Here is a 57,671-nt window from a genome sequence, read left to right on the forward strand (position 1 = left end):
CTTTGATTTGATCATCTATCCATTTCGCTTAATTGTCTATCTCATAAAAGCGATTTTAGATTAACGTCAGTTCGGAACAAACTTTGATGTAGGTTATTGAAAAGATTGATCAGGCACAGCGGGGTCTTACCGTTTAAAGTCAAATGCAAGGATTAACCTTCGGTTCGACCTACTTTTCTTTCGGGAAAAGTAGGCAAAACCATTTGTCAGTCGCCAACTCGACAGATACTATCTAGTACCTAATATATCGCAAAAACAGTATATTACAGATGTGGCCCTGCCTCGAACAATGCGACTGACGTTTCCGCGTATCATATAGTTGGGAACATATCTTATCCTGAACTCAGGTTAGATTAACAACATTTATATAATCATTGCATTATTAGAGATCTTACAAAAGTCCAAAATAATCGAAATTATTATTGAGAGCCCCCTCGCTTATCCTTAAAGGAGAGGGAATGTTCATTATAAATAAATCTTCATCACAACCCGATTTATGCAAGAAGTCTATTTAAAATCATTTTTATTTAAGCCCGTTTTTATTTTCGATCACTTTATTTAATTTGACGGTGGATTTCTAAGACCTGTTTTTGTGCTTTAGTCAGTTTATCAACAACCAACTCATAAGAACTTTGCACTAAATCTTCAATCAATTCAGGGGTAATGAGCTCTCCTGCATAAACGGTAATCCAATGTCTTTTATTCATGTGATAGCCAGTACGAATAGATGGATAAGCATCTCGTAACATTTCACCATCATCAGGTTGAACTTTTAAATTAACGATTTTATTGCCCTGTAATGAAGAACTGAGCATAAACATTTTATCCATCACTTTAATGACTTTGATGTCTTCACCAAATGGATAATCCAGTTCTGCTTTGGGCATTTTCAGTGCAATAGTGATTGCTAATTTTTCTATTTCATCGCCAGTCATGACATTCTCATTCTATTTATATCAACAGTATATTATGGATAAATCGTAATGATTGTCCCATCATCGACCAAGTTCCATATTTCATCCATATCGACATTTCTAACAGCGATACAGCCCCATGTCCAATCATTGCGTGGTAAATAGCGCATTAAGCTGGGTAATTTTTCGATTTGCGCAGTGGTTGCAGAGCCATGAATCATGATGTCGCCTCCCGCAGAAACACCGAGTTGCTGTGCTTTTTTTTGATCTTGTACATTTGGATAAGACACATGCAAGGATTTATAAAAGGCACTGTTGGGGTTTCGCCAATCTAAAATATATTGTCCCTCAGGTGTTTTTCCATCGCCTTCTTGAAGTTTATGCCCAACGGGGTTAAAACCCAAACGCATTGGATAAGTCTGAATCGTTTGCTCACGATGTATCAGTTTTACCAGTCGCTCCGTTTTATAGACTTTTACTTCGCTAATTGGTGTAGTTTGACGGATGTGTTTGATTTGCTCATCAGTAAAATTCTGTACTTGAATACTTGCTTCTGCTGTCGGGATAAAGTGATTAAATTTTTCATAGATCAGCGTACCCGAAAGAATGAGTACAAAAATGATGATGCTGAAAAAGATATATTTCTTATTCATTGTTACTGATAATGATATAAAAACTTGTATTGTATAAATTTTATTCATTTTAAAGGTAAAAGCTGTAGTTGATTTGTGATTGTGGATTTATCCTGTGGATAAACACATGGTTATCCACAGAATTTGTGGGTAAGTCTAATTATTCTTTGAAGAGTATTGATCAAATTTAAAATCATAAAATATGAAGACTTTATGAATTCAGTATTTATTTATGTTATGCACTTTGTGAAAAAATTGAATGAATTTTATAATTTTTTAATTGATTGGTTTATGTAACTATTTATTATTCAAATAATTTTGGTGATTTATGCATATTTTTATTGAAAATATGCGAATTACGAGATATTTTTAGCAAGCTTTATATTTACGAAAAATTACTTTTTATATATTCATAACAAAAGGGTATCTCATGTTATTTAAAAAAACATTGCTTGTGATTATGTGTAGTTCAGCTTTGGTTGCTTGCGGAGGTGGAGGTGGTTCATCCAACAGCGGTAATTCAAATGGAGGAAATACAGGCGGAGGGAGTGTAACTACCCCTGTTTCTGATTTGGACAAAGCAAAACAACTGATTGAAACAACCAAAGCAATTATTTCATATTATGATGGTTTTCAAGATATTGCAGATAATTATAAAACACCAGTTGAAGTGATCAATAATACTGCTTCTGATTTAGGTCGTGCAGCTGACATAGTGACTACGCTTGCAGGGCTTGCTATGGAAGATGCGCAAGGCAAAACGAAGCAATACAGTGCGGCTGAATTAGAGCTATTGTTAAAAGAAGATGCGATTAAAAATCAATATCCGCTAGGATATGACTTAAAAAATAATACATTACAAATTCAGGTAACAGGCAGTTCAATCAAAGTGACTGGTTCTGCTGATGTTGCGTACTGGGACGAATTTAAAGAGCCAAATGCATGGGATTGGGATAATCCAGATTGGTTAACCAACAAAGAAAACTTTATTTATGCGAATCAAGCTAAAGTAAACGTGACCAATCTGGTGTTTGAAGCTCCCTTTATCGCAAATCAAAGCACCTATAATTTTAAAATTGCAAATGGTGGGGCGATTGACATCACCAATGCTACACAGCAAAAAGCTAAATTTAGTTTCACTGCAGACAGTACGGCTAAGTTGGTGTACCCAGTTGCGAATACTTTGGAAAATCAAGAGGCTTTACCGAATCAAGCATCTTTACAATTAAAAGGTTTAGTCTTTGAAAGTGCAGATGTAAAAGCAACATTGAGTGAAGTTTCATCTTCAGCAAAAACAGTTCAGTTCTCTAATGGTCAATCGATAATTGAACAATTAATACCATCTGAGTTGGTTTTAAAAGGTCAGGTTTCATATTTGCAAGAAGTCTTGGATCTTGATGCAAGTATTAAATTAAACAATGATTTATCAAAAGTCATTGATATTAGTGCGGGTCATGAAACTGCGTTGAATTTTATTAATGCAGATTTAGCCGTTAAATTGTCAGGTAAATTAAAAGGTGCGAATGCAACGCCAACACCATTTAGTATCAATGTGACTGCCAAGCGTGCTGAATATTTAAAAGGGACTGCAAATGTTGCAGTTGCGGTTGATAAAAATGCATTGAATATTGAGTTTGCTTCACAAGATATTACTCAAGAAAAACCTGTAGTAAGCAGTGTGATCAAGCATGAAAATGGTGCATTTGTTCAAATTGCGGATATTAAAAACTTTAGCACGGCTGATGTAAAAGTCGGAACGACAAGTTATGGAACAATTACCAAAAATTCTTCAGAGCAATATGCTGTGAAATTTATTGACGATACAGTTGTTTATATCACTCCATAATTTAGACTTGTGAGAAGAGGACAGCATGCGCTGTCTTCTTTTATATGAAATGAATAAAAATCTTATATTTCTAATGCTGTTTCCTAGCGTATGTTTTGCAGAAAAATCAGCACAATTTTCATTGAATGCAGAATTGTATAGCGATCCTGTTTCAGTCCATGCCTTTTTGAATGATTGGGATAGCCCACATTTGCAAAAGGGTAAGAATGCCTTTGCTTCGGGCAAAATGAAACTTGAAACGCAACAGGATCACTGGACGATGGGTTGGGTATGGTCTTATGACTACCAATTACGTTTTAGTGAAGACATGGCAAAATTATATTATCAAATTCAAAATGATCAGCTGATTGATGCGAATTCAAGTTATGCACTGGAATTAGAAGCACAACATGTCGATACCGTTGGAACACGATTTGGCTATGATTGGGATATTCACCCCAATTGGACAGTTGTGACGGGAGCTACCGCATTAATTGGGCGTCATTATGTCGATGGTACATTTCAGGCACGCGGTCAAACCACAAGTGTGCCTGAACTGATGGATCGGGTCAGTTGGTTGAATGGTCAGTTAGACTATAGTTATGATCAACCTGCATTAAAAGAAGATGAATTGGGTTGGAATGGCAAAACGAACAAAGGTTATGGTTATGCCTTGGATTTGGGTTTAAAAGGTAAAATAGGCAAAAATTGGGATCTTTATTTTCAAGCTGAAGATATTTTTAGCTATTTGTATTGGGACAATGCTCCATTTACAAAATATAGTATTACTTATGATCAGAACAGTCGCCCACGTATGGATCTGTCTGGACAATTGAGTAAAACCAAGCAATATAAACAAAAATTACCGTTTAAAATCAGTTCTGAAATTACCTATATATCCGATGTAAATCCTTGGAGTATCAGCCTGAGTAGCTTTTCAAATCAGTATTTGACTTTGGCGCAATTCAATGGCTTTTGGCAGACTGCGCCACTTAAATACGGCATACATATAGAACCCCAGACACATTCTTTAGGTGTATCTGTACAGCATAAAAACTTCGGTTTGAAATATTTGACAGATGATTTAGCCAGCAATGATGCGCATCGTTTTAGTACGTATTTATATGCTCAATATTTTTGGTAATAGGGCTTTAAAAACTGATTTTAAAATGAATAAGCTATAGAAAAACATGGTTTTTTCGCCCTAATGCGGATCAGTTAAGAGTAACTTAGTACTTACTCATCTAAAAATCTCCCCTAACCCTGAGCCATATATGGCGCAAGGAAAAAGAGGGGAACTATTGAGAATTTAAAATAATTTTAGATTCTCTTGCGCAGCTGTGCTGCTCATCCCTCCTTTGAAAAAGGAGGGTTGGGGAGGATTTAAAAATGCTTAACTGCTTGGCATTAGGTTATTTACACACAATTTACTAAGAAGAACAACTCACTGATATTTCAGGTACATCACTTGGTAATGGTGCTAAATCTTCAGCCTTTTCTAAATCGGCTTGTTTGCTAAATGGTTGACTTAGCAATTTAAATAAACGCTCTACTTCTGAGAAATCGCCACGCTCCGCCAGTTCAATGGCTTTCTGTGCCATGTGATTGCGAAGGATATAGACAGGATTGACTTTCACCATTTCAGCATCAAGCGCATCAATATCTTGGTTTTCACGAATACTTTGGTATTGCGTTAAAAATACTTCGAACTGATGACGATCGACACAATCATCTTTGATGGCTTCATATTGTTTATTCTGCAAACGAATAAAGCTGTCGGTGTAGTCTAATTGCTCAGATTGCAGTACTTTTAAAAAGGCCATGCCACAATCAAGGCTGTCTTTATGGAAGTTTGGAAGCCCCATTTTTTGGCAAAGTCCTAGCGTATAATGTTCTAAAAATGTCGGTTCAAAATGTTCTAAACATTCAACTAAATCTTGTTTAAATTGTTCTTTTTCGTCAGCCTTTGCTAATGGAATTAAATTGTTTAACCAATTCCAAAGATTCCAATGCGCAATACTGGGTTGATTTTGATAGGTATAACGCCCATTGTAATCACTGTGATTATTGATCCAATTCGGGCGGAAACGCTCCATAAAGCCGTAAGGGCCGAAGTCTAAAGTTGAACCTGTGATATTTAAATTATCGGTATTCATCACACCATGTGCAAAGCCGACCAATTGCCACTTGGCGATCATGATTGCTGTGTTTTGAATAACCTTCGTAGCAAATGCGAGCAGTGGCTTTTCAACCTCTAAACATTCTGGATAGTGCCATTCCATACATTTCTGCGTAAATTCTGCCAATAAGTCAGGCTGATATTGATTAATCCATTCAAAATGCCCTAAACGAATATGGCAGTCAGATGTACGTAACATCATTGCACCTAATTCCAATTTTTCACGTTGTACGCCTTGTGTAGACGTGGTGAATCCAACGGCATTACTTGATGGTACACCGAGTGAATTAAGTGCATGACCTGCGAGATATTCTCGAATTACAGAACGTAATACTGCACGACCATCTCCCATGCGAGAGTAGGGGGTTGAACCTGCACCTTTTAAATGTAGGTCAATGGTTTGACCTTGTCGATTTAAAATCTGAGCAATCAGTAAGCCTCGCCCATCACCGAGCTGACCTGCCCACTGTCCAAACTGATGTCCCGCATAGACCATCGCCAATGGGTGAAATTCAGGAAAGGTTTTTTGTCCACTACAGATTTCGACCCATTGCGCTTTATCCTCATCTGACCATTGCAACTCATCGGCCAAAGCTACATTAAAATGTCCTGCTTTAGCGCCTTTGAGCGGAACTGGCATTTGCTCATGGTAGAGTTTTGAATTGAGTGATGGATAACGTGAATTGAAATACATAGCAATTGATCACAGTGGATTAGGCATGACTTCACCAATATAGCAAAGTTTTATCGGTATGGATAATTCCAACTGTTTCAGTCAACAATAAATAATTTTGCCTCATCGAAGTTGATGAATGATGTGCTTCGGCATGGTCTGCAAGATGAAAAGTGCAAAAAAAGCTCCATTTCGGAGCTTTTCAATTCATTTAAATTTGATTAAGAAACTACGTTCTTTTTAATACCACGCATTAACGTTTCTAAACGTTCACGATGGAAAGCCAGCTTTTGTTCAACCAATTGGAAATCAACTTTTAATTTCACATCCATTTGGTGAATTTTTTCAGCAACAGCCGCTTTTTTGGCTTGAAGTTCTTGCTCTTTTAAAGCAGCCCAATCGTTTAAGGTATGGGTAAATGCTTCATATTCTTGAGCAACTTTTTGTTTCATTGCCATAATATCGGCACTTACATCATGCCCGTAAATCGCAAGATCTTGTTGTGCATATTTAAACTTCATTGCCAATTCGGCTTTCTTAATATTGAAGTTTGGAATACGACGCAGATTTTTTGCTAAACCGACTTTAGAACATGACCAAATCAGCCATTTTGTCGGGTCATATTGCCACCATTTCACACCATTACGATAGTCGTATTGGAAAATGTGGTGATAGTTATGATAGCCCTCGCCCCAAGTTGCGATAGCGAGAACGAAGTTATCACGTGCAGTATTTTCGTCAGTATAAGGACGTTTGCCCCACATATGACAAAGCGAGTTAATGAAGAATGTGACGTGGTGGCTGATAATTAAGCGTAATAATCCACCTAATAATAAAACACCCCACATATCACCAACAGCCCAACCGAGTGGAACTAAGATGGCAGCATGAACGACAATCACCAATGGAATGTAATATTTGTCCTGAAACATCACGACTTTATCATTCAACAAATCGGGTGCATTTTTATAGTTTTTTTCAGAAGATGGATAGTTACGTAACATCCAACCGATATGTGCAAACCAAAAACCATTATTAATAGAGTATGGATCTTGTTCTACATCATCAACATGACGGTGATGAGTACGGTGACCTGAAGCCCAGAACAAAATACTATTTTGTACTGCAAATGTACCCATAATCATCAAAATGATTTTGAGTGGCAATGTCGCTTCATAAGCACGGTGTGCCCATAAACGATGATAGCCAGCAGTAATACCTAAGCTACTGAAACCAAGTAAAACGAATAAACTAATCCAAGCCGCCATACTAAAATCATGATGGTAGGCATATAAAGGGATCGCAATCACTGCAATAATTGGTAGCAACACCAATGCAAAGACACCGATCCAATTTATTGGGGCTTTGGGTAGGGGAGCATTCATCTCCAACAGCACTCCTAAGAACCTTAATTAGGTAAAATAATTAGGTAAAAATCGAAAGCATAGCTTCAGTATTTTTTAGGCTATACAGTCGTGGATATTAGCATGAGCGAACAGATGTTCACTAGTATTAGTGTACATCTGTATTGTATAAAACAGTAACAGAATAAAACATGAATTTTATCGATTTGATCGGAAAAAAAGAATGGTTCAAAAGTCGTATTGAGTTGTCAAAATAGTGTAAAAAAATTAAACCATAAACTCTATAGCGAGCACAATTGTAACTTATTGATTATAAATAAAATAAATTATAAAATTTAAATTGTTCACAAACCATTTTGCTATTTAATTTGACCTAATCCAGATTGCATCATTTTAGGAAAATCTGTAATCAAACCATTGATACCCAAATCACGTAAATGTTGAGCGCGTTCAAGCGCATTGACTGTCCACACACTGACATTTAAATTGGCTTTTTGAGTGGCTTGAATGATTTCATCTGTTGCCAATTGATTCATCCAACCGATTTGACAGCATTCCAATGCTAAAGCCTGTTCAATGGCTTGTTCTCCAATATCCGTTTCAATCAATAAGCCTTGTTTGAAATGACTGTTTTGTTGAAGAAGTGCTTGATGAATTTTCAAGTCAAAACTGGTGATGATTGCCGTATTTTCAAAACCTGTTAATTGTTTTTGTAATTCAATCACCAGTTTTTCAGCGTGTCGCATTGTTTCAACTGTTTTTACTTCAACTTCAATATGTTCAAAATCGTGCATGATTTTCAAACTTTGACGTAGGGTCGGGGTGATTTGTTTTTCCCAATCCATCCAAATATTGGCTTGATTATAAGGTTCAAGTTCGGTGCTGCTTAAAGTATATAAGGCTTGGTCTATTGATGTGGTTCTAAGGAAGTTGTCATCATGCATAATAATGATTTCATCATCTTTTAACTGTCGGACATCAAACTCAACTGCACGAATGCCTAAATCGCGGATATATTGAAATCCACCCAGTGTATTTTCAGGTGCTTCGCCACGTGCGCCACGATGTCCAATGATTCTCATATTTCACTCAGTTTTTTGGGTCGTATTTATCTAATTTAAACGAGTTGTGATGAATTTAGAAATAAATTATAAAACTAGGATATTTAGAGTTAATTTAGATTTAACTATAAATTGTGTTGCAAAACTTATTGTTTTAGAAAAGCAAAAACCACAGTTGGTTGGATATTCTGAATCAGTTCAAAGCATTGTATTGAAATGCATTGAAGCCAGAACAAAACTAGACCAACAGTGGCTTATTATCATCTATTACAATAGCGTAGCGTAGTCGCTTTTAAATCATGAGCATACTGTGATCAAGATTCATTCATAAAAACACATTTAAATCGTTTCATTGATGTTTTTTTGCCACAGAACCTCATTGCCACCTTCAGCACGTTGTAAAGCACGTGAAGCAACGAAGAACCAGTCGGATAAACGATTCAGAAGTTGTAAAGCCGTTGCTTGGATATTCTGATCTCGAGTGTTCACGGTCATTAGGCTGCGTTCCGCACGACGGCAAACGGCACGAGCTTGATGTGCATAACTACAGACCAATGTTCCTGAAGGTAAAATAAATTCTTTAAGCATTGGCAAATCTTCATTCATACGGTCAATGTCTTTTTCAAGAAACTCGACACAGACAGGCTGTAATAAGTTGTAGTTTGGAATACAAACCTCACCACCCAAATCGAAAAGCCAATGTTGAATTAAGCTCAGTGATTTATCCCATTCCGCTTTTTCTACAATAGAACTTGCTGTAATTTGAGCCCGGAGTACACCAATAATTGCATTCAACTCATCGACATCACCCAATGCAGCAATGCGAAGGTCATCTTTAGCGACACGTGAACCATCACCCAGTCCAGTCGTTCCCGAATCACCTGTACGGGTATAAATTTTACTTAAACGATGGCCCATAATTGTTTCCTTGTATGAAAAATGAAAAAAAGGATAATGCCGGTCAAAACATTATCCATAAACTGCGCTGTTTTAAAATTTTTTTGAGTTAAGGGGCTGTCAATAGCCCCTTTATTTTAGTAACGGAACGTTACCCCAGCTGAAGCAAGACGGCCGCCATTGATGTAATAGTAACCATTGCTATATGACGTTGTTTTATATTCAACATCTCCAATATTTTGAATATTGGTGAATAGTTTTACGTTTGGATTGATATTCCAAAACGCATTTACATCGACAGTGGCATAACCTGAAACTTTACTGTTTTTCGGTCTTGATTTAGCTGAAAGTGAGGTGCTGATGCCATAAACTTCGTTTTGGATACCCGTGGTCAAGGTTAAGCTTTGACGTGAACGACGTGGCAAGTCTTCATCCGTTTCTTTATCTTTGGGTTGTACATAAGCATATGAAAGGTTCGTGAATAGTTCATCACTTGTCCAATCTAGATTAAATTCACCCCCTGTAAATGTGGCTTTTTTCACATTGTACAAACGACCTTCATAAGTGATTGGATCAGTCACATACGTAATCAGATCATCTACTTCATTGCGGTATGCAGAAAGCCCCATGCTGAAGTTATCTGTAATTTTTTGGTCTAGACCAACTTCATAGGAAATACTTTCTTCAGGTTTTAAGTCAGGATTACCACCCCAGCTGAGTGCATAGAGGTCATTATTGGTTGGTGCACGGAATGCTGTACCAATATTGGTATAAATGCTGGTCATCGGTAGGATTTGGTAACGTGCAGCGGCTTGCCCAACTGTATGTGTACCAAACGTTTCATGATCTTCTACACGTAGACCCAATTGAGTGTGTAATTTGTCTGTTTGGTATTGGTGTTGTACAAAATATCCCGTGCTGTCGACTTCTTTATCGTAATCCACACCATAAAAACCACTGCCTGAAAGCACATCAGACTTTACATTTTTGGTGGCTACACCCGCTAAAATATTTTGAGTCGGTGTAAATTGCCACTTGCTGTAAAGTTCAGCTTCTTTGGTGGTGTTGTAAATCGCATCATGTGAATCATTTTGCTCTAAGTCATCTTTAAATTGTGACAAGCGCGCATTGATTGAAAGGCTATCGTTTACATTTACACGGCCTTTGACATTAATGATCTCATTCTTAAAATCTTGAGAGACATTTTTTAAACCAATCAAGTTCCAATTGGCATCATTGACACCATCGACATAGGTTGAAGTGCCTTGGTTCTGTGAGTAATCTACAGATGCAGCATATTGTTCTTTTTCAACACCGAGTTTTGCACTAAAGCCTTTTTGGTCATATGAACCTGCTTTCACATTGGCATCTTTAAAATCTGTTACTTGTGTACCATCTGATTCAAGTCGTTGTCCACGAACTTGTGCATATACACCGTTTTCAGCCAAATCAGCACCAACTACAGATTTGTAAGTATTGTGTTCACCTATCTCTCCAGTAACAAATGCACCCGTTTTTTCAGGTGTTTTTGAAACAAGTTGAACGACGCCACCAATTGCATCTGTTCCATATAAAACGGATGCTGGGCCTTTTAATACTTCAATTTGTTTAATATCTGTTGTATCAATAAATGCCAATGACGCAGAACCTGCAGAACCCGTATTTAGACGAACACCATCACGTAATACTAAGGTGTGCGTTGAGTTTGTACCACGAGTAAAGATAGAGGCAGCTTGTCCATAACCACCGTATTGCATCATATCAATAGAAGCATCGCTCATGAGTAAATGCGGTAACTCAGCAATTGGTGATTGTTCTAAAATATGTGGTTCAATAATTGAAATACGTGCAGGAACATTTTCAATTTTTTCTTCAGAACGCGTGGCTGTGATTACAATAGTATCGAGCTGAGATTTTACTTCTGAATTTGAAGATGTAGTTTCGGCAAAACCAGTAGAAGAGAGCCCCATCGCAATAGCGATAGCACCTACAAGTGTCGTAGGCTTAAAAGCTGAAAGTTTATAAAAACCAGACATGGTATGCTCCATACATTCACTCCCCGTGAATGATTGAGTTAAAAGGGCACAACAAGCAGGTATCCGGACTCAAATATAGAATCGATATCGATTCAAATTATTCCACCTTCCCACAAAAAATTGCAGTGGTGTAAATCCTAAGATTTATAAAGAATAATCGTTCATTTTACCGTTGCGGGGGCAGTGTTGGATTTGCACCAACTTCCCTAAGCCTAAGCTAGACTCGTTGCATTTGCGCGCAGTATAAAGACAGATTAGGAATTAAACAATGTTGAATAGAGAATCCTATTGAACTTTAACGCAAGTGAGCAAAATTGCATTACAATGATTCGCTTAAACCGATTTAGATTCGTGAACTACACTGAATTAGAGTGATGAATATGCGTACTCGTGCCAAAATCTGTGGAATTACGCGTCCACAAGATATTCAAGCCGCTGTTGAAGCGGGTGCAGATGCAATTGGTCTCGTATTTTATGAACCAAGTCCACGCAATGTATCGATTGAATTGGCAAAACAATTGGCACAATTGATTCCAGCTTATGTCAATATCGTGGGATTATTTGTCAATGCAACATCTGAACAAGTCGCGCAAGTTTTAGAGCAAGTTCCTTTAGATATTCTTCAGTTTCATGGCGATGAAACGGCCGAACAGTGCCAACAGATTGCACAATATAATAAACGCCGTTGGTACAAAGCGATACAAGTCAAACCTGATTTAGACAATTTAGAAATCATTCAGACAATTCGGCAATATCAACAAGCAGGAGCAAGTGCTATGCTCTTAGACGCATGGCATCCTGAACTCAAAGGCGGAACTGGACACAGTTTTGACTGGTCACAATTTCCCAAACTGGATATTCCTTTGATTTTGGCAGGTGGTTTAAAACCTGAAAATATTGAAGACGCTATACAAACGACTCAAGCGTATGCGGTTGATGTCAGCGGAGGCGTAGAATCCGCAAAAGGTATTAAAGACCAACAACTCATTGAAAAATTTATGCAAGGAGTCCAACGTGGATCAGCAAAGTAATCAACAAGATAATTTACAAGATCAAGTGATTGACTATACCCAATACCCAGATCAAAACGGGCATTTTGGTATCCATGGCGGACGTTTTGTGTCAGAAACTCTGATGGCTGCTTTAGAGGATTTAGAGAAACTCTATTTTCGTATGAAAGATGATGCTCAGTTTTTGGCAGAATTCGACCGTGATCTTGCCTACTATGTAGGTCGTCCTAGTCCTTTGTATTATGCTGAGCGATGGTCAAAAGAGTTGGGTGGTGCGCAAATTTACTTAAAACGTGAGGACTTGAATCATACAGGTTCGCACAAAGTGAATAACACCATTGGTCAGGCGTTACTGGCAAAGCTTTCTGGGAAAAAACGTATTATTGCTGAAACAGGCGCAGGGCAACATGGCGTTGCGACTGCAACCATCGCAGCACGTTTAGGTCTTGAATGTGTTGTGTTCATGGGCGCGGAAGATGTGAAACGTCAAGCCATGAACGTTTATCGTATGCGTTTGTTGGGTGCGACCGTTGTTCCTGTGGAAAGCGGTTCTAAAACATTGAAAGATGCCATGAACGAAGCAATGCGTGACTGGGTGACCAATGTTGATTCGACTTATTATGTGATTGGTACGGTTGCAGGGCCGCATCCGTATCCACAATTGGTTCGTGACTTCCAATCGATTATTGGTCGTGAAGCACGCAAACAAATTCAGGAGCAAGCAGGCCGTTTACCTGATGCTTTGGTGGCATGTGTAGGCGGTGGTTCAAATGCAATGGGCTTGTTCTACCCATTCTTAAATGACCAAGATGTTAAAATGTACGGTGTTGAAGCTGCGGGTTATGGCATTGAAACAGGTAAACATTCTGCACCATTAAACGCAGGTCATGTCGGTGTTTTACATGGTAATCGTACTTATTTGATGTCTGATGAACAAGGTCAGATCATTGAAACGCATTCAATTTCAGCAGGTTTGGATTATCCAGGTGTAGGTCCTGAACATAGCTTCCTAAAAGATATGCATCGTGTTGAATATGTGCCAATCAATGACAATGAAGCTTTACAAGGTTTCCGTGATTTAACCCATATTGAAGGGATTATTCCTGCATTGGAAAGTTCTCATGCGATGGCTTATGTCACTAAACTTGCACCAACCATGTCTAAGGATCAAATTATTATTGCGACTGTTTCAGGTCGTGGTGATAAGGATTTAATGACTGTGGCACGTATTGATGGCGTGGAAATGGTTGAGATGTAATTGCTTTTTGGAGGGGTTTTAGGTTGATATTTTTGAATATTAATACACTTAAATAAAAATCCCTCCCAGCCTCCCTTTAAAAAGGGAGGTGCTTTAAGGCTTACCCAACCTCTCTCTAAAAAGGGAGGAGATTTACGGTTTAGAAAGATAACAAGATTTTATTATTATCATTTCTTCTAAGTCATTATTTAAAAAGATTTCTAATTAACAAGATTCAATTTATTGAGCTCAAAAATGTCTAGTTTATTTATTGTCATGCTTGGTGGTCGTCATGCACGTGCCAATACTGAAGTTCACGATGTCGTACTTGCAGTAGGGGATTCGCTTGAAGACATTTCTCCTCAACTCAAAAGTGCATGGTTTGGTGAGCAAAAAGGTTTGCATATCGATGCATGGGCAAAGTTACAAGGTTTAGAATTTGAAAATAAAAACTATCACATTCATTTTACAAATGCACAGCCCAATCAAGCAGATCAAAAACTTTGGCTAATCAATTTAGGTGGTTATGATGCACGTGAATTTGGCGAATTACATCGTTATGTTCTTGTTGTTGCACAGAATTCAATTGTTGCAAAGGAAAAAGGTAAACAGTATTTTGCAGCACATTGGCAAAAACAACATACCGATCGAGTTTTAGACGTGGATGACTGTATTGCGATTGACCATGTTCATGGGCGTTATGTGCAATTGGTTGAAGGTACTTTTGCTGAAGGTGTTTGGGAAAATACCTATTTACAAATTTAAAAGTAAAGTTGATATCATATTTTGTTAAATCAATGGCTTAAATAGTGGTGAAAAAATTAAGAAAGAAAAAATACTGATTAAGAATAAGATTAAATGAGGAATGAAGAAGAATGAATGTTCAATTTATTGATGAGCTTGCATTAGATACCGAAACAAAAGTACAAATTGCGGATTTAATGAGAGTGTGTTTTCCAGAAGAAGATTTTCATGGTCGACATTATTTTAAGCAATTGCCGCATTATCGATTATTACTCAAAAACCAAAACCAATTGATTGGACAGTTGGGACTAGATTATCGAGTCATGACTTTAAATGGTGAGCCGATCAATGTACTCGGTGTTATCGACTTTGCAATTCATCCACAATTCCGCAATCAAGGTCGAGCTGCTCAAATGTTGAATGAACTTGATCATTTGGCACAGAAATTCCAAACAAATATCGATTTTCTATTCCTCGTGGCTGATCAACATGATTTTTATCGAAAATTTGGTTTTGAATTAACCGCGCAACATGCACGATGGTTAGTCACAGAAGAACATATTAACTATGGCATGAAAGAAGGCTTCTTTGATGATTGCTTGATGTATAAACAAATTGGATCGAAACCATGGATTGAAAATGCTAAGTTGGATTTGATGGGCTATTGGTATTAAGTGCTTATCACATAAAGATATAAGCAATGAATAAATACATCAATACGCGAATAAAAATAGTTATTTTGCTGAAAGCTTTGTAAATTCAATCGTTATATGATGCTTATCAATAAAATCGCTATTAAATATGTAAAAAACGCATTTCGTTGATAGGTCAAATCTCGTTATATTGTGCATCGTTATAATGAAACTACTAGCTGTACGCCATGTATTTATATACTGATTTCGATCAGCAACTGATCAATGAACGTGTTGCACAATTCCGTGATCAAACGGAACGTTATTTAGCGGGTAAACTCACTGAAGATGAGTATCGTCCATTACGCCTACAAAATGGTTTATACGTACAACGCTATGCGCCAATGCTACGTATTGCAGTACCTTATGGTCTAATGAACTCAATCCAACTTCGTAAAATTTCTGAATTGGCAAAAGAGTTTGACCGTGGTTATGCACATGTATCAACACGTCAGAATATTCAATTTAACTGGCCTGCTTTGGAAAATGTACCAGACATGCTTGCTGAACTTGCTACAGTTCAAATGCATGCCATTCAAACTTCAGGTAACTGTATTCGTAATACCACAACTGACCAATATGCAGGTGTCGTTGCAGGTGAGATAGCAGACCCACGCCCTACATGTGAATTGATTCGTCAATGGTCAACTTTCCATCCTGAATTTGCATTTTTACCCCGTAAATTCAAAATTGCAGTTTCTGCACTGGAAGAAACGGATCGTGCTGCGACTTCATTCCACGATATTGGTGTATATATCGTTAAAAATGAAGCGGGTGAAATGGGTTATAAAATTAAAGTCGGTGGTGGTTTAGGCCGTACGCCTGTGATTGGTAGTTTTATTCGTGATTTCTTACCACGTGAGGATTTGATCGCTTATCTTGAAGCAGTTCTTCGTGTGTATAACTTACATGGTCGTCGTGATAATAAATACAAAGCACGTATTAAAATTTTAGTGAAAGCATTAACCCCTGAAGTATTTGCTGAAAAAGTAGAAGCTGAATTTGCTCATACCATTCAGACTTTAAAAATTCAGCCTGAAATTTTGAAAAAATTGGATGAAGAATTCACACCATTCGATTATCAAGATTTACCTGATGAAAACTTTGATGCTTTATTTGCAGCGCATCCAAAATTTAAACACTGGTTTAACATCAACACCAATGCACATAAAGTGAAAGGCTATCGTATCGTAACGATTTCACTCAAACGTGCAGGTATTGCACCGGGCGATATGTCTGTTGAAGAAATGAATTTGATTGCTGATCTTGCTGACAAATATACATTTGGTGAATTGCGTACTACGCATGAACAAAATATTTCATTGGTTGATGTTCCGCAAAAAGATTTATTTGAATTGTGGCAAATCCTTGAAAATAACAACATGGCACGTGCGCATATTGGTTTTATTACCGATATTATCTGCTGTCCTGGTGGTGATTTCTGTTCTTTGGCAAATGCAAAATCAATTCCAATTTCAGAAGCAATCACACGTCGATTTGATGATTTAGACACGGTTTATAATTTGGGTCATATCGATTTGAATATTTCAGGTTGTATGAATGCCTGTGGTCATCACCATGTTGGTAATATTGGTATTTTGGGCGTAGATAAAAAAGGCGCTGAATTTTACCAAATCACTTTAGGTGGAAATGCAGACCATGATGCTTCAATTGGTGACATCTTAGGGCCTTCATTTGCAGCAGAAGTTGTACCTGATGTGATTGATGAAATCTTAAATACTTACCTAGATTTACGTACTGAAGGTGAGGAGTTTATCGAAACGTATCGCCGTGTGGGGATTCAACCATTTAAGGAGCGTGCATATGCTTAATACAGCACTTCAAGTCCTCTCTAAAGATGGCGTAATTACCGATAACACGTATCAAATCATGGGTGAAGATGCTGTTTTACCGCAAGGTGATGTGGTTTTATTGGTTGATCAGCTCGATCAAATTGCCAATATTTCAGGTAAAAAAGCACTCTATATCACTGTTGATGCTTCACCAGAAGTCAATCAATTTCCACTAGACCAACTTGATGCAATCTTTATTGAGTTTGCAGGTTTTAATGATGGTCGTGGTTATTCATTTGCAGCATTGTTACGCCGTCAAGGTTATCAAGGTGAACTTCGTGCGACAGGTGATATTTTTAAAGATGTTTTAAATTATTTAAAACGTTCAGGTTTTGACACCTTTGTGGTGAAAGAAGGTAAAGATATTACTGAAGCTGCTGCGGGTTTAAATGATTTTAAAAATCCATATCAAGCTTCGACAGGTGTTGCTCAGGCACATTATCAAACTGGTGCTTAGTTTTTTTAAGCATAAAAGCTGGACTTTGGTCCGGCTTTTTTGTATTTAAGTAATTTATTGATTCCAATTGAATTATCTATCCTCTTTATAAAAGAGCATGTTGTTTCCGTGACTGTGAAAGCGTTTTTTAATTGATAAAGATTTTTCTGCTAATTTATGATATGAGTAAATTAAATCAATAATTAATGATTTATTTCTATGTGGAAATTTTTAAAAAATATTTTTAAATCAGCTCATCCATCGCCTGTACTAAATATTAAGCAGAGCGAACAGATTATAACGAATAATCTTTCTATGGAGCCGAATATACATCAAAGTTACACGGACGTTAATGATATTGATGATTATAGCTACCGCTATTTAAGGACTGATAAACAGCTTTCAGATTTTGATATTTCGATTTTAAAGTTAAAAAGTTACGATGGATATTTGCGACAGGAAATGCTCGAAAAATTTCAGCAAAATTTTCAGCCAGCATTGTTTCCGCATGTGCTAAATAGACTCAGTGATTATGTTCCGATTAATCGAAAATTGGCAGCAACACATATTCAAGTGTGGAGTGAAAGAACTGAATTTTCAAAACTCTGTATAGATCATTTTTATGAAATTGCTACACTACAAAAACGCGAACGTACAGAAGAGGAGGTATTTACACTATTACTTTGTAAAGTTAAAAATGATAAAACATATTTGGTAGAAACTTTAACTCAACAACAAGGCATTTTACCTCGAATATTATTAGAGTTTATCATTAAATATCAATGGATTGATTCTGAAGAATTATTTGAATTATGTCGCAATGCGAAGGATCAAAAGGTTAGAGCACATTGGTTGGAGCACATGATTCAATATGAATCTAATCCATCATTGATTTTGATTTTAAAGAGTAGTTCATTTCGCGAGGTACAGTATCGTCTCTTTGATATTTTATATAAAAGGAATGCGTTAAATACAGGGGATCTTGTTTTGATGTGGCAAAGTCCATTTATCTCTGTGATGGACTATGCTTCTTTTGCTTTGCGTCAAATCCATTTTGATTTTGAAAGATATTTTACTGAAAACCCAATGAGTGTTTTATTAGTTAGTCATCTTCGAATTAGAGCCTATCAATGGATTTTGTTGAAGAGGGATCTAATTGAATTTTTTAAAATTATTGAGAGGATAGATCAGTCCCTGATTGTAAATTCAGTTTTATTTTTTGCCTTAAAACAAAAATATATTAAAGTCGATCAATATTTGAGTTTTTATCAGAAATCTGGAAGAAAATTGTATTTTTATCAATTGTCAAAGGCAAAAAAATATTTACGGGATCAACTGAGTTTAGAAGAGCTTGATCGATATTTATCGATGATGGTCACGAAGGATGAAGTCAATTTTCAACAAAGATTAAAACTGGTTGAAGGATATAATATTGGAGATCAGTTATATTGGTTTATTCAGCAAAGTCAATATATTCAAACAACTCAAGACCAAAAGTTCTTTGAAAATCACTTACAAGAAAAATTAAACCATCTAAAAAATGCGGCATACGGCCTAAAGTGGACAGAACAACAACAATATCAAATGCAAAATTTGCTACCTAGATTTATCTTGTTGTATCCTCAATTTTCTGAGGATCTGATTGTTAAAAAATTGTTGAAACCTTATTTAAAATAACGGCGTATCAATAAACTTATAGAAGAAAGCCGTGCCAAGCGATGGTGCAAGGAGCATAGGGAATAAGAAACCATAAACTGCACCAGTAATATGTGCTCGATGATCAATCAATGGAGAATGCCCTGAACGAATCGCATACATGCTATAACACAGATAAATTGTTCCAAAAATAATGGCAGGCACAGGAATAAAATAGATATAAATCATTCCCCATGGATCAAATAAAATAGCACTAAAAAGTACAGCATTGACTGCGCCGGATGCACCTAAGCTACGATAAGAATTTAAGTTGCGATACTGAATATAACTGGGGATTGCAGCCACAATAATGGCGCTACAATAAAACAGTACAAAACCCATACCACTTAAATAGTCACGAAAAAACCATTCAACACTTCTTCCGAAGAAATAAAGTGTGAACATATTAAAGAAAAGATGCACACCATCATTATGAATAAAGCCATGAGTCAGAAAGCGATCATATTGACCCTGTTTAATCGCTGAAATATTAAAAATCAAACGATTCATGATATTACGATGTTGCCAAGCAGCAATAGAAGTCAAAATCGTAATGATAATAATCAGAATAGTATGTGTAAGACCAGTCATCATCTTGTTATAAATTATGTTGAGGTATGCGATGCAATATAACCTAAATGATTTCAAATCAATAGGCTATATTGTATGTGAAGAAAAATTATTCAGTGATTAACTGGCAGTTGACCATCCATTTCACACCAAATTGATCGGTAAAAGCACCATATAAAGCGCCCCAAAATGTCTTGTCTAAAGGCATTTCAATGTCACCATTTACAGACAAGGCATTGAAAAGATGCTGTGCTTCATCTTCTTCATGGGCTTCTAAATTGATAGAAATATAATGGTTATTTCCTTTGTTGAAAGGAGCACTATTTTGAGCACAAAATTGTTCAGAAATATCTGAGCCCATTAAAACCGTAAAATCATTAATGGGTAAAGAAACATGGAGAATATAATCTTTCTCTTTTTCAGAAACTTGTGCATCGGGCAGTTCTGAATAGCGTTTAATAAAAGAAAAATCTCCGCCAAATACTGACTTATAAAAATTAAAAGCCGCTTCGGTTTCACCCTGAAAATTTAAATAGTGATTCAGTTGCATGCTAGAAATCCATTTTGTTGTTTTGAGGAGATTAATCTAGCAGTTAGATGCTTAAAATTTGATGAATATTTTGTAATCGGAAATAAAAAATCCTCCAATCAATGGAGGATTTTTGTTGCCTAAGTTTATTAAAATTAAAAGCTTTAACAAAGATTAGGGTGATATTGCTAACGTATTATAAAAGTTCAATCGCAACAGCAGTTGCTTCACCACCACCGATACAAAGCGCAGCAATACCTTTCTTGCCACCTGTACGTTTAAGAGCATGAATCAACGTTAAAATGATACGAGAACCTGTTGAACCAACTGGATGACCTAATGCACATGCACCGCCGTTGATGTTAACTTTTTCGATGTCAAGTTTGAAATCGTCAACCGGACACATGGTCACCATTGCAAACGCTTCATTGATTTCCCAAAGGTCAACGTCCTGTGCATCCCAACCTGTTTTGTTTAAAACTTTTTGGATTGCGCCAACTGGAGCAATGGTAAACTCAGAAGGGTGTTGTGAATTCGATGCATAAGCAACGATTTTAGCAAGCGGGTTTAAGCCTTTCGCAGCTGCGTGGTCAGCAGATGTTAGAACAAGTGCTGATGCACCATCTGAAATCGAACTTGCATTTGCAGCAGTAATCGTACCGTCTTTTGCAAAAGCTGGGCGTAAAGTTGGAATCTTTTCAATATTGGCATTAAAAGGTTGTTCATCTTTATCAACAATCACATCACCTTTACGTGTAGTTACTGTAACAGGCGTGATTTCGTCTGCGAAATAACCTTCTGTAATGGCTTTTTGAGCACGTTGTAGTGAACGAATTGCAAAATCATCCATTTGTTCACGGGTATAACCGCGAGTATTTGCCATATCTTGCGCAAATGAACCCATCAAACGACCTGTTTCAGCATCTTCTAAACCATCAAAGAACATATGATCTTTAACTTCACCATGACCCATACGGTAACCACCGCGAGCTTTAGGCAATAAATATGGTGCATTGGTCATCGATTCCATACCACCTGCAACAACGACTTCTGCAGAACCTGCTTTGATCGCATCGGCAGCCTGCATCACAGCTTTCATGCCAGAACCACACAGTTTATTGATGGTCACTGCGCCAGTAGAATCTGGAAGGCCTGCTTTACGCATCGCTTGACGAGCTGGACCTTGTTTTAAACCTGCTGGAAGTACACAACCCATAATGACTTCTTGTACATCACTCGGTTGTAAACCCGCACGAGCAATGGCTTCTTTAATCGTCACAGCGCCTAAATCAGGAGCTGTAACGTCCGCAAGGCTTCCTTGAAATCCGCCCATTGCGGTACGTGCACCATTCACAATTACGATGTCAGTCATTGTTCTATTCTCCAATCAGTATTCTATGATTTTTTCAAAAACCTTAGCAGTATATAAAAAACTGATTCAGAAGAAAGTATCAATATTGAATATATCTAGACTGTAGTGACCAGTTTTTAACAATTGGAGTTTGGTACAGAATTGATAATACCCATTCTACTGATTGTAAGTCTTAACTTATTTTCCTTTCGAGCTATACCACAATAATAAAAACTTCCAGGTGCACCTCTGGGTAATCCAGTATCACCTTGTAAGGTAAGCACATGGGTGCTACTTGAACTACCTGCCCAAGTCAAGTGACCATATTTAATATTATGTTCAGTTTTAAAGAGTATATGCTCATCTGTGTCGACTGATTTATTTCTATTTTTATCAGTAAAAATGATCACACCATTGTCCCATTGGTTATTTTCACATTGGATTAAGTTTTCCGATGAACAGATCACAACGGGAGTATGCAGCACCAAGGCTTGACTTTTTGCAAATGATAAGTATTGTTGAGTCAAGGGTCTTATTGAGTTAAGTTCTTGCTTTTGCATCATATTGTGATAATAGGGAATGCACATTAGGCTTAAAATTGAGATTATTGAAATAGTTACAATGAGCTCAAATAGCGTAAAACCGCAGTCTTTACAATAAAAGTACATAATAAAATCTTCTGTTGTTGTGTGTTTTTATTTGATAAATAATGTTTTTTCTTTTAAATTTGATTCAAAGGTAATTGTAGTAAAATATTTATTACTATCGTATTCTTTTGCTGTTAAAATAAAAGTAGCAAAAAGATAAGCGATTCATGAAGAAAAATTGAGTAAAAATTTACCGAATTACAACGGAAATTGTAAGTAATTTTGTCAATAATTTACTTGATTAAAGTTATCAAGCACTTGGAAAAAAAATCAAGTGTTTGTATGATTCAACATGAGTAGCTTAAAAATAATACTGGGGTATTAAATTCTATCTCAGGATAGCCGATAAATTTTAGGCTAAGCTTGAACAAAACAATTGTTATCTCTGGAGGATATCCATGAAATTGAGTCGTATCGCACTTGCAATGCTTGTTGCTGCGCCATTCGCTGCTGCTAACGCTGGTGTAACTGTTACACCTTTAATGCTTGGTTACACTTTCCAAGATTCTCAACACAATAACGGTGGTGATAAAGGTGAGTTAACTATGGGCCCTGAGCTACAAAACGATTTATTCGTTGGTGCTGCTCTTGGTGTAGAACTTACTCCATGGTTAGGTTTCGAAGCTGAATATAACCAAGTTAAAGGTGACTTAGACGGTACTGGCGTTGCTGGTTCTGAATATAAGCAAAAACAAATCAATGGTAACTTCTATGCTACTTCTGATTTGATCACTAAAGACTATGACAGCAAAATCAAGCCTTACGTTTTATTAGGTGCTGGTCATTATAAATATGAATTAGACGATATGTCTTATCATAGTGACGAAGAAGGTACTTTAGGTAATGCTGGTGTTGGTGCTTTCTGGCGCTTAAACGATGCTTTGTCTCTTCGTACAGAAGCTCGTGGTACTTATAACTTTGATGAAAAATTCTGGAACTATACTGCGCTTGCAGGTCTTAACGTAGTTCTTGGTGGTCACTTGAAGCCTGCTGCTCCTGTAGTAGAAGTTGCTCCAGTTGTTCCAGCTCCAGTTCCTGTAGCTCCTGAGCCACAACAGTTAACTGAAGATTTGAACATGGAACTTCGCGTGTTCTTTGATACAAACAAATCAAACATCAAAGATCAATACAAGCCAGAAGTTGCGAAAGTAGCTGAAAAATTATCTGAATTCCCGAATGCGACTGCTCGTATTGAAGGTCACACAGATAACACTGGTCCACGTAAGTTAAACGAACGTTTATCTTTAGCTCGTGCTAACTCTGTTAAATCAGCACTAGTAAGCGAATACAACATCGATGCATCTCGTTTGTCTACTCAAGGTTTCGCTTGGGATCAACCGATTGCTGACAACAAAACTAAAGAAGGTCGTGCTATGAACCGTCGTGTATTCGCGACGATCACTGGTAGCCGTACTGTAACTCAATAATTTATTGAGAATAAAAAAGCGACTCGTCAGAGTCGCTTTTTTTTATAAAATAATTATAATAGTTAAAATATCTAAACATTAAATGAATTAAAAATAATGAATACAAAGTGGACAGCTATCAATATGAGTAAGCTATTACTAGGTTTAATCTTGCTTGGGCTAAATGCTTGTCACTCTATAGATAGGGGGGTAACGACAAACTCGATTCAAATAGAATATCCGAAAGAAACAACGGCTTTAAAAAAAGGTTTAGAAATTTACTTTAAAAATAAATCGACTGAAATTGATGAGCAATATCAACCAACTTTACTAATTGCCTCGCAGTTACTGAAAAATAATAAAAACTTTATTTTATACATAGAAGGTCATACTGATAGTTCAGGCTCATTTGCAGCGAATAATAAGGTATCTAACATTCGGGCAAATAGAGTGAGAGACTTTATTCTCAATGAATATCATGTGAATCCTGATCAACTTATTGCAACAGGCTTGGGGCCAACAAAACCAATCGCCAGTAATAATACGGCAGATGGCCGGGCTAAGAATAGAAGGGTAACTGTAACATTAAAGATCCAGTAATTAGCGATAGAGTGATTTGAATCACGTTGCGATCAAATTAAACGTATTATAATGAATGATCTTTGTACTTGGTTTTAGTTTGAAAATTCATGAGTTTGCAACTTCCTAAACAACTGATTGATCTTGAAGCGAACTGTGGAATATTTGCAGTGTGGGTCGTGTTACAACATTATTCAATCCATATTGAGATCGATCAGCTTACTAAGCTTTGCAACTATGATCAAGAGGATGGAACTTTCAGCATAGGTTTAGCACTTGGATTAAAAAAGTTGGGCTTTGATATCATGTTTTATACGGATGATGATCCAGATATCCATGAAAAAGAGACCAGTTGTTATGCTGAAGCAAAGGCTTTAAACATTCCAATACATCAAACCTTGGCTTATCAGGATATCCAAAAGGCAGTATCACAAGGACATTTTGCAATTGTCTATTATGATACTTTAGATGGGGTTGGCAATCATTCATTGGTCTATTCAATGGATGAAAAGGAAATTTGTTTTTTTGATAGCTTTGATGCAATGCCAGCAGCAATTTTTGAGCAACAGCGTCGCGCCGAGGGAATTTGTCAGCAGGTCATTATCATTGGTGATTATCAAGCACCTATTCGATATAGCTGATTTTGATGAACTACCTCAGTAAATCGAGATTTACTGAGGTAGTGTTGAATGGATATTATCAAAGTTATACGTTTAAGACTTTGAAAAGGGTTTGAAAATTAACCTTTGATACAAAGTACTTGTTTCAGGGTATGTACGACTTCAATCAGATCGCTTTGATTCGCCATAACTTGATGAATATCTTTATACGCACTCGGTATTTCATCAACAACACCTTTGTCTTTACGACACTCAATACCTTGAGTTTGCGCAATGAGGTCTTGTTGATTAAATAGGTTCTTGGCTTTGGTGCGACTCATTTTTCTACCTGCACCATGTGAACATGAGCAAAAAGATTCAGGATTTCCTTTGCCTTTGACGATAAAGGATTGCGCACCCATTGAGCCAGGGATAATGCCATATTCATCAAGTCCTGCACGAATTGCACCTTTACGTGTTACAAAAACTTCTTCACCAAAATGAAGCTCCTTTTGTACATAATTGTGATGACAATTGATCGCTTCTTTGGTCATTTGAAAGTTGGGTAGTAGAGGGCGAATGGCTTCTAAAATCAAACGCATCATTTCTCGCCTATTTTCAAAAGCATATTCTTGTGCCCATTCTACGGCTTCAACATAATCATCGAAATTGGTTGAGCCTTCAGCAAAGTAACTTAAATCCTTATCTGGCACATGTCCAAAACGATGCTGTGCTTCTTTTTTAGCACGCTCTATAAAATATGTACCAATGACATTACCTAAACCACGACTACCAGAATGCAGCATTACCCAAATATCATCATTTTCATCGATGCAAAGTTCAATAAAGTGGTTACCACCACCTAATGTGCCCAGTTGTTTTTGCCATGTTGAATCAAAGCTACGAAGCATACGTTTTAAAGCAGGATGCTTATCTGTGATTAATTTTAGCTTTTTATCTAAGGGCGAAAGCGTAGAGGCCTTGGCTTTGGCGAGTTTGTGCATTTCAAAACCAACAGGTACTTTTCTTTCAATCGCATTACGTAAAGCGCTTAAATTATCAGGTAATTGCCCCGCTTTTAAACTCAGTCGTAAAGCATTCATCCCACAACCAATATCTACGCCTACAGCAGCAGGGATAATGGCATTTTTAGTCGGAATCACACTACCTACAGTTGCGCCTTTGCCTAAATGTACATCAGGCATGACCGCAATATGTGAGTGAATAAATTGCAATTGTGCCATTTTACGCAATTGAGTTAAGCTTTCTTCATCCACATCTTGAGTATAAATTTTTACTGGAACGCCATATTCTGCTTTGGCGTTTAAAATCATTTGTATGCTCATTTTCTTTCTCTAAGCAAATTATTTTTATTGTCCGATCTTGTTTTAAAAGGGCTTCATTTGAAGACTAGATTCAAATTTTAGACCATAAAAAACCTAGCGAATGCTAGGTTGAAACTGACATTCGGACACTTGGGATTAACTCAGTGCCCGTGAGTAGACGACTGCTTAATCTTATTTAAAATTTCTCTCTTGTTTCGGCATGTCGTACTCCTTATATTTTGGGTTTGGTTAAACCACGGTTAATGAAAATCTTTTGGTTGGAAATGAACCAATGGCGGCTATTCTATAAATAAAAATAATTTTGTCAATTGATTTTAAAAATCATTTTAAAGTGAGGTTATTTATTCTTAAATTTTATGACGTCTAGATGCAATGAAAAAAGCAGCTCGGAAGCTGCTTTAATTCAATGAGTTAGAATATTATTCTTTATCAATGTCAAATGGTTGTACATCCATTTCTTTGTAGGAAATAAGCTTACTACGATGCTTCCATTTGTAGCCTAACCAAATTGCAAGGAACAATGGAATACTGATATAGGTCGAGATCGCACTCATCCAATCACCATCCAATACAGCTTGGTAATTTTGACCAAGTACAACAATCGTACATAAGATGAAAGCAAACCAAGGTGCAAATGGGAAGAATTTGGCACGGTAAGCTAAATCTTCAAGCTTGTAACCTTGAGCTAAATAGCCTTTACGGAAGCGATAATGTGAAATAGCAATACCCAACCAAACGATAAAGCCGCACATACCTGACATATTCAATAGCCAAGTAAATACTTGGTTCTCACCAATAAATGTGGTTAAGAAACAAAGTGCTGCAATTGCAGTGGTTGCATACAAAGCATTCATTGGAACGCCACGAATATCTAATTTACCAAAGCATTTTGGTGCACGACCTTCACGTGCCATACCAAATAGCATACGTGTAGACGAATACATACCTGAATTACCTGCTGAAAGAATCGCAGTTAAAATCACAGCATTCATTAAACCTGCAGCAAATGCTAAACCTGCTTTTTCATACAACAGGGTAAATGGTGAAAGGGTAATATTACCGTCACCTTCAGCAGCTAAAGCAAGATTTGGGTCTGTGTAGGCAATCAATGTACCAATGATGAAAATACACAAGATATAGAATAAAAGGATACGCCAGAAGATTTGTTTAATCGCAATTGGAATAGTCTTTTTCGGATCTTTCGATTCACCCGCAGCAACCCCAACCATTTCAGTACCTTGGAATGAGAATCCTGCAATCATGGCTACACCGACCAAAGCTTGGAAACCACCCACAAAAGGTGCTTCACCAAGGGTCCAGTTTGTCGTTACAGATTGAGTTGGATCAAGCATGATTTTTCCAATCATGAATAAACCAATGGCGATAAAGAAGATGATCGCAACAACTTTGACCAATGAGAATAAAAACTCACTTTCACCAAAGCCTTTTACTGTTAAAGCATTGATAAAGAAAATAATAGCAAGGAATAAGGCACTCCACCAAAAACCAGGAATATCTGGAAACCAAAACTTCATGATGAATTGGACGGCAACCAGTTCAAATGCTACGGTAATTGCCCAGTTATACCAATAATTCCAACCAAGTGCGAAACCAAAGCCTTCTTCAACATACTTATTGCCATATGTGAAAAATGCGCCTGATGTCGGATTGTGCGTTGCTAACTCACCTAAACTGGTCATCAAGAAGTAAATCATGATTCCAATCAATGCATAAGCGAGTAATGCACCACCTGGGCCAGCAGTCGCAATAGTTTGACCTGAGGCAAGGAATAATCCTGTACCGATAGAACCGCCGATGGCGATCATATTTAAATGTCGAGCCCCAAGCTTGCGCTTGAGCTCTGGATGACCTGTTTCGCTCATCGTTCTTCCTTAAGATTTTTTTGAGTGTTGGCGAACAGCACTTTAAAGCCTTGTTGATCGGTCTTAGTCGTACATTGACTAAAGCTTTGCTCAATGAGTAATGGGTAATTGAGGAAGCGGTTAGCTACAATCCATAATTCACCACCAGATTTTAAATGGCGTCGTGCAGTCTTACACAAAGTTTCACTGGCATTATAATCGGTCTGTATACCTTGGTGAAATGGAGGATTGCTGACTATCGCATGTAAAAATAAAGGTGCATCTTCGATGCCTGTAACTGCTTTAACTTCAAGTTGTTCTAATGGTAAGTTATTTTTTTCAAATGTCATTTGAGTCGACGCTAATGCAAAAGCATCGACATCTAAAGCAAAAATACGATTTTTAGGATTTAACTTGGACAAATAAGCACTGATTACCCCAGCACCGCAACCAAAGTCGGCAATTTTTCCAGACGTCACTTGTTTTAAATACGGCAGTAAAACAGCTGTACCAATATCCAAATGGTTTTGGCTAAATACGCCTGGGAGAGAGCAAATCGTCAGTTCACCAGCAGGTGTAGCAACATTATAATGTTGAGCCCATTGCGCTAATGGTTTTGCTACAACCGCAGTATTGGTCGTGAGCTGCCACATTTGACAATGACGAGCGCTGTCTAATTTCGTGGTTTGTCCATAAGCTTGTAACTGTTTTGCAGCACGCTCAACGCCACCTTTCTTTTCTCCCACGAGGAAAATAGATGCACCGACAGGCAAGCGGCTGACCAAATTATGCAAAATATAATTGAGCAGTTCTTTCGATTTAGGAACAAAAATCACAGCTTGGTCAAAATTGGACTCAGGTAAATCTGTACCAAAATGTACATTGGCTTTTAGATTTTGAAAATACTGAAATTCGTTGTAATTCCACGTCCAAATACTTGCTTCGATGTCATGAGCTAAATTTGAAAGTAAATCATCCGTTGGCGCATTGACCAATAAAACTCGTCCAGAAAGATAGTCATGCTGTCGAATGACAACTTCACTTCTTGGCTCCATATTCACCATCCATCATAAAAATTTGAACAATAATGCCCAGTCTAAGCTGGGCATTATAAAGAATAGATTTACTATTTTTTAGTTTCAGGTAAAACTAAATTTAAAATCAAAGCGGCAAGACCGCCTGTTGCAACACCAGAACCAAAAATATTACGTGCCAATTCTGGTAAATGTTCCAAAATTTGAGGAACTTGTGCAACACCTAAACCTAGACCTAAAGAAATTGCAATAATCAAAAGGGCACGGCGATCTAACTGAATTCCCGATAAAATATTAATTCCAGAAGCAGCAACAGCACCAAACATGACCATTACGGCACCACCAAGCACAGCTTGAGGTACGGCTTGAATAACACCTGCAACAGCTGGGAATAAACCAAGAATCACCAATAAGACTGCGATCCAAATACCGACGTAGCGACTAGCTACACCTGTAAGTTGAATAACACCATTATTTTGTGCAAATACAGAGCTTGGAAAGGTATTGAAAATACCTGCTAAGAAAGAATTTGCACCATTGACCAAAACACCACCTTTGATACGTTCCATCCAAACTGGACCATCAACAGGCTGATTAGAAATTTTAGACGTCGCTGTCACATCACCAATGGCCTCTAAAGAGGTTACAAGGTAAATAAATGCCATTGGAATAAATAAACTCCAAGAGAAGCTAATTCCAAAATGCATCGGTGATGGGATTTGAATGAGAGGTGCGTCTTTTAAACCTGAAAAGTTTAAATACCCCATAAAGCCTGCAAGAATATAACCAACGACTAAGGCAATTAAAATGGCTGAGCTTTTTACCCAAACAACTTTTATACGATTCAGTAGGATAATAATTGCAAGTACAGTACATGACATAATGAGATTATCAGCACTGGCAAAAGTTTTGTCAGACATGGCTTGATAACCACCACCCATGCTGATGAGGCCTTCTTTAATTAAGGTCAAACCAATCAACAGTACAACAATACCCGTCACCAATGGTGTGATCAGCTTTTTAACCCAAGGCAAAATGCGAGATACACCCATTTCAATAAATGATCCTGCAATCACTACACCGAAAATAGAAGCCATCACAGCTTCAACAGGTGTACCTGCGGCAACCATGGCAGAACCAATACCGATCATCGGACCAATAAAGTTAAAACTGGTGCCCTGAACAATCAGTAAGCCTGCACCAAATGGCCCAATTTTTTTACATTGTAAATAAGTTGCGACACCTGAAATCACCAATGACATGGAAAGAATCATGTTGGTATCTTGTGGCGAAACACCTAAAGCTAAACAGATTAGTAAACCAGGTGTTACAATTGGAACAATAATCGCTAATAAATGTTGTAAGGCCGCAAAAAAAGCGATAAGTGGTTTTGGACGATCATTTAGACCATAAACAAGGTCGATTTGACCCTGAGTTTGTTTGGGAGGGGTATTAAAATCAGACATGACCACAATGGGAGAAGCAGCAAGATGGCGCTATTCTAATCGCTTTACATGCCATTACAAAACAAAAAACAGGTCCTTGTGAAAAAAACTTGTAACTGTCAATAAACTGTCACTACTAAAAGTTAAGATTTTTCTGTATAATTTGCCCTCAAATTTAAAGCGTATCGAATTTACATGTCTGATATTAAAACTCTCCGTAACATTGCCATCATTGCGCACGTCGATCATGGTAAAACCACTCTGGTAGACAAACTTCTGCAACAATCTGGTGCTCTCGGTGATCGCGCGGGTGAGATCGAGCGTGTCATGGATTCGAATGCGTTGGAATCTGAGCGTGGTATTACCATTCTTGCAAAAAACACTGCAATTAAATGGTTAGACAAACGTACTGACACTGAATACCGTATTAACATTGTTGACACCCCAGGGCATGCTGACTTCGGTGGTGAAGTTGAACGTGTTATGTCCATGGTTGACTGTGTACTTCTTCTTGTAGATTCACAAGAAGGTCCAATGCCACAAACTCGTTTCGTAACGCAAAAAGCGTTCGCACGTGGTTTGAAACCAATCGTGATCATTAACAAAGTCGATAAGCCAAGTGCTCGTCCAGATTGGGTAATTGATCAAGTATTTGATTTGTTTGATAACCTTGGTGGTACTGACGAACAGTTAGACTTCCCAGTTGTTTATGCATCAGGCTTACGTGGTGTTGCTGGTCCTTCTCCAGAAGAATTAGCTGAAGATATGACGCCGTTGTTTCAAACAATCGTAGACATCGTTGAACCACCTGCAGTTGATGCTGATGGTCCATTCCAAATGCAAATTTCATCACTTGACTATAATAGTTTCGTCGGTGTAATCGGGGTTGGTCGTATTCAACGTGGTTCAGTAAAAACAAATACCCCAGTAACAGTGATTGATAAAGATGGTAAGACACGTAACGGTCGTATCTTAAAAATCATGGGTTACCACGGTTTAGAGCGTGTTGATGTTGATTCTGCACAAGCGGGTGATATCGTATGTATCACAGGTTTAGATGCATTGAACATTTCTGACACCATTTGTGATCCTAAAAATGTTGAAGCTTTACCTGCATTGTCTGTAGATGAACCTACAGTTTCGATGACTTTCCAAGTAAACAACTCTCCGTTTGCTGGTAAAGAAGGTAAATTCGTGACTTCACGTAATATTCGTGAGCGTTTAGATCGTGAATTGATCCATAACGTCGCATTACGTGTTGAAGACACTGACAGTCCAGACCGTTTCAAAGTTTCTGGTCGTGGTGAACTTCATCTTTCTGTATTGATCGAAACAATGCGTCGTGAAGGCTTCGAGATGGGTGTATCTCGTCCGCAAGTGATCATGAAAGAAGTTGATGGTGAAACTCAAGAGCCATACGAAAACGTAACTTTTGACGTTGAAGAACAACACCAAGGTTCTGTAATGGAACAAATGGGTAACCGTAAAGGTGAGTTAACCAATATGGAAGTCGACGGTAAAGGTCGTATGCGTATTGAAGCAACTGTACCTTCACGTGGCTTGATTGGTTTCCGTTCTGAATTCTTAACTATTACTTCTGGTACTGGTATTATGACTTCAAGCTTCTCGCATTATGGTCCTGCTAAACAAGGTGCTGTTGCGAAGCGTCAAAACGGTGTACTTGTATCAATGGTTAATGGTACATGTTTAGCTTTCGCTCTATTCACTCTACAAGATCGTGGTCGTCTATTTGCTGAACCACAGTTAGAAGTGTATGAGGGGATGATTGTTGGTATGAACTCACGTTCAGACGACATGACTGTGAACCCAACGAAAGCGAAACAGTTAACAAACATGCGTGCATCTGGTACAGATGAAGCTTTAACATTGACACCTGCAATTAAATTCACGCTTGAACAAGCTTTAGAATTTATTGAAGATGATGAATTAGTTGAAGTTACACCTAAATCAGTTCGTATTCGTAAAAAATTCTTAACTGAAAATGATCGTAAACGTGCTGCACGTGGTATGTAATCGTTTCAGATAGAAATTTGAAGAATTTCTAGAAAAAACCGCAATTCGTCAGAGAGTTGCGGTTTTTTTGTATAAATTGTAAAAAAATATAGGAAAATTATAAAAACCGAGTAAATTAGGTGGAAATATATATTAAATTTTAATGTATACTTCGTCACATAAAAATTACGCAAAAAGAGCGCGTGGAGATACAAATGAGCATTATTTCAGAATTCAAAGAATTTGCTGTCAAAGGCAATATGATGGACTTGGCTATTGGTGTAATCATCGGTGGCGCTTTTAACAAAATTATTGATTCTTTAGTCAAAGATATCATCATGCCATTAATTTCTGTGATTACTGGTGGGGGAGTTGATTTTACTCAGAAGTTTATTGTACTTGGCGATAACCCGAGTAACCTGACTTCATTGGATGAGCTCACTAAAGCAGGTGTGAACGTTTTAACTTATGGTAACTTCATCACGATTGTATTGAACTTCCTGATTTTAATGTGGGTTGTATTCTTACTGGTTAAATTCTTAAATAAAATTCGCAAACCAGTGGAAGAAGCACCAGCAGCAACTCCAGAAGATATTGAATTATTACGTGAAATTCGTGACGAACTCAAAAAACGTCCACAAGCTTAATGATGGATAAATAATCATGATTAAACGGCACTTTTCAGTGCCGTTTTTTTTATGAATCGTTTATGATCATGTTTAAAGGATGATGGGAATATCATAATGACAAAACGTTTAATCATATTCATGATGGTTTTTGGGCTCATCAGTTGTTCAGAACAGCAAAACAATCAAAATGATATTCAAAATAAAACTAAGAATTTAAGTTTCGCAGATATGCCCAATGAAAAAACCACTTTTGAGGTGATTGAGGCAAAATCAATTGATGGAAATGATGCTTTATTGGTGGCATTGCAAACCCAATTGTTAAAAGATCAATTTGAATTTGTTGAGAAAGAAAGTGGTCGATCTTGGTCTGAAAATGATTGTACCAACAATAAAATTATTCAGGTCAAAGGGGATGGCATACGCTCATATAGAGCAGAGAGTCTGGTAAAAATTGGTCAGAACCAAGTACGTCCAGATTTTAGTTTATTGGTTTTTGCTTTTGAAGATGCGCAGCAGGCGGAAAAGAATTTTCTCAGCTTAAAAACAGCAGTCGAATCAGACAACGGTTTTTGTAATGGTAAATCACCTGAAACCATTGTACATAATGGTAATGAGGTGTTTTACTTCACCACACGTGCGGAAATGTTCAGAACTTATATCGATCAGTATTCAAAATTTGTAGAAGATTATAAAGTTGAAAAACAGCCTGAAAACTAAGCTGTATTTTCAACGCATTTGAATAGATACAAATGATCAAAGAGTTGGTTTAAAAATCCATACGGAATTTAATTTCAAGTAGATGAAAACCAAACTGACTTTTAACAGGCCCATGCAAAACATGTTCTGCTGCTGTAAAAACCAGTTTATCAATCACAGGAACCAATTGCCCCTTTTTGACCTCACCGAGTTCACCACCACGCTTGGCTGAATTACAGGTTGAATACTGTTTCGCAACTTTTGAAAAATCAGCACCATCTAAAATCTTCTTCTTAAGTTGTTCTGCCAAGCCTTTATCTTTGACGAGAATATGACGAACAATTGCAGTTTTCATTTAGATTTACCTCGCTGAGTTTGAGAAGTGTTCACTTTTTTCAAAGGTTGGCATTGTGGACAAAACACACTTGCACGCTGTCCTAACTTCAAGTTTTCCAATGTTGTTTCGCAGTTCACACACATTTCACCCGCACGACCATAGGCCAATAAGGTTTGTTGAAAATAACCATTTTCACCCATTGCATTGCTATAGTCTTTTAAGGTTGAGCCACCTAAATCAATGGCTTGCTTCAAAATACGTTTAATTTCTACAACCAGTTTTTGAATTTGCGCTGCGGATAAAGTCGAAGCTGGCTGCGCTGGATGAATCCCTAAATTAAATAAACTTTCTGTAGCGTAAATATTGCCCACACCAACCACAATATGGTTATCCATGATTGCAACTTTTATGCCGACATTTTTATTTTTTAGTTTATTGGTTAAATATTCTTTATTAAATGAGTCGCTTAAAGGTTCTGGGCCAAGCGTATCAATCAATTTGGTTTGACTTTCTTCATTGAGCCAAATGATACAACCAAAACGGCGTGGATCATGATAGCGCAATTCCATATCTTCAAATTGAATAATCAGGTGGTCGTGCTTTCTCAGTTCATCATGCGGTTCGCAAATTCTAAAACTACCTGACATACCGAGGTGCCACAGCATACTGTGTGTTTCAAACTCAGCCAAAATATACTTTGAGCGACGGCTGAGTTTTAATAATATTTGCCCTTTTAAATTGTGAATATCTTCAGGAATAGGCCATCTTAGGCGAGATTCCCTGACTTGGATATCGACAACTTTTTGGTTAAGCAAAGGCAACAAACTGGTTTTTGTTGTTTCAACTTCTGGAAGTTCAGGCATGTCATCATCAGAATACAAAACATTGGAGCTTATTGTATTGGAGAATGGTGCTGGTATAAAGCCGAGAAGGTTGATGGTCAGTTATTTTGGTCGAGAACAGAAGCGGTTAGTCTTTTGAAGGCTCATCTAAGAAATAAAAACATCATTACAGTGAATAGGATGGCTGATTGCTAAAGAATGAATATAAAAGGAGAACTTAATTTGATGGCACAAATTTGAGACAGTTGAAAACGTTGATGCAGGGTATAATCTTCAGCTAAACAGTTCAGTACCCTACTAAATGATTCATGCTTTGACTTAAGGTTTAGCGTATGTGTTCGCTTGATAAATAAGTCAAGTCGGTATTGCTTTGGTCATTTAGGAGGGACGTTATTTTTCTAAATATTCCAAAGGAAGCCGCCAATGCAAAGAGTGACTCATTTAAAAATTAGAACGACGCTACTTTGTTTAACGGCATGTGTTGTGCAAAACTTATATGCTGAAACGGAATCGCAAAATTCCGTTCAGCTCTTACCCACAATTAAAGTTGAAGCAACACGTTCAGATACCCGTTTTTTGAATACACCTGCGTCAGTGTATCGTATAGATCACGCTCAAAATCAAAATAATATAGGAATCAATCTCACAGAAACCCTGAAAGGGATTCCTGGTTTACAACTGAATAATCGTGAAAATTATGCGCAAGACTTACAACTGTCTATGCGTGGTTTTGGCGCACGTTCAACATTTGGGGTGCGTGGGATTCGTTTATATGTCGATGGTATTCCTGCAACCATGCCAGATGGACAAGGTCAGACTTCGAATATTGATTTAAGCAGTTTAGATCATATAGAAGTGCTCGGTGGGCCATTTTCCTCGCTTTATGGAAATTCTTCAGGTGGGACAATTTTAACCACAACCAAAGAAGGGCAAGGCCGTGATTCTATCGAACTTGGTTATTCAGGCGGTAGTCATCATAAAAACCGTGCCGATATTGTTTTACAAGGCGGTGTAGACAAAGCCAATGAACCGAGTTATGTGGTGAGCTCATCGTATTTTGATACCGATGGTTATCGTGAACATAGCGATGCGCAAAAAGTTTTAAGTAATGCCAAATTGACGTGGAATTTAGCTGATGGTTCTAAAATCAATTGGTTAATGAATTATGTTGATATTTCTGCCAATGATCCGCAAGGTTTGACACGTGCCCAATGGAAAGCAGATCCTCAACAACAAGTGCCATTTTTAAAACAATTTAATGTTCGTAAAGATATTAACCAAACACAGACAGGTATTAATTGGACGAAGCCAATTAATGATCAGAATGAAATTTATAGCATGATCTATTTAGGTCATCGTGAAGTCACACAATATCAGTCTATTCCAATGTCAACACAGAATAACCCACGTCAGGCGGGTGGTGTGATTGATTTTGAACGTGATTATTATGGTGCGGATCTACGTTGGACAGGTAAAGATTTATTGCCCAATACGCGTTTGAGCATTGGCTTAGCTTACGATGCGATGAATGAAGATCGTCAAGGTTATGAGAACTTTATTTTAGAAAATAATAAACCCAATTATGGCGTTAAAGGTGATTTACGCCGTAATGAAAAGAATACTTTATGGAATTTAGATCCTTATCTGCAAGCTTCTTGGCAATTTTTACCAACCGTACGATTGGACACAGGCCTGCGTTATAGCAATGTGCATTATCAATCTGAAGACCACTATATAAAAGGTACAAATGGTGATGATAGTGGTAGTACAGATTATCAAAAAGTTTTGCCATCTGCTGCTTTTACATGGGAAATCACACCTGATTTAACAAGCTATATCAGTTATGCCAAAGGCTTTGAAACACCGACTTTTACAGAAATGGCCTATCCAGCTGAAGGCACAGCAGGAATCAACTTTGCTTTAAAAGCATCGACCAGTGATAACTATGAGTTAGGATTAAAAGCGCAGAATCGTTTAGGTGATTTCACGGCTGCTGTTTTCCAAAGCAATACACGAGATGACATTGTTTCTGCGGGATCTGTTGATGGTCGTGCTACTTTTAAAAATGCAGAAAAAACTTTACGCCAAGGTATTGAATTATCGTGGAATAAAAATCTATGGCAGGACTTAACTGTACAAGCCAGCTATAGTTTCTTAGATGCAACATTTGATGCAGATATTGCCAATTCAGACCCGCAGAAAGTGGTTAAAAGTGGAAATTACATCCCTGGGATTGCAAAAAACCAAGCTTATATTGCTTTAGGGTGGCAGCCTGAAACGGGCTTTAATGCAGGTATAGATGTACGTTATATGGATAAAATCTATGTCGATGATTTGAATAGCGATGCCGCACCAAGTTATACCTTAAGCAGTGTCAATGTCGGTTATATTTGGAAAAATAATGACTGGAAAGTCCGTAGCTTTGCTCGTATAGATAATTTATTTGACCAAAATTATGTGGGCTCAGTGATTGTAAATGATGGAAATGGCCGTTTCTTTGAACCCGCAGATGGTCTAAATTGGAGTGCAGGACTGAGTGTCACGAAGCAATTTTAATCGTCACTTTGAATTAAATTATCTTTAATCAAATCATCCTATTTAACCATTAGGGGAAGGTGTTCATGTCTATGTCGGTTCAATCGTCTGTAAAATCAAAACTATTTGAGCAAATTCAATTTGGTTCGCTTTCCCTTGTGAATAAAATCGTGATTGCACCCATGTGCCAATACTCTGCAACAGATCAAGGTGAAGTCAGCTACTGGCATGAACAGCAGTGGGCAAATTATGCTTTATCAGGTGCAGGTTTATGCATTGTGGAAGCAACAGCCGTGCAGAAAAATGGTCGAATTAGTTATGCGGATCTTGGGCTGTGGAATGATACACAACGTGATCAGATTAAAGCTTTAATCAATAAGGTGAAAACGATTTCTCCGATGCCTTTTGCAATACAACTGGCACATGCAGGACGTAAAGCATCTACAGAAAAACCGTGGTTAGTTAAACATGGTAAAGGTCAGATTGCACCTGAGTCTGAACATGGATGGCAAACAGTTTCAGCCAGCCATATTGCGTTTAATCCAAATGATGTTTTACCACATGCATTAAGCATTGCTGAAATAAAGCAAATACAACAAGACTTTGCAGCGTCGGCAGTCCGTGCTGTAGAAGCAGGTTTTTCGTTAATTGAAGTGCATGCAGCGCATGGTTATTTGCTACATCAATTTATGTCACCATTATCGAATCACCGTCAGGATGAGTATGGGGGCAGTTTTGAAAATCGTATTCGCTTTACTTTAGAAGTGGTGCAAGCAATACAGCAAGTTGTACCACATGATTTTCCAGTAGGGATTCGTGTTTCAGCAACGGATTGGATGGAAGCAGAAAGTGCTTGGGATATCGAATCGAGTGTTGAATTATCTAAAGCTTTAGAGCAACTTGGTGTTGCTTATATTCATGTATCCTCAGGGGGCTTGCATGAAAAGCAAAACATTAAAATAGGTGAGAATTACCAAGTTCCTTTTGCAAATGCAATTAAAAAACAGGTGAATATTTCAGTAATAACTGTGGGTATGATTACAGAGGCTGAACAAGCCGAACAGATTTTACTAAATGAAGAAGCTGATGCAATTGGTTTAGCTCGAGCAATACTTTATGATCCACGTTGGCCGTGGCATGCCGCTGCAAAACTGGGTGAAAAAGTTCAAATAGCACCACAATATTTGCGTTGTCAGCCACATGGTGTTAAAGATTTATTTGCAGCGTTTTAATATTTTGCTATTCAACAATAATGATTTATTAAAAATATTTAAGTATTTGAAAGATATATTTTAAGGTGTATCTTTCTTTACATCTTCAGGAAAGGGCGTAATTGGATGATTTTTTCGGTAATTTTTCCTGTATTTTTCCTGTTATTTTTGGGTTTTTTCTCGGTTCGTATCCAGCTATTAAGCAAAGAACAAATGACTGCACTCAGTGCATTTGTGATTAAAGTTGCTTTGCCAGCACTATTATTACATGCACTCGCATCTAAAAACTTACAAGAAATTTGGTATCCCTCATATTTTTTCGTATATGCAGGTGTTACAGCACTTTTATTTACACTGTCTTTTATTATCGGATTAAAAGTATTTTCTAACACCATTACCCATGCTTCTATTTTTTCACATGGAGCATCCATGTCGAATACGGGTTTGTTGGGTGCAGCAATATTGACCCTACTTATGGGCAATCAAGCAATGATCTATATCTCTTTGGTGGTGATTATTGAGAGTGTTTTTCTCGTTCCTGCTGTATTGGTTTTAGCGGAAATAGGACGGCAGCATCAGCCAAATTTCACTGAAATCTTAAAAAGCACTTTTTTGACCTTATTTAAAAATCCATTGTTTTTATCGGTTGTGATTGGGATGAGCTGTGCCATTTTTCAGGTTCCGATTCCACACAGTCTAGATCAGGTTTTTGAAATGTTGGGACAAACAGCCGCACCATTGGCACTGTTTATCATTGGTGGGGGAATGGTTGGACTGACCATTCAATCTGTAAATAAGCAGACATTGTATTTAGTCTTTTCTAAAAATATATGCATGCCGATACTGGTCTATTTGGGATTAACCTATTTCACTGACTTAGATCAAAAAATGATTTATGCGGGGACTTTAATTGCTGCACTACCGATGCCGTCTATATTTGGTATCTTTGGGCAAATTTATGGTTTAAATGAGAAAGCATTAACACCACTTATGATCAGTACAGTTTTTAGTTTTATTGTGGTGAGTGTATTGATTGGGTTGTGGTGGTAAAAATACTCTCAGTAGAGAGTATTTTACATAGTGTGCAGTTTGAAAGAAAAAATTTACTTTTTAGGTGTCGCTGCTGCTGGCGCAGGAGTCTTCGCTTTTTCTGCAATGAGCTTATTCACAACTTCTAAAGATTCTTTCGCTCTAGGGACGTTTTGCTTTGCCAACTCGCCAAAAATCTTCTGTGCTTCAGGTAAGTTTTGGTTAATCAAATTGCCATTGGTCATCATATTTGCAACAGCCATGAGCGCAGGGATATAACCTTTTTGAGCTAAGCCTTGGATGGCTTTTAAACCTTGATTCACTGTAGCTGCATTTTTAGCCTTTAGACCATCGGTAATATCATACAACGCTTTGGCATGAATGGCTGGTGGAAAGCCTTTCTTTAGTAATGGGTCAAGTTTTTGTACCGCTAATTTGTCAGAAGCGGGTTTGCCTTCTGAAAATAATAAAACAGCCAATTCAACAGTTGCATCATCAAAACCTTGTGAAGATGCTTTTTCTAAATATTCACGAACTTTTTTAGGATCTTTGGCTAAGCCCAATTGTCCAGTTGCATAGCTTTGGGCTAATACATAACTCGCTACTGGATAACCTTTAGCAGATGAGTCCTGATAATATTTAAGGGCTTTTTTATCGTCTTTTGTAGTACCTTGACCTGTTTGAGTCAAATAGCCAAGATTGTACATTGCTTGACCATTTCCAGTCTTTGCAAGTTTATCCAATTCTTGGTACGCAGCAGTAAAGTTTTTAGCTTGAATAAGCTCTTGAGCTTTAGCAAATGCTGGATCTATATTACTTTTTGGAGCATCTGCGGCAAATACAGTAGCAGCCGATAAGCTGAGTAGTGTTGCTAAGAGAATTTTTTTCATTGTGTTTGAGTACCTTTTTTAATTTCAACATCATTCCGTTGTTGTGTTTAGAACACTGTTGAATCAGTGTTTTATCATAGATTGAAAATTGTAAATGTAAATATATCAATTGTATAAGTTGATGTATTTCTGTCTAAATTGTTTATAAAATAGAAATAATTAATCAAATATTAAGTTAGAAAAGGCAGATCCGAATTTTAAATCTACCAATTAGAACTGAAAATTTTTATTTCATCGCTTTTAATAATAACTCAATTTCACCTGATTCAAGCGATCCTGAAATACGGCGACCATCTTTTAAGAAAAATGTCGGTGTGCCATCAATTTCAAGCTTTTTAGCAAGTTGAATATTCTTTTCAATTGGCGTTTTACATGCTTTAACTTTGGCAGGTTGTTTTTTATCAATCATATAGTCTTGCCAAGTTTGGTATTGGTCTTTAGCACACCAAATTTGATCGGCAACAGTTGCGGCATTGGGGTGTAAACGAGTAATTGGATATAAAAATAAATAAACGGTCAGGTTGTCTATATTTTTGAATTCTTTTTCAAGATGTTGGCAATATGGACAATCAGGGTCGCTAAATAAGTAAATGACACGTTCACCATTGCCTTTTACATGTTTAATGGCTTGTTCTAAAGGCAAAGCTTTCACATCGATACGATTTAAAACGTGTTCACGTGCTTCAGTTAAATTTTGTTGTTGTTTTAAATCAATCAAATTGCCGACAAAGAAATATTGAGCATCTTCATTGGTATAGACAATGCGCCCACCCATATACACCTCATAGATATCTTTAACAGGGGTGTTATTTACTGATTTTACGGCAATTTCAGGATATTTAATTTTTAAATTCTGCTCAAGTGTTTTGATATCAGCATGCGCTGAACTGAGTGTTATTAGGCTTAATGTGAGTGTTGATAGCCAAGCTTTCATGATTGAACTCAATAAAATAATCTAACTTATTTTGCGTAAATCCTGATTAAAAATATATTGAGATCATGTAATTATCTCAACTTTATCAAGTGTAGCGTTTGGTTGAGAACTATTTCAAATCAAATAGGAATGCATGCTTTGTTTTAAAATTTCAATCAGCTCTTCATCCATATATGGGTAATCGTCTGGAATATCCAAAACAATAACCTGCTTGTGTTGTAACTGGTTTTGAAATTTCTCTTTGATATTTTGTTTATGCTTTTGTTCCATGACAAAAATCAGATCTGCCCATGCAATATCTTTGCTAGAAATGGTATGTTTAGCATGTTTACTGGTTCCAGCAGAACGGGTAGAGACACCACCATAACCTACGGAAAAAACTCGTTCAGCAGTGGGACTACGCCATTGGTTACGACTACAAATAAAAAGAATGTTCAATCAATGCTTTTCCTATTTAGATTTTTTAGGGAATTTCACTGCTAACAATTAAAAACAATAGATTCTCAAAGTTTACTCAAAAATGATGAAAAGAGATTTGCTTTTCGCTCAGCTTTTGGTTAAATCTGCCCTTAAATGAAATTGTGAGAAGACTGATGTTTATTAAAGTCATTAAACGTAATTATGACAAAATTAGTCAAGATGACAGTATTGCCGATGAAGATAAAATTGACGCGTTATTAATGAAACTTGGTGCAGAATTTCTAGTCAGTAAAGATGATCGTGTTTATATTTTTGAAAAAGACGGGCAGACTGCAAAATTTGATGCAAAACATGCACGTGCATTTCATTTTAAAGACTATGTTTGTAAAGACATGAATAAATTATTTCATGGGTTTTGATGTTTAATATTCATTGAAAATGAGTGAGTTGTTAACGAGTTGTAAAAACAGTTTAAGTACTTAAATGAATCTTTCTTGTATTGCGTGTATTGAAAGTAATTCTGAATTTCTATAGTGATTCTTTTTGTGTTGTAACTGTTTGTACTCACAGAATAAGTGTAAATGTCATCACCCACTGTAAAGGCGTTTGCAGTGGTTGGGCTAAAAATGAATATAAAAAAAAGTTTGTATCTAGAAAGCCTACCTGCTTTGCGAGCAAAAGCATTTGACTATGTACTCGTCATTCAAGTTATATAATATAAAAAATAAGTTGTTATTCATAAGATGAATCGAGACCGATCTAAAATGATGAAAATATTCTCAATCTTATTCATATACTTAATTTGCCCAATGGCAGTTTTAGCCCAACAGCCAAAGCTTGTTCCTCATCAAATCAACTTAAAAAATGGGAAGCGTTTTTCTTTAAATCTTCCAGCAAATTACGAAATCATTCCAGCGGCTGAAGGTTTAAAACGAGTTCGTTTTTTTAGCAAAGCGCCCGATGGTAGGATGTTTGTAACGGATATGCACGATTTGTCCGACAATGAAAAAGGTGTCGTTTATATTTTGGATGAATGGAATGCTGAAACTGGGAAATTCGGCAAAATCATTCCTTATATGAAGGGTTTGAAGAATCCAAATTCAGTTCAATTTTATACCGATTCTTCTGGACAAGATTGGTTGTATCTAGCTGAAACTCATCAGCTTACTCGACGAAAATTCACTCAAGATGAAATTAAACCCACGGCAAAAGCTGAAGTTTTAGCGACTTTTCCTGATTATGGTTTAAGTTATAAATATGGGGGTTGGCATCTAACACGAACTATTGCAGTGGGTGGAAACGGGAAAATTTATGTTTCAGTTGGCTCAAGTTGCAATGCTTGCGTGGAGAAAGAGAAGGTTAGAGCGACAGTTTTAGAAATGAATCCCGATGGTTCGGAACAAAAGATTTATGCCACAGGTTTACGCAATGCAGTCGGTTTAAGATGGGTGGGTAAGTTTTTATTTGCCACCAATCAAGGTTCAGATCATTTGGGTAAAAATAAGCCTGATGAAACTTTTTATGCACTCAAACGTGATATGGATTATGGCTGGCCATCTTGTTATTCGTCGAATGGTAAAGTGTTTGTGGACTCTAAATTTAGACGACCAACAGGCTGTAAAAATGTACCGTCTCCTTATGCCTATTTCCCATCGCATTCATCTGCGCTTGGCTTTGACTATTTTGACGATCCAAACACAGATGACACGATTAAAAATTCTTTTTTAGTTGCTTTGCATGGTTCTACGGATGCCACAATTGGTCATGGTTATAAAATTGTGATTATGCGTAAAGGACAAAAATTACAGACATTTATGGATGGTTTTTTAGTGGGGAATAAGGTGAATGGTCGACCTGCGGATATTTACCGTATAGATGCAAATTCCTTTTATTTTTCAGATGATAAGGGTGGTGTGGTTTATTTTGTGAGGCGGAGATAATAAAAAAGCCAAAGTTTTGAACTTTGGCTAATTAATGAGTTCATATTTAAGAATTACATTTTTCAATATGTTGGAAAATTCGTTCGCAAAGTTCTTTTGCTTTTGGTGTAAGTTGCCAATCAGGGTTTTCGTCAAAATCTTTAATAATTTCACGGCAAAAATCTAATTTTTTCTTAATCGTACCCACTCCAGCACCGTCTGCAAATGGATTTTTAGAAGGGTTTTGATTAGGTATTTTAATTGCTTCATCTAATAAACGTCCAATACCGTATTCCGTGTGGTCAAAGTAATTTTGACTATTAATATTGGATATTAAATCAAAATCATAATCTTCTTTAGTGTCGATATTCATCCGTTCAAAACGACTTTTTGCAACTCTATTAATGACTTTAAAAGGAAGGGTGTTTTCTGTTTCTTTACATGCTAGAAGGTAAAATTGTTCACCTAATGATTCAGTCAATTGTTCGACACGATTTCCTTTTCCTTGAATATCACCATCTGCAATGAGAAGTACGCTGCTTGTTGTGAGCAAAGCATTCATACCTTGATCATTTAAGTGATCAGTGAATTCCTCGCTGAAATTCCAATGGACTAAATTACTTCCTGCATACTCCACAAATGTATAGTGATAATTCGGCATAAAACGACGGTATTTTTTATATTGTTCAGAATCAGATTTTTCTAATTCAGCTAAATATTTTTCCATATATTTGATGATATACAAACGGTCGGTAATACCTTCGACCCAAATCGTACAATTGGCTAAATAAACCGAAGATGGTTTGATACCTAATGAAGCGAGTAGGTCACGATCTCTATCACAACGATGAATTCTAAAATCGAAGCCATCTTTAGAATCCTCTTTTGGTTGTTTGACAAATTTTTGGATGATGACTTGATCTGATTCATCTGCCATATCTAAAAGATGGTTGGAATGTGTGGTAAAAAAATAATAATGATTAGTTTCATTTAGATAGAAGTTCATGAGTTGTCGAACCATACCTGCATGCATGTGGAGTTCGGGCTCTTCTATAAAAAATGCATGAGTTTGCTCATTTCCATCTTCATCATACTTTTTAATATATGTTTCATAAGTTAGAATAATTGCTTGTTGTAGTCCATCGCCAAGCTCGTAAATAGGTCGTTGTTTATCATTTCCAATTTTAATATTTACAACATCTTGGTCGTGTTTTGGGATAAGTGTAATAGGTTCATTATCAAAGAAATATTGGCTTAAATTTTCTTCATAATTTTTAATTAAATCGCGTTGTTCAGGCTCACCAAGCAGATGCTGTTTTAGTTCTTGATAAAGAGATTCACCTGTAATTATATTTTGAGTATTGAACTTTGATTTATCATCAAAATAATCTTTTTGAGCACGTTCAATATAAGGTTGTTTATTTTCTATTCCTGTAACAGGTCGCATTCCTCTTAAAACTGGGAGATAATATTTTTCACTAAAGCTCAGATTAGTTATTAATTTTTTATGTTCTTTTAAATTATTAATTAAATTAGATATTGTATCCAGTCTTGTTGGCAAAGTGCCTTTAGATATCTTTGTTGAAATATTATCAGAAAACTGGAAATTATTTCGCTTTGGAGTCTGTATTAACTTTTTCCCATGTATTTCTTTAAAGCTAGCAAATTCCTCTTGTAAAGAATAACGTATTATATCTATTCTTTGGAAGTCATTAGAAAATTTATGAAATGTAGGGTCATTTTGTATATCGTATATTATGTAATCTTTTAACTTCTGAGAAGTTGTAAATAAATTCCTTAAAAAACGACTTTTCCCCGCATTATTTTTACCAATAAAAAAGTTCAATCGTTTTATTTCTATAATTTGATCGTAATCTTGTTCATTATCAGAGCTATAGTCATTTAAATTTTCTGCCCAATAGTATAATTTTTCAGTCATTAAAAAGCCCCCAAAACTAAGAATAAGTTTTAGAGGCTAATTTATCACAACATTATAAAAAATATAAAGTTATTGCGGTCTCGCCACATCACCATTTAAGCTTTCAGGCAAGTCTAAAATATCTAAACTTAGTTCTGCCAAAGCAGCAGGTTTTGCAACCACTAAAGCTTTGTAAGTATCATCCAATTCGATGCTGTTGACGATCTGTGTATTATCATTCAACAAGGTCGCAGGAGCAGGGGCATGTCCACCACCTAAAACCAAATGTAACCAACTTTTCGGTTTAGCCTTAAACCATAAACGGGCAATAATTTCCTGACCCAAATAACAACCTTTGTCGTAATGGACGCCTTCACGTTGATGTAAACGTAATTCCTGAGGTTGGAACAAGTGCTCAGTTGCGGCTGAAATCCATGCTTGACCTGCGTCTATGGCTTGTAACTGCCATGCATTCACATCCGTTTCAGTCGTTGAAAAGTCAGTGGTTGCACCATTCAAAATAGGGAAAACTTGAGCTGCTTGTTCAAGCTTCATTTTTGAAAATGCACCAAATTTTTTAATGTGTTTGGCAAACTCTTCAGCTTGGTCTTGTGTAGTCACAATTTCAAAATGTTCAGGATTCAGTTTTTTTAACCAAAGTCCAAAATGAATACGACCTTTTAAATCACAAATCGCAGTGTATTGAGAAATATTTTCAGCCAAAGCTTCAACATTTACAGTCACTTGCCCTTGCAGAAATTTGAGTGCATCTACACCAATTAATGTGAAAGAGGAGAAAGCTAAATCGCTCATGAAATGCTCGCTTGTCTTAAATCTAATACTAAAGAATGGTTCTTATTGTCCGCTATTTTTCAAAAAAGAGAAGTTTTAGTGCAAATATTTTCATGTAATTGTTACTAAATGTTTCTAAAACCCCTGTTTTTATATGTAAATACATGAAATATAAACGATTTGGGAAATGGGTTTTCGACAGTGTACTATTCAAGCCATTAGACACGCAGTACAAAATGATGCAAGAGGCACACCTGATGAATAACAACTACCGTAAACCACTGCAAAACACCCAGCTCGAATACTTCGATGTGCGTCAAGCCGTAGAAGACATCCAGCCAGGCGCTTATGCGAAACTTCCTTACACCTCAAAAGTATTGGCTGAACAGTTAGTCCGCCGTTGTGACCCAGCCATTCTCGAACAATCTTTAAAAGAGTTGATTTACCGTAAGCAAGACCATGATTTTCCTTGGTATCCTGCACGTGTTGTGTGCCATGACATTCTTGGACAAACAGCATTGGTTGACCTTGCAGGTTTACGTGATGCGATTGCAGATCAAGGTGGCGATCCATCTAAAGTCAATCCTGTTGTACCGACTCAGTTGATCGTAGACCATTCACTTGCTGTGGAATACGGTGGTTTTGACCCAGATGCCTTTGAGAAAAACCGTGCAGTTGAAGACCGTCGTAATGAAGATCGTTTCCATTTTATCGAATGGACAAAAACAGCCTTTGAAAATGTTGATGTGATTCCTGCTGGTAACGGCATCATGCACCAAATCAACTTGGAGAAAATGTCTCCAGTGGTGCAAAATCGTGAAGGCCTAGCATTCCCAGATACGTGTGTCGGTACAGATTCACATACACCACATACCGATGCATTGGGTGTAATTTCGATTGGTGTCGGTGGTTTAGAAGCTGAAAATGTAATGTTAGGTCGTGCATCTTGGATGCGTCTTCCAGACATTATCGGTGTTGAATTTATTGGACAACGCCAAGCGGGGATTACTGCAACCGATATCGTTTTAGCATTGACTGAATTTTTGCGTAAAGAACGTGTTGTCGGTGCGTACCTTGAGTTCTTTGGTGAAGGCGCAGACAGCATGTCAGTGGGTGATCGTGCCACGATTTCCAATATGACACCTGAATATGGCGCAACTGCAGCCATGTTCTACATCGATCAAAACACCATTGATTATTTAACCCTGACAGGTCGTGAAGCCGAGCAAGTTGCACTGGTTGAAAACTATGCCAAAGAAATTGGTCTTTGGGCATCAGATATGAAACAAGCGGAATATCCACGTGTCCTTCGCTTCGATCTTTCAACAGTAACACGTAATATTGCAGGCCCATCAAACCCACATGCACGTGTATCTACAGCTGATTTAAAAGAAAAAGGCATTGCAGGCGTGGTTGAGAATCGTACTGATGGTTTAATGCCAGATGGTGCTGTGATTATTGCTGCAATTACTTCATGTACCAATACATCAAACCCACGTAATACCGTTGCAGCAGGTCTATTGGCACGTAAAGCCAATGAATTGGGTTTAACTCGTAAGCCTTGGGTGAAATCATCTTTTGCACCGGGTTCGAAAGCAGCGGCGCTTTACCTTGAAGAAGCAGGTGTATTGACTGATTTAGAAAAACTCGGTTTTGGTATCGTGGCGTATGCATGTACGACCTGTAACGGTATGTCAGGCGCTTTAGATCCTAAACTACAGCAAGAAATTATTGACCGTGAATTGTATGCAACTGCGGTACTTTCGGGTAACCGTAACTTCGATGGTCGTATCCATCCTTATGCAAAACAAGCGTTCTTGGCATCGCCTCCACTCGTTGTTGCGTATGCGATTGCAGGAACAATTCGTTTTGACATTGAAAAAGATGCTTTGGGTACAGATAAAGAGGGTAACCCAATTTACCTGAAAGACATTTGGCCATCGGATGCAGAAATCGATGCATTGGTTAAGGAAGCGGTGAAACCTGAACAATTCCGTAAAGTGTACATTCCAATGTTTGATTTGGGTGTTACTGAAAAAGCAGCAAGTCCTTTATATGACTGGCGTCCGCAAAGTACCTATATCCGCCGTCCGCCGTATTGGGAAGGGGCTTTGGCTGCACCTCGTACATTGTCAAATATGCGTCCGCTTGCAATCTTACCTGACAATATTACAACGGATCATTTGTCTCCATCGAATGCGATTATGATGGATTCGGCAGCAGGTGAGTACCTACATAAAATGGGTGTACCTGAGGAAGACTTTAACTCTTATGCAACCCATCGTGGTGACCATTTGACGGCACAACGTGCGACATTTGCCAATCCAAAATTGTTTAATGAAATGGTGGTTCGTTCTGACGGTACGATCAAGCAAGGTTCGAAAGCACGTGTTGAGCCTGAAGGCGAAGTGATGCGTATGTGGGAAGCGATTGAAACCTATATGAATCGTAAGCAACCTCTTATCATCATTGCGGGTAAGGATTATGGTCAGGGTTCTAGCCGTGACTGGGCTGCAAAAGGTGTGCGTCTAGCAGGTGTTGAAGCGATTGTGGCGGAAGGTTTTGAGCGTATTCACCGTACTAACTTGGTGGGTATGGGCGTGTTACCGCTGGAGTTTAAAGCGGGTGTTGACCGCAAAACTTTAAAACTAGATGGTACTGAGCTGTATAGCGTGATTGGTAATATTGCACCTCGTTCTGACTTAACTTTGGTGATTGAGCGTTCTACCGATGATGGTAAAGAGCAGATCATTAAAGTGCCTGTAACCTGTCGTTTGGATACCGAAGAAGAAGTGTCTGTATATGAAGCGGGTGGTGTATTACAACGCTTTGCGCAGGATTTCTTGGAAGGGAATGTGGCTTGATGTAATTCTTTAAATCCTCCCCTTACGGAATATATTCCTCACCTTTTTCAAAGGAGGGAGTTCCCCTCTTTAAAAAGAGGGGCTAGGGGAGATTAAAGTCATTGAAATTGTTGTAAAAAGACCCTATCTTTGTGATGGGGTTTATTTTAAGCTTGAGCTAATTATGAGTAACGATAAAGAAACTACAGATAATAAAGATCATATCGAAAATGTATTGAAAAGATATTTGGTATCTATTGATGCAATTACATCGACAGCAAAAATTGCATTACCACATATTTTGGAATGGAAGGTTTCAGAAATTGAAAAATTACAAAATCAATTAAAAAAATTTGAAAGTGATAAGAATGAAAATTCATCTAAAAAAGGTCTAAAAGTAAAAAGTGCACGAGATTTTGCTGAGGTTTCAGAATGTATTCGTCAATTAGACAGTATGATTACAAAAAAATATGATGCTTATTTAGCAAAAAGTTTATTCACTCAATTATTTGCAGAGTTTGATGCTTATATTGGCGAATTATTAAAAGTAATTTATCAAAATAATGAAAATCTTTTAAAAGGTATTGTTAGGGAAATTTCATTATCAGACATAATGGAGTTTACAGATTTGGAATCTGTAAAATTGTCTATGTTGAATAAAGAAATTGAAACTTTAAGGAGAGAAAGCTATATAGAGCAATTTTCAACATTGGAAAAAAAATTTAAAATTGAGCTAAAAAAATTTAAAGAATGGTCTGCATTTGTAGAATTATCCCAGCGTCGAAATATTATTATGCATAATGGAGGAGTTATTAGTGAACAATATCTTAATGTATGTAGTAAAGAGGGGTATAACTTTTCAGAAGATATACAGATAGGAAATTCTTTAAACGTAAGCTTTGATTATTTTATAAGTGCTTCCAGGATACTTTCAAAAGTAGGTTTAATGCTTACTTATACACTTTGGTGTAAGGTTGCACCCAAGGAAGCTGAAAAAATACATGATTCATTAAATAATACAATTTATGACTGCCTACAAAATAAAAAATGGAAATTTGTAGCTGAATTAGGCGATTTTATATTTAGTAAGCCTATGCTAAATAATATACCTGAAATTCTTCATAAGATAAGAATAATTAACTATAGCATAGGATTGAAATTTTCAAATAATTCTAGTGAAGCTGAAAAAACCCTTAATTCTGTAGATTGGTCTGCAAACTATAGAGATTTTAAATTAGCTATTGAAGTTTTAAAAGAAAATTACTCTCAGGCAATTGATATTATGAAAAGCATTGGTAAAAGTGGAGAGTTAATTTCTCAACATAGTTATCATATCTGGCCACTTTTTATGCGTTTAAGAGAACAACAGGAATTCTATGATGCATATTATGAAATTTACGGAGAACATTTTTCAGAAAGTCTTGAATTACCTGATGAAACTATTATTAAAGCCACAATGGAAACCTTAACAGAAATATCTCCAAGTATTGAACAGTCTGAAATTGAGAAAAATGATGTTATCGGAGATGGAATTAGGAGTGAATTAGGCTGTGAGGAAGTTCTTAAATCTTAGTTGATAATAAAACTCATATTCGCTCTACTTTACGATGTGGAACTCCAAACTGGTTTATTTCAACATTAAAAAACTTACAATTCATGATCCTCGGCCAGTTTGGTATTCCATCCTACAAGGATGATGCAAGAACTCTATAAAATTAGGAGTCACAAATGCCTATAGAAAAAGAAACACTTCCTAAAATTGAAGAAAATACAGTCCAAGAGAAAACAGCTAACGTAGAAAAGCTATTTAAATCACTTTCTGAAATGCCTTCTGACTTCTATTCCGAAGAAAGAGTAGATCAATCACCGCAAGAGCGAGAAGAACCTTAATATCATTTCTTGCAAAAATGATACCATCATTTTTTAAAATAGACAGTAGACATACATCAAAATTAGGCTATACTTTGTTCACCATTTCTAAAACCTATGGAGAACAAAAATGGTTACTGCTGGCGAAAAACCCGGAACAGGCTTCTATTTTTGTGTCCAATGCGGACATCGCGTTTACTTAGAAATTGGTACAGATCGTTTACCCCCGTGTACCAAATGCCTTGGCAATCAATTTAACAACAAAATTGCCTAAGCAGCACAGATAAAACAGTTATCCTCTGTTTTAAATAAAAGCCCTATCACTTGATAGGGCTTTTTGTTAATTTAGAAATAGTTTCAAAATATAAAAGAAAATGAAGGCAGGGAAATGATTATGGAAATAATCCTGAGCTTATGTATTGGTATCGGTTTAAGTGCGGCATGTGGCTTTCGTGTATTTGTCCCGTTATTTGTCATGAGTATTGCATCACTTACGGGATGGTTTGAACCAATGCAAGGCTTTGAATGGTTGGCTATGCCATCTGTATGTATTGGTTTAGCAGTCGCGACACTCTGTGAAGTCGGCGCATATTACATACCGTGGGTGGATAATGCCTTAGACACGATTGCGACACCTGCTGCGATGGTTGCAGGAACATTGACAACCATGGCAGTGAGTACTGGAGAAATGTCACAATTTGCAGGTTGGGCGGCTGCCATTATTGTCGGTGGTGGAACGGCAACAGCCGTACAAATGAGTACAGTGGCTGCACGTGGCGTATCGACTGCAACGACAGGTGGATTAGGCAATTTTGTCGTCGCTACAGGTGAGTTGATTAGTGCTGTAGTGCTCTCAATTATGGCAATGGTTGTACCTGTATTTGTTGCTATAGCAGTACTGATTATGATTGTACTTGCAATACGCTGGATTCGTATAAAAAGACAGGAAAATGCAGTCAGCCCTCTGTCTTAATCACATAAAATTGAACTATTTTTCAAATTGATTTAGATGAAAAATAGTTCAATGATGATCATAAATTTTAAAAAATTAATGAATTTCAATTCGTGTGGTGACTTTGATTTTTCGACATTCTCTATTGGCTTCTACTAAACTTCTGATTTTAAAATCATAGAAACGAACTTCTCGATTTTGCATCGCAAATTGTTCAGGGGTTTTGATTTCTAAGCATTGAAAAGGACGCAAATTTTTTAAAATCTCTTTCTGCTTATCGGTCATTTGTTGAGTCGAAAGATATACATAACCTTTGGTGGTTCTCAATAAAACATCATTGGCTTGCAATTCACTTGAACTGGTTAATTTTACAATATGCGTTTTTAAGAGTTTGCATGAACTAAGACATAAGGCGGTGAATAAAATCAACAGAACAGTTTTTGTTTTCATTGCCAAGCTATTTTATTTGAACATTTAGAATACTTTACAGCAAAACAATGAAAACCAGTCATATTTCATAATATGAGCGAAAAATAATCAATTTAAAGGTTATATTCGGTAAATTATGCAAAGAACAAATAAAACTATAAGATGATTTGAATCGTTTTGATTGGATGAAATTTATGTACTTTTAAATAGATCGTTAAGTAAAAAATGAATGAAAAGTGCGCTAAAAAAGATTGATGTTATCTATAAATTATTCTAATTTTATAAAATAGTCGTGATAAAACTCAACTCATTTTAAATGGATTTTGATGCGAAAAATATACTATGTCAGTGAATCTATTCGACTTATTATGGGGGTAGGCTTTTTGTCTACTTTGATGACAATAGGTCTTGTTCTTCTTACCATTCTGACATTTCTTCACGAGCATAATGGAATGGGAGTGGCTGAATATATTCAGAAAAATTTAGTACTTCTGGTATTTTCAGGAATAGTAATTGGTTTTTTCTTATTCTGTGCTATTTATTGCTTTTTAACGGGTGCAGGAAAATATTGTATCGATAGCGAAGGTTTACAATACAAAAATGGTTCTACCCATAGAGTAATCAGATGGCAAGAAATTCAACGAATTGAGACAGATGGCTATGGGACATTGATGATCCATGCACCCGATAAAAGATTTATGTTCTCTTTGCTTGCAGTGCTCCAATATCAGGGCTTTGATGAATCCTTTCATTTGAATTATCAATCAATATTAGCGTCCTTTGCAGAGGTATTGCGATTTAGTGGAATGCTAAAGCAGAAAGAAATAAGCCCTTACGCAGAAGAAGTTACTGGATTTATTCTTGAAAAACTTGACCAGCTCCGAATTGAACTTGAATACAATACGACATGCGGTTTTAAGTGGAATAAGAATGTAAAAGCAACTTATGAAAAGTTTGAATAAAGATCATCGTTTAACAAAAGAAAAATTTAAAAAGGATCGAGAATGGAAAATCAAGCAACTAAAAAAGGTTTCTTTAATCAGGGCTTATCCACCTCCGCATATTTGATGTGTGGTTGGCCTTTTATTTTAGCATTTGTGGGTGGAGCAATCGGTGGTGGTTTAGGTGCTTTGGCATACTTTATCAATCTGCAGATTTATAAGTCAAATTTATCAAATGCTTACAAGATAGCTTTAAATATTCTGACAGGAATTACTGCAATTATTGTGTGGTATCTGATCGCTGTTTCTATACGTGTATATTTTCAACAGTGAATATTTATTGTGGTTTTACCGATTGTTTTTAGCTAATCTAAGTTAAATATTTTGAGAATGATAAAATGATGAAATCGCCGCTTCTCAGCTTATGCCTTGTATGGTCTTCTCTATTTTTTGTTTCAGAAACGGTTTGCGCTGAGCCGTTGACAGCTGAACAAATCAAACTGCAAAAAGACAAAATTAAATATAAAACCTATATTCCTAAAACATTTCATTTATTTGAAGCGGTCGAAGGTGATTTAAATCAAGATGGACTCAATAATTTAGTGCTTATTGTAAAAGCGACTGATCCTAGTCAATGGGTAAACCATGAGTATCGAGGGAAATTGGATCGAAATCGACGGGGTATTATTGTCTTATTCAATCAAAAAGGATCATATAAAAAAGTCGTTGAAAATTTATCATGCTTTAGTTCTGAGAACGAAGAAGGTGGCGTGTATTTCGCCCCTGATTTATGGTTTGAGATTAAAAATAACGTGTTAAACATTCACTATGCACATGGTCGATACGGTGCTTGGGGGTATAGCTTTAGATTAGAAAATAATGATATGCGTTTAATTGGCTATGAGGACAGTGATAATCATGGCCCTTATGTTGAAAGTCAAACCAGTATTAATTTTTTAACGGCTAAAAAATTAGTTCGGGAAAATCTCAATCAAGATCCTGAAGGTGACCCACGGTTTAAAGAGACTTGGACAAAAATTAAGATTAAACCGGTTTTTCTTTCAGAGATAAAAGATTTCGATGCATTAGATGTGCCATAGCACAATTTTGAAATAGTTAGATTCAGTCACAAATTATTCAAATGCTGAGACTTTTGTGATTTAATTTTTGATTAAAATACGACCAAAGTCGTATATGTGAATATTTAATTATAATAAAATCAGTGTTAATAATTATTCATAATATTAAAAACACACGGAATAGGTGAAATAATGAAAACATTTGAAGTCGAAATCAGCTTACCTGCGCAAGGTCATTTTCCAAGAACAGAATCCTTTGAAACAAGTGACGTGACTCAGATTCAGGCTAAATTTTACAGTATTCAATGGCGACGTATTTTCCTCACGCAACTTCAAGTAGAAAGCGCAGAAGTTTCATTTGCAGTGGTAGATGTGGATACACAAGAGTATTTAGCAATTCAATTGAACACACAATCGATGAAAGCAGAGCCTGTCTTTGAAATCGATAGTAATATTCAGGTGGTTGTGGAAAATAAAGAATTTTTTGGCATGTTCACCCGTAAAAAGCAATATGAATTGATTTATAAAAATTTGACTCAAAGTCAAGTTTCTGAACAATTAGACTTATTTCTAAAAGGAAATATTGAAGCAATGACTGAACAATATAAGCAATTGCTGCATAAGAAAATGTTGCAAGAGCACCGTATGACTTAACCATTTTGGCGATCTAATCGATTTAGATCCCTGATTGATCAGGAGGTTAAATACCTCCTTATTTCAGACAAAGCGGACATTGCTGAATAAGTAATAAAGAGGAATAAACAACAAAAACTGAAAATATAGAGCAAGTCGTTAAAATATAACATTTGGATAAATGAATCACAAATATGTATTTAAAATCAAAGAGTAATTTTAAATTTTTTCTTAAAATTGCTATGAATTATGATTAGTCTTGTTAAACTAGGACGAGGCCATAAGGACATGAGTCATAAAAAAAATGAGTACATTTAATCTTCAAATCCAATCACCCAATGCAAGTCTGAATGATGAAATGCAAGAAAGCCATGATCTTGATATTGCATCTATTCTTGAAAAATTTGAAAAAATAAATTGGCGTCAACAACGTGTTTTACAACTTCAAATGAATGGTAAAAACTCTGTTTTTAATGTGATGCATAAAGCATCTGATGAATATTTAAAAATCACCTTAAACGCTTTTTCCAAGTCAGAACAATTCGAATTTAAGATTGAAAGTAATATCCAACTGATCTTTCCACAACGTGAATTGTTTGGGCTCATGACTCGAAAAAATAAAGAGTCATTTTTAATTAAACAAGGTAGCCTTGAGCAAGCTCAACAAAGTTTGCAAGCTTTTGCAAATCAAGATAAGCAGCAATTAGAAAGTATCTATTTGAAGAGTAAAGAAAAACCTATTTCTGAAGTATCTTAAAGTTGATGTTATGTTTCTGCTTTTATACATATAGTCTTCAAATTAGCGGATGGATTTAAGCAGTTTGCTTATATTTATTGTTTTACTTGTCCAAGCCTATTTAAGCAGTGCTTTTTTATTTTAAATCCAGATTTGGAAATAAAACCTGAAAAGACCAAATAATTTTTCCATTTTTAGTGACTTTTATGAAATAAAAAATCACTATTTTAGCCTCAAAGATAAAAAATCCTAAGTTTTACTGTTTTTGAGAAAAAATTTTCTGAAAATGGCTGTAATTGGTAAATCTTAGGGAAATAATCCCGAAGCACTTTGGTTAAAGTATGTTTCAAGGGTGTGATAGGGATCGAAAAGAGCAGATTGCTACCAGTTGCGTATAACGTGAGTGTAGTACTTACCCAAAAGGTCTCGATTCGGCTTAGGACGCTATAGATCAAAAGTTTATAGGCAATAGGGTTAGAACTTACAAAGTTTTAATAGTTGAAGTAAACCAACACATGTTTTCCCTCACACCCCAAAAAATTTTAAAAGTATAAGAAAACAAAAACATAGCAAAACAAAATATTATGAATATTGATACAGACTGCACAAGACAAGTATGGTTTTAAAGATTACATTGATACATAGAAAAAAGGATTGAAGAGGACCAGGATGGTGTATCTGATGAATCAATTTGAACAACTATTTTCAAGCAATACAGTACTTCGCCGTGTTTTTTTGTTGCTTATTATCGCAGTATGGGGCGTGATTGATCTTGCGACGGGTTATGAGTATTCATTTTCAGTGTTTTATCTTGTTCCAGTTTCAATTGCAGCTTGGTACGACAATAAAAATATGGCAATTTTCACCATTATTTTATCTGCATTGACTTGGTTATACGCGGATTATAGCGCAGGACATCATTATTCAAATTCAATTATTCCTTATTGGAATGCCTGTGCCCGATTGGGATTTTTTAGTGTGGTTGCTTTCTTATTATTTAAAATAAAAAGAAGCCTGACAGAAATGACCTTGATGGCGATGAAAGACTCTTTAACATCATTGAATAATACTCGAGCTTTCAATTTGGAATATCAAACACTTAAAAAAAGACATTCTAAAAAAGATCAAACCCTTGCAGTAGGGATCATTGACCTAGATGGTTTTAAATCGGTTAATGATACCTATGGGCACAGTAAGGGGGATGACGTACTGGTAGAGTTTGCGCATGTATTAAAAGAGACCACACGTATGACTGATGTATTGGCACGTATGGGAGGGGATGAGTTTGTGGTGATCTTGCAAGATACAAATTCACAAGGTATTGAAGATTATGCAAAAAGATTGAGAAATAAGTTTCTACTCAGTGGCTTAAAACAACAGTATGGTGTTGATTTTAGTATGGGTATTC

55 protein-coding genes, 1 pseudogene and 1 riboswitch (2 of these 57 only partly in view) are annotated in these 57,671 nt (G+C 36.7%); of the genes and pseudogenes, 32 read left to right on the plus strand and 24 right to left on the minus strand.

Annotated features, from left to right (window positions below; genetic code table 11):
- Positions 1–64: the end of a hypothetical protein gene (locus tag ACY45D_RS03235; RefSeq protein ID WP_463108414.1), read on the plus strand. It extends 242 nt beyond the left edge of the window; only the last 64 of its 306 coding nucleotides appear in the window; its start codon lies off the left edge, out of view; its stop codon occupies positions 62–64.
- A gap of 490 nt (positions 65–554) precedes the next feature.
- Here ACY45D_RS03235 and ACY45D_RS03240 read toward each other — a convergent pair whose 3' ends face one another.
- On the minus strand, positions 555–935 hold the full coding sequence (locus ACY45D_RS03240) for an MmcQ/YjbR family DNA-binding protein (RefSeq protein ID WP_463108415.1): 381 nt from the start codon (positions 933–935) through the stop codon (positions 555–557).
- Between the two features lie 32 nt (positions 936–967).
- On the minus strand, positions 968–1,567 hold the full coding sequence (locus tag ACY45D_RS03245; RefSeq protein ID WP_463108416.1) for a L,D-transpeptidase family protein: 600 nt from the start codon (positions 1,565–1,567) through the stop codon (positions 968–970).
- Between the two features lie 409 nt (positions 1,568–1,976).
- Between ACY45D_RS03245 and ACY45D_RS03250 the strand changes: the two genes are divergently transcribed.
- Both ACY45D_RS03250 and ACY45D_RS03255 read left to right on the plus strand, forming a co-directional pair.
- A complete protein-coding gene (locus tag ACY45D_RS03250; RefSeq protein ID WP_463108417.1) occupies positions 1,977–3,392 on the plus strand; it encodes a hypothetical protein in 1,416 nt (471 codons plus the stop codon).
- A gap of 25 nt (positions 3,393–3,417) precedes the next feature.
- Positions 3,418–4,515 carry a hypothetical protein gene (locus tag ACY45D_RS03255; RefSeq protein ID WP_463108418.1) on the plus strand — a complete coding sequence of 366 codons (1,098 nt, stop codon included), beginning with the start codon at positions 3,418–3,420 and terminating at the stop codon, positions 4,513–4,515.
- Positions 4,516–4,801: 286 nt separating this feature from the next.
- On the opposite strand, the gene ACY45D_RS03260 is transcribed toward ACY45D_RS03255, so the two are convergent.
- From ACY45D_RS03260 to ACY45D_RS03280, 5 genes are all read right to left on the minus strand, one after another.
- Positions 4,802–6,244: a protein adenylyltransferase SelO gene (locus ACY45D_RS03260; protein ID WP_463108419.1), complete on the minus strand. Its 1,443-nt coding sequence runs from the start codon at positions 6,242–6,244 to the stop codon at positions 4,802–4,804.
- Positions 6,245–6,444: 200 nt separating this feature from the next.
- Positions 6,445–7,608, minus strand: a complete 1,164-nt coding sequence (locus ACY45D_RS03265; protein WP_463108420.1) for an acyl-CoA desaturase — start codon at positions 7,606–7,608, stop codon at positions 6,445–6,447.
- 338 nt (positions 7,609–7,946) lie between these two features.
- Complete coding sequence (locus tag ACY45D_RS03270) at positions 7,947–8,669, minus strand: glycerophosphodiester phosphodiesterase (RefSeq protein ID WP_463108421.1); 723 nt, start codon at positions 8,667–8,669, stop codon at positions 7,947–7,949.
- 318 nt (positions 8,670–8,987) lie between these two features.
- Entirely contained in the window at positions 8,988–9,566 is a 579-nt protein-coding gene (locus ACY45D_RS03275) for a cob(I)yrinic acid a,c-diamide adenosyltransferase (RefSeq protein ID WP_089605738.1), read from the minus strand.
- A 116-nt stretch (positions 9,567–9,682) separates the two neighbouring features.
- On the minus strand, positions 9,683–11,593 hold the full coding sequence (locus ACY45D_RS03280; RefSeq protein WP_463108422.1) for a TonB-dependent receptor plug domain-containing protein: 1,911 nt from the start codon (positions 11,591–11,593) through the stop codon (positions 9,683–9,685).
- 25 nt (positions 11,594–11,618) lie between these two features.
- A riboswitch (cobalamin riboswitch) is annotated at positions 11,619–11,823 on the minus strand.
- Between the two features lie 138 nt (positions 11,824–11,961).
- On the opposite strand from ACY45D_RS03280, the gene ACY45D_RS03285 reads away from it, so the two are divergent.
- From ACY45D_RS03285 to ACY45D_RS03315, 7 genes are all read left to right on the plus strand, one after another.
- Positions 11,962–12,612, plus strand: a complete 651-nt coding sequence (locus tag ACY45D_RS03285) for a phosphoribosylanthranilate isomerase (protein ID WP_463109416.1) — start codon at positions 11,962–11,964, stop codon at positions 12,610–12,612.
- Positions 12,596–13,849, plus strand: coding sequence for a tryptophan synthase subunit beta (gene trpB / locus ACY45D_RS03290; RefSeq protein ID WP_463108423.1), 1,254 nt, complete (start codon positions 12,596–12,598; stop codon positions 13,847–13,849). Before ACY45D_RS03285 ends, trpB begins: the two co-directional genes overlap by 17 nt.
- A gap of 234 nt (positions 13,850–14,083) precedes the next feature.
- Positions 14,084–14,593, plus strand: a complete 510-nt coding sequence (locus ACY45D_RS03295; protein ID WP_463108424.1) for a DUF1543 domain-containing protein — start codon at positions 14,084–14,086, stop codon at positions 14,591–14,593.
- A 110-nt stretch (positions 14,594–14,703) separates the two neighbouring features.
- Positions 14,704–15,246, plus strand: a complete 543-nt coding sequence (locus ACY45D_RS03300; protein WP_463108425.1) for a GNAT family N-acetyltransferase — start codon at positions 14,704–14,706, stop codon at positions 15,244–15,246.
- Positions 15,247–15,452: 206 nt separating this feature from the next.
- The gene (locus ACY45D_RS03305; RefSeq protein WP_463108426.1) at positions 15,453–17,096 is read left to right on the plus strand and encodes a nitrite/sulfite reductase; all 1,644 of its coding nucleotides are present in this window, start codon (positions 15,453–15,455) and stop codon (positions 17,094–17,096) included.
- Positions 17,089–17,574, plus strand: a complete 486-nt coding sequence (locus tag ACY45D_RS03310) for a DUF934 domain-containing protein (protein WP_463108427.1) — start codon at positions 17,089–17,091, stop codon at positions 17,572–17,574. The genes ACY45D_RS03305 and ACY45D_RS03310 overlap by 8 nt, the downstream gene beginning before the upstream one ends.
- Before the next feature lie 198 nt (positions 17,575–17,772).
- Positions 17,773–19,230, plus strand: coding sequence for a hypothetical protein (locus tag ACY45D_RS03315; RefSeq protein ID WP_463108428.1), 1,458 nt, complete (start codon positions 17,773–17,775; stop codon positions 19,228–19,230).
- On the opposite strand, the gene ACY45D_RS03320 is transcribed toward ACY45D_RS03315, so the two are convergent.
- The 5 genes and pseudogenes from ACY45D_RS03320 to ACY45D_RS03340 form a co-directional block, all read right to left on the minus strand.
- Positions 19,222–19,842, minus strand: a complete 621-nt coding sequence (locus ACY45D_RS03320; protein WP_463108429.1) for a rhomboid family intramembrane serine protease — start codon at positions 19,840–19,842, stop codon at positions 19,222–19,224. The genes ACY45D_RS03315 and ACY45D_RS03320 overlap by 9 nt on opposite strands.
- An 85-nt stretch (positions 19,843–19,927) precedes the next feature.
- Complete coding sequence (locus tag ACY45D_RS03325) at positions 19,928–20,368, minus strand: VOC family protein (RefSeq protein ID WP_463108430.1); 441 nt, start codon at positions 20,366–20,368, stop codon at positions 19,928–19,930.
- A 175-nt stretch (positions 20,369–20,543) separates the two neighbouring features.
- Positions 20,544–21,719 (minus strand): thiolase family protein, encoded by a 1,176-nt coding sequence (locus ACY45D_RS03330; protein ID WP_463108431.1) that lies wholly within the window; start codon positions 21,717–21,719, stop codon positions 20,544–20,546.
- A gap of 116 nt (positions 21,720–21,835) precedes the next feature.
- Complete coding sequence (locus ACY45D_RS03335) at positions 21,836–22,258, minus strand: GspH/FimT family protein (protein ID WP_463109417.1); 423 nt, start codon at positions 22,256–22,258, stop codon at positions 21,836–21,838.
- Between the two features lie 27 nt (positions 22,259–22,285).
- A pseudogene (locus tag ACY45D_RS03340) lies at positions 22,286–22,366 on the minus strand (pilus assembly FimT family protein); the annotation flags it as partial.
- 377 nt (positions 22,367–22,743) lie between these two features.
- On the opposite strand from ACY45D_RS03340, the gene omp38 reads away from it, so the two are divergent.
- The 3 genes from omp38 (at position 22,744) to ACY45D_RS03355 (ending at position 24,971) form a co-directional block, all read left to right on the plus strand.
- Positions 22,744–23,772 (plus strand): outer membrane protein Omp38, encoded by a 1,029-nt coding sequence (gene omp38 / locus ACY45D_RS03345; RefSeq protein ID WP_463108432.1) that lies wholly within the window; start codon positions 22,744–22,746, stop codon positions 23,770–23,772.
- Positions 23,773–23,895: 123 nt separating this feature from the next.
- A complete protein-coding gene (locus ACY45D_RS03350; RefSeq protein WP_463108433.1) occupies positions 23,896–24,351 on the plus strand; it encodes an OmpA family protein in 456 nt (151 codons plus the stop codon).
- A gap of 89 nt (positions 24,352–24,440) precedes the next feature.
- Positions 24,441–24,971, plus strand: coding sequence for a cysteine peptidase family C39 domain-containing protein (locus ACY45D_RS03355; RefSeq protein WP_463108434.1), 531 nt, complete (start codon positions 24,441–24,443; stop codon positions 24,969–24,971).
- Positions 24,972–25,069: 98 nt separating this feature from the next.
- Here ACY45D_RS03355 and ACY45D_RS03360 read toward each other — a convergent pair whose 3' ends face one another.
- The 4 genes from ACY45D_RS03360 to ACY45D_RS03375 form a co-directional block, all read right to left on the minus strand.
- Positions 25,070–26,275 carry an RtcB family protein gene (locus ACY45D_RS03360; protein WP_463108435.1) on the minus strand — a complete coding sequence of 402 codons (1,206 nt, stop codon included), beginning with the start codon at positions 26,273–26,275 and terminating at the stop codon, positions 25,070–25,072.
- 419 nt (positions 26,276–26,694) lie between these two features.
- A complete protein-coding gene (locus ACY45D_RS03365) occupies positions 26,695–28,158 on the minus strand; it encodes an amino acid permease (RefSeq protein ID WP_463108436.1) in 1,464 nt (487 codons plus the stop codon).
- On the minus strand, positions 28,155–29,192 hold the full coding sequence (locus ACY45D_RS03370) for a methyltransferase (RefSeq protein WP_463108437.1): 1,038 nt from the start codon (positions 29,190–29,192) through the stop codon (positions 28,155–28,157). The genes ACY45D_RS03365 and ACY45D_RS03370 overlap by 4 nt, the downstream gene beginning before the upstream one ends.
- 71 nt (positions 29,193–29,263) lie before the next feature.
- Positions 29,264–30,637, minus strand: a complete 1,374-nt coding sequence (locus tag ACY45D_RS03375) for a uracil-xanthine permease family protein (RefSeq protein WP_463108438.1) — start codon at positions 30,635–30,637, stop codon at positions 29,264–29,266.
- A gap of 174 nt (positions 30,638–30,811) precedes the next feature.
- On the opposite strand from ACY45D_RS03375, the gene typA reads away from it, so the two are divergent.
- The 3 genes from typA to ACY45D_RS03390 all read left to right on the plus strand — a co-directional run bounded on the left by typA (position 30,812) and on the right by ACY45D_RS03390 (position 33,975).
- Positions 30,812–32,650, plus strand: coding sequence for a translational GTPase TypA (gene typA, locus ACY45D_RS03380; protein WP_463108439.1), 1,839 nt, complete (start codon positions 30,812–30,814; stop codon positions 32,648–32,650).
- Positions 32,651–32,844: 194 nt separating this feature from the next.
- On the plus strand, positions 32,845–33,276 hold the full coding sequence (gene mscL, locus ACY45D_RS03385; protein WP_463108440.1) for a large conductance mechanosensitive channel protein MscL: 432 nt from the start codon (positions 32,845–32,847) through the stop codon (positions 33,274–33,276).
- A 96-nt stretch (positions 33,277–33,372) separates the two neighbouring features.
- Positions 33,373–33,975: a hypothetical protein gene (locus ACY45D_RS03390; RefSeq protein WP_463108441.1), complete on the plus strand. Its 603-nt coding sequence runs from the start codon at positions 33,373–33,375 to the stop codon at positions 33,973–33,975.
- A gap of 49 nt (positions 33,976–34,024) precedes the next feature.
- Here ACY45D_RS03390 and ACY45D_RS03395 read toward each other — a convergent pair whose 3' ends face one another.
- Together ACY45D_RS03395 and mutM are read right to left on the minus strand one after the other, a co-directional pair.
- Positions 34,025–34,309, minus strand: a complete 285-nt coding sequence (locus ACY45D_RS03395) for a peptidylprolyl isomerase (protein WP_463108442.1) — start codon at positions 34,307–34,309, stop codon at positions 34,025–34,027.
- The gene (mutM, locus tag ACY45D_RS03400) at positions 34,306–35,154 is read right to left on the minus strand and encodes a bifunctional DNA-formamidopyrimidine glycosylase/DNA-(apurinic or apyrimidinic site) lyase (RefSeq protein WP_463108443.1); all 849 of its coding nucleotides are present in this window, start codon (positions 35,152–35,154) and stop codon (positions 34,306–34,308) included. Before mutM ends, ACY45D_RS03395 begins: the two co-directional genes overlap by 4 nt.
- Positions 35,155–35,556: 402 nt before the next feature.
- Here mutM and ACY45D_RS03405 point away from each other — a divergent pair, with 402 nt between their 5' ends.
- The 3 genes from ACY45D_RS03405 to ACY45D_RS03415 all read left to right on the plus strand — a co-directional run bounded on the left by ACY45D_RS03405 (position 35,557) and on the right by ACY45D_RS03415 (position 39,929).
- A complete protein-coding gene (locus ACY45D_RS03405; RefSeq protein ID WP_463108444.1) occupies positions 35,557–37,689 on the plus strand; it encodes a TonB-dependent receptor domain-containing protein in 2,133 nt (710 codons plus the stop codon).
- A 71-nt stretch (positions 37,690–37,760) separates the two neighbouring features.
- Positions 37,761–38,900: an NADH:flavin oxidoreductase/NADH oxidase gene (locus ACY45D_RS03410; RefSeq protein WP_463109418.1), complete on the plus strand. Its 1,140-nt coding sequence runs from the start codon at positions 37,761–37,763 to the stop codon at positions 38,898–38,900.
- Between the two features lie 105 nt (positions 38,901–39,005).
- Positions 39,006–39,929 carry an AEC family transporter gene (locus ACY45D_RS03415; RefSeq protein ID WP_463108445.1) on the plus strand — a complete coding sequence of 308 codons (924 nt, stop codon included), beginning with the start codon at positions 39,006–39,008 and terminating at the stop codon, positions 39,927–39,929.
- Between the two features lie 53 nt (positions 39,930–39,982).
- Here ACY45D_RS03415 and ACY45D_RS03420 read toward each other — a convergent pair whose 3' ends face one another.
- From ACY45D_RS03420 to ACY45D_RS03430, 3 genes are all read right to left on the minus strand, one after another.
- Positions 39,983–40,798 carry a tetratricopeptide repeat protein gene (locus ACY45D_RS03420; RefSeq protein ID WP_463108446.1) on the minus strand — a complete coding sequence of 272 codons (816 nt, stop codon included), beginning with the start codon at positions 40,796–40,798 and terminating at the stop codon, positions 39,983–39,985.
- A gap of 226 nt (positions 40,799–41,024) precedes the next feature.
- Positions 41,025–41,732, minus strand: a complete 708-nt coding sequence (locus tag ACY45D_RS03425) for a DsbC family protein (protein ID WP_463108447.1) — start codon at positions 41,730–41,732, stop codon at positions 41,025–41,027.
- A 114-nt stretch (positions 41,733–41,846) separates the two neighbouring features.
- The gene (locus tag ACY45D_RS03430; RefSeq protein ID WP_463108448.1) at positions 41,847–42,170 is read right to left on the minus strand and encodes a low molecular weight protein tyrosine phosphatase family protein; all 324 of its coding nucleotides are present in this window, start codon (positions 42,168–42,170) and stop codon (positions 41,847–41,849) included.
- A 155-nt stretch (positions 42,171–42,325) separates the two neighbouring features.
- On the opposite strand from ACY45D_RS03430, the gene ACY45D_RS03435 reads away from it, so the two are divergent.
- Positions 42,326–42,571: a hypothetical protein gene (locus ACY45D_RS03435; protein ID WP_463108449.1), complete on the plus strand. Its 246-nt coding sequence runs from the start codon at positions 42,326–42,328 to the stop codon at positions 42,569–42,571.
- Positions 42,572–42,916: 345 nt separating this feature from the next.
- Positions 42,917–44,092, plus strand: coding sequence for a PQQ-dependent sugar dehydrogenase (locus ACY45D_RS03440; protein WP_463108450.1), 1,176 nt, complete (start codon positions 42,917–42,919; stop codon positions 44,090–44,092).
- 46 nt (positions 44,093–44,138) lie between these two features.
- Here the strand turns inward: ACY45D_RS03440 and ACY45D_RS03445 are convergent, their stop codons facing one another.
- Positions 44,139–46,010, minus strand: coding sequence for an AAA family ATPase (locus tag ACY45D_RS03445; protein WP_463108451.1), 1,872 nt, complete (start codon positions 46,008–46,010; stop codon positions 44,139–44,141).
- 69 nt (positions 46,011–46,079) lie between these two features.
- Positions 46,080–46,802, minus strand: a complete 723-nt coding sequence (ygfZ, locus tag ACY45D_RS03450) for a CAF17-like 4Fe-4S cluster assembly/insertion protein YgfZ (RefSeq protein WP_463108452.1) — start codon at positions 46,800–46,802, stop codon at positions 46,080–46,082.
- A gap of 236 nt (positions 46,803–47,038) precedes the next feature.
- Between ygfZ and acnD the strand changes: the two genes are divergently transcribed.
- The 5 genes from acnD (at position 47,039) to ACY45D_RS03475 (ending at position 52,466) form a co-directional block, all read left to right on the plus strand.
- Positions 47,039–49,645 (plus strand): Fe/S-dependent 2-methylisocitrate dehydratase AcnD, encoded by a 2,607-nt coding sequence (acnD, locus tag ACY45D_RS03455; protein ID WP_463109419.1) that lies wholly within the window; start codon positions 47,039–47,041, stop codon positions 49,643–49,645.
- 163 nt (positions 49,646–49,808) lie between these two features.
- Positions 49,809–51,197, plus strand: coding sequence for a hypothetical protein (locus tag ACY45D_RS03460; protein ID WP_463108453.1), 1,389 nt, complete (start codon positions 49,809–49,811; stop codon positions 51,195–51,197).
- Positions 51,198–51,352: 155 nt separating this feature from the next.
- A complete protein-coding gene (locus tag ACY45D_RS03465) occupies positions 51,353–51,514 on the plus strand; it encodes a hypothetical protein (protein ID WP_463108454.1) in 162 nt (53 codons plus the stop codon).
- Between the two features lie 109 nt (positions 51,515–51,623).
- Positions 51,624–51,767 (plus strand): zinc ribbon-containing protein, encoded by a 144-nt coding sequence (locus tag ACY45D_RS03470; protein ID WP_120383770.1) that lies wholly within the window; start codon positions 51,624–51,626, stop codon positions 51,765–51,767.
- A 120-nt stretch (positions 51,768–51,887) separates the two neighbouring features.
- On the plus strand, positions 51,888–52,466 hold the full coding sequence (locus ACY45D_RS03475) for a DUF4126 domain-containing protein (protein ID WP_463108455.1): 579 nt from the start codon (positions 51,888–51,890) through the stop codon (positions 52,464–52,466).
- A gap of 75 nt (positions 52,467–52,541) precedes the next feature.
- Here ACY45D_RS03475 and ACY45D_RS03480 read toward each other — a convergent pair whose 3' ends face one another.
- Complete coding sequence (locus ACY45D_RS03480) at positions 52,542–52,895, minus strand: hypothetical protein (protein ID WP_463108456.1); 354 nt, start codon at positions 52,893–52,895, stop codon at positions 52,542–52,544.
- A 305-nt stretch (positions 52,896–53,200) separates the two neighbouring features.
- Between ACY45D_RS03480 and ACY45D_RS03485 the strand changes: the two genes are divergently transcribed.
- The 6 genes from ACY45D_RS03485 to ACY45D_RS03510 form a co-directional block, all read left to right on the plus strand.
- Entirely contained in the window at positions 53,201–53,836 is a 636-nt protein-coding gene (locus ACY45D_RS03485) for a hypothetical protein (RefSeq protein ID WP_463108457.1), read from the plus strand.
- 42 nt (positions 53,837–53,878) lie between these two features.
- Positions 53,879–54,148, plus strand: coding sequence for a hypothetical protein (locus ACY45D_RS03490; protein ID WP_463108458.1), 270 nt, complete (start codon positions 53,879–53,881; stop codon positions 54,146–54,148).
- A 65-nt stretch (positions 54,149–54,213) separates the two neighbouring features.
- Positions 54,214–54,915 carry a hypothetical protein gene (locus tag ACY45D_RS03495; RefSeq protein WP_463108459.1) on the plus strand — a complete coding sequence of 234 codons (702 nt, stop codon included), beginning with the start codon at positions 54,214–54,216 and terminating at the stop codon, positions 54,913–54,915.
- A gap of 171 nt (positions 54,916–55,086) precedes the next feature.
- Positions 55,087–55,548 carry a hypothetical protein gene (locus ACY45D_RS03500; protein WP_463108460.1) on the plus strand — a complete coding sequence of 154 codons (462 nt, stop codon included), beginning with the start codon at positions 55,087–55,089 and terminating at the stop codon, positions 55,546–55,548.
- A 283-nt stretch (positions 55,549–55,831) separates the two neighbouring features.
- Positions 55,832–56,284: a hypothetical protein gene (locus tag ACY45D_RS03505; protein ID WP_463108461.1), complete on the plus strand. Its 453-nt coding sequence runs from the start codon at positions 55,832–55,834 to the stop codon at positions 56,282–56,284.
- Positions 56,285–56,944: 660 nt separating this feature from the next.
- On the plus strand, positions 56,945–57,671 hold the 5' portion of the coding sequence (locus ACY45D_RS03510) for a GGDEF domain-containing protein (RefSeq protein WP_463108462.1). The gene runs 116 nt beyond the window's last position; 727 of the gene's 843 nt are visible here — the first part of the coding sequence; it begins with the start codon at positions 56,945–56,947; its stop codon lies off the right edge, out of view.

Source organism: Acinetobacter sp. BZX-2 (genome assembly GCF_055179795.1).

Excerpts from the sequence above, each read along its gene's own strand:
- ACY45D_RS03315 (WP_463108428.1), top strand. The coding sequence starts at position 17,773 with ATGTGGAAATTTTTAAAAAATATTTTTAAATCAGCTCATCCATCGCCT.
- ACY45D_RS03240 (WP_463108415.1), bottom strand. The coding sequence starts at position 935 with ATGACTGGCGATGAAATAGAAAAATTAGCAATCACTATTGCACTGAAA.
- ACY45D_RS03335 (WP_463109417.1), bottom strand. The coding sequence starts at position 22,258 with ATGCAAAAGCAAGAACTTAACTCAATAAGACCCTTGACTCAACAATAC.
- ACY45D_RS03470 (WP_120383770.1), top strand. The coding sequence starts at position 51,624 with ATGGTTACTGCTGGCGAAAAACCCGGAACAGGCTTCTATTTTTGTGTC.
- ACY45D_RS03465 (WP_463108454.1), top strand. The coding sequence starts at position 51,353 with ATGCCTATAGAAAAAGAAACACTTCCTAAAATTGAAGAAAATACAGTC.
- ACY45D_RS03295 (WP_463108424.1), top strand. The coding sequence starts at position 14,084 with ATGTCTAGTTTATTTATTGTCATGCTTGGTGGTCGTCATGCACGTGCC.
- ACY45D_RS03390 (WP_463108441.1), top strand. The coding sequence starts at position 33,373 with ATGACAAAACGTTTAATCATATTCATGATGGTTTTTGGGCTCATCAGT.
- ACY45D_RS03325 (WP_463108430.1), bottom strand. The coding sequence starts at position 20,368 with ATGCAACTGAATCACTATTTAAATTTTCAGGGTGAAACCGAAGCGGCT.
- typA (WP_463108439.1), top strand. The coding sequence starts at position 30,812 with ATGTCTGATATTAAAACTCTCCGTAACATTGCCATCATTGCGCACGTC.
- ACY45D_RS03440 (WP_463108450.1), top strand. The coding sequence starts at position 42,917 with ATGATGAAAATATTCTCAATCTTATTCATATACTTAATTTGCCCAATG.
- ACY45D_RS03500 (WP_463108460.1), top strand. The coding sequence starts at position 55,087 with ATGAAAACATTTGAAGTCGAAATCAGCTTACCTGCGCAAGGTCATTTT.
- ACY45D_RS03350 (WP_463108433.1), top strand. The coding sequence starts at position 23,896 with ATGAGTAAGCTATTACTAGGTTTAATCTTGCTTGGGCTAAATGCTTGT.
- ACY45D_RS03265 (WP_463108420.1), bottom strand. The coding sequence starts at position 7,608 with ATGAATGCTCCCCTACCCAAAGCCCCAATAAATTGGATCGGTGTCTTT.
- ACY45D_RS03445 (WP_463108451.1), bottom strand. The coding sequence starts at position 46,010 with ATGACTGAAAAATTATACTATTGGGCAGAAAATTTAAATGACTATAGC.
- ACY45D_RS03365 (WP_463108436.1), bottom strand. The coding sequence starts at position 28,158 with ATGAGCGAAACAGGTCATCCAGAGCTCAAGCGCAAGCTTGGGGCTCGA.
- ACY45D_RS03415 (WP_463108445.1), top strand. The coding sequence starts at position 39,006 with ATGATTTTTTCGGTAATTTTTCCTGTATTTTTCCTGTTATTTTTGGGT.
- mscL (WP_463108440.1), top strand. The coding sequence starts at position 32,845 with ATGAGCATTATTTCAGAATTCAAAGAATTTGCTGTCAAAGGCAATATG.
- ACY45D_RS03435 (WP_463108449.1), top strand. The coding sequence starts at position 42,326 with ATGTTTATTAAAGTCATTAAACGTAATTATGACAAAATTAGTCAAGAT.
- ACY45D_RS03480 (WP_463108456.1), bottom strand. The coding sequence starts at position 52,895 with ATGAAAACAAAAACTGTTCTGTTGATTTTATTCACCGCCTTATGTCTT.
- ACY45D_RS03490 (WP_463108458.1), top strand. The coding sequence starts at position 53,879 with ATGGAAAATCAAGCAACTAAAAAAGGTTTCTTTAATCAGGGCTTATCC.
- ACY45D_RS03285 (WP_463109416.1), top strand. The coding sequence starts at position 11,962 with ATGCGTACTCGTGCCAAAATCTGTGGAATTACGCGTCCACAAGATATT.
- ACY45D_RS03310 (WP_463108427.1), top strand. The coding sequence starts at position 17,089 with ATGCTTAATACAGCACTTCAAGTCCTCTCTAAAGATGGCGTAATTACC.
- ACY45D_RS03425 (WP_463108447.1), bottom strand. The coding sequence starts at position 41,732 with ATGAAAGCTTGGCTATCAACACTCACATTAAGCCTAATAACACTCAGT.
- ACY45D_RS03280 (WP_463108422.1), bottom strand. The coding sequence starts at position 11,593 with ATGGAGCATACCATGTCTGGTTTTTATAAACTTTCAGCTTTTAAGCCT.
- omp38 (WP_463108432.1), top strand. The coding sequence starts at position 22,744 with ATGAAATTGAGTCGTATCGCACTTGCAATGCTTGTTGCTGCGCCATTC.
- ACY45D_RS03300 (WP_463108425.1), top strand. The coding sequence starts at position 14,704 with ATGAATGTTCAATTTATTGATGAGCTTGCATTAGATACCGAAACAAAA.
- ygfZ (WP_463108452.1), bottom strand. The coding sequence starts at position 46,802 with ATGAGCGATTTAGCTTTCTCCTCTTTCACATTAATTGGTGTAGATGCA.
- ACY45D_RS03360 (WP_463108435.1), bottom strand. The coding sequence starts at position 26,275 with ATGAGCATACAAATGATTTTAAACGCCAAAGCAGAATATGGCGTTCCA.
- ACY45D_RS03505 (WP_463108461.1), top strand. The coding sequence starts at position 55,832 with ATGAGTACATTTAATCTTCAAATCCAATCACCCAATGCAAGTCTGAAT.
- ACY45D_RS03305 (WP_463108426.1), top strand. The coding sequence starts at position 15,453 with ATGTATTTATATACTGATTTCGATCAGCAACTGATCAATGAACGTGTT.
- ACY45D_RS03405 (WP_463108444.1), top strand. The coding sequence starts at position 35,557 with ATGCAAAGAGTGACTCATTTAAAAATTAGAACGACGCTACTTTGTTTA.
- mutM (WP_463108443.1), bottom strand. The coding sequence starts at position 35,154 with ATGCCTGAACTTCCAGAAGTTGAAACAACAAAAACCAGTTTGTTGCCT.
- ACY45D_RS03475 (WP_463108455.1), top strand. The coding sequence starts at position 51,888 with ATGGAAATAATCCTGAGCTTATGTATTGGTATCGGTTTAAGTGCGGCA.
- ACY45D_RS03355 (WP_463108434.1), top strand. The coding sequence starts at position 24,441 with ATGAGTTTGCAACTTCCTAAACAACTGATTGATCTTGAAGCGAACTGT.
- ACY45D_RS03330 (WP_463108431.1), bottom strand. The coding sequence starts at position 21,719 with ATGACTGACATCGTAATTGTGAATGGTGCACGTACCGCAATGGGCGGA.
- ACY45D_RS03260 (WP_463108419.1), bottom strand. The coding sequence starts at position 6,244 with ATGTATTTCAATTCACGTTATCCATCACTCAATTCAAAACTCTACCAT.
- ACY45D_RS03460 (WP_463108453.1), top strand. The coding sequence starts at position 49,809 with ATGAGTAACGATAAAGAAACTACAGATAATAAAGATCATATCGAAAAT.
- ACY45D_RS03270 (WP_463108421.1), bottom strand. The coding sequence starts at position 8,669 with ATGAGAATCATTGGACATCGTGGCGCACGTGGCGAAGCACCTGAAAAT.
- ACY45D_RS03320 (WP_463108429.1), bottom strand. The coding sequence starts at position 19,842 with ATGATGACTGGTCTTACACATACTATTCTGATTATTATCATTACGATT.
- ACY45D_RS03370 (WP_463108437.1), bottom strand. The coding sequence starts at position 29,192 with ATGGAGCCAAGAAGTGAAGTTGTCATTCGACAGCATGACTATCTTTCT.
- ACY45D_RS03275 (WP_089605738.1), bottom strand. The coding sequence starts at position 9,566 with ATGGGCCATCGTTTAAGTAAAATTTATACCCGTACAGGTGATTCGGGA.
- ACY45D_RS03245 (WP_463108416.1), bottom strand. The coding sequence starts at position 1,567 with ATGAATAAGAAATATATCTTTTTCAGCATCATCATTTTTGTACTCATT.
- ACY45D_RS03485 (WP_463108457.1), top strand. The coding sequence starts at position 53,201 with ATGCGAAAAATATACTATGTCAGTGAATCTATTCGACTTATTATGGGG.
- ACY45D_RS03255 (WP_463108418.1), top strand. The coding sequence starts at position 3,418 with ATGCGCTGTCTTCTTTTATATGAAATGAATAAAAATCTTATATTTCTA.
- acnD (WP_463109419.1), top strand. The coding sequence starts at position 47,039 with ATGAATAACAACTACCGTAAACCACTGCAAAACACCCAGCTCGAATAC.
- ACY45D_RS03250 (WP_463108417.1), top strand. The coding sequence starts at position 1,977 with ATGTTATTTAAAAAAACATTGCTTGTGATTATGTGTAGTTCAGCTTTG.
- ACY45D_RS03375 (WP_463108438.1), bottom strand. The coding sequence starts at position 30,637 with ATGTCTGATTTTAATACCCCTCCCAAACAAACTCAGGGTCAAATCGAC.
- ACY45D_RS03495 (WP_463108459.1), top strand. The coding sequence starts at position 54,214 with ATGATGAAATCGCCGCTTCTCAGCTTATGCCTTGTATGGTCTTCTCTA.
- ACY45D_RS03420 (WP_463108446.1), bottom strand. The coding sequence starts at position 40,798 with ATGAAAAAAATTCTCTTAGCAACACTACTCAGCTTATCGGCTGCTACT.
- ACY45D_RS03410 (WP_463109418.1), top strand. The coding sequence starts at position 37,761 with ATGTCGGTTCAATCGTCTGTAAAATCAAAACTATTTGAGCAAATTCAA.
- ACY45D_RS03395 (WP_463108442.1), bottom strand. The coding sequence starts at position 34,309 with ATGAAAACTGCAATTGTTCGTCATATTCTCGTCAAAGATAAAGGCTTG.